The organism is Butyrivibrio sp., assembly GCF_015056685.1.
Classification (GTDB): Bacteria; Bacillota; Clostridia; order Lachnospirales; family Lachnospiraceae; genus Butyrivibrio.
In genome coordinates this window covers 1-57,671 of sequence record NZ_SVFW01000004.1, presented here as the reverse complement: position 1 = coordinate 57,671, position 57,671 = coordinate 1, and the positions used below count along the sequence as shown (strand labels likewise).

Here is a 57,671-nt window from a genome sequence, read left to right as displayed (position 1 = left end):
AAACCCTGAATACACGAGCAACGATCAAGTCAAAGCTCAGTTCTCTTAACACCATGAAAGAGCAGGTCAACATCAGAAAGGCAGAGCTTACAGGAAAACTTGTAAGAGCCAGATCTGATGAGTCCAAGCAGGAAGAGACTATTAAGAAACTTAGAGATGAGTTCGACCGCATAACTTCAGAGATTTCTGAAATGAACAAAAAGCAGAAACAGGCTGAAGAAGACGTAAAAGAGATGCGTGAGACCATGTCTTTGAAAGATACTGAGCTTAGAAAAGTTCAGGAGCTATATCAGCAGGAAAAATCAAGACTTGAAGCTTTGGCCAACATTACAGAGAGATATGAGGGATACGGCGGAAGCGTTAAAAAGGTAATGGAGAAGAAGGATACAACGCCAGGAATCATAGGTGTTGTAGCCGATATTATCAAAACACAGCCAAAGTATGAGACGGCTATCGAAGTTGCTCTTGGTGGTAACATTCAGAATATTGTTACTGACGATGAAGAAACAGCCAAGAAAATGATTGCCTACCTGAAAGAGACAAGAGCAGGAAGAGCAACATTTTTACCACTTACAGCACTTGATAATCCGCCTGAACTCAAAGCTAAAGAGGCACTGAATGAAAAGGGTGTTCTTGGTATGGCTGATGAACTTGTTGATACAGATCCTAAGTACAGACAGGTTGCAAAGGCAATGCTTGGAAGAATTGTTGCCGTAGACAACATTGACAACGCTGTTAAGATTGCCAGAAAGTATAATTATACAGTACGTATGGTAACTCTTGAGGGTGAACTTCTTGTTCCCGGCGGTGCTATCAGTGGTGGTGCTTTCAAAAACAACTCAAATCTCCTTGGTAGGAGACGTGAGATGGATGAAATGGAAGCCAACGTCAAAAAGTACAAGCAAAATATTGATGATCTTAAGAGTGAGATTGAGGAGTGCAGAACAAAGAGAAATGAACTTAGAACTCTTGCTGAAGAACTTAGAACAGAGCTACAGGGCAAGTTCATCGCTCAGAATACTGCAAGACTTAATGTTGAGAATGAAGAGGCAAGACAGGCTGAACAGAAGGCCGGCTACAGCGACCTTAAGGCTGAAAGTGACGAGATAGAGAGTAAGCTTTTGGAAATCGCCGATGAAAAAGCTAAGGCAGAAGCACTTCTTGAGTCTTCAGAGAATACAGAAAAAGAGTCTACAGAAAAAGTAGAGAAATATCAGAAGGAACTGGAAGGACTTCATGAGATCGAGGAAACTGAAAATGAAAAGGTTTCAAAGCTCGATATTGAATATGAGAAGATTGCTCAAAAGCATGAATTCCAGCAGCAGAATTTAAATCGTGTAGAAGCGGATATAACAGCTCTTGAAAAAGGACTTCAGGAAATTATAGATTCCATGGAGGAAAATGTTAGAAATCTTGAGCAGAACAAAAAAGACATCGAAGAGATTAGACTTACTATCGAGGCTTCTGTTGATGTTCAGTCTGATGCTAATAAAGAACTTGAACAAAAGAAAGAAGAAAAGAACGAGCTTTCTGTTTCACAGAAAGAATTCTTTGGAAAGACTGAAGAACTCAACAAACAGATATCAGATCTTGATAAGGAAGTTATCAGATTGGGCTCAAAGAAGGAGAAATGCCAGGAGGCTATCGAGTCACATATTAACTACATGTGGAATGAGTACGAGATAACCTTATCTGATGCGGCCCAGCTTCGTGATGAGAATATGACGGATGTTCCTGCTATGAGAAAAGAGACCAATTCTCTTAAGGATTCCATCAGAAAACTTGGTGATGTAAACGTCAATGCCATCGAGGATTATAAAAACCTCATGGAGAGATATACGTTCATGAAGACTCAGCATGATGACCTTATAGAAGCAGAGAGGCAACTCAAAGAGATCATCAAAGACCTTGATGAATCTATGAGAAAGCAGTTTATCGAACAGTTCCACAAGATCAATACAGAGTTTGATCAGGTATTTAAGGAAATGTTCGGAGGTGGAAAAGGATCTCTTGAACTTGCTGAGGATGAGGATGTTTTGGAGGCAGGAATCAGGATCAATGCACAGCCACCGGGAAAGAAACTGGTAAACATGATGCAGATGTCCGGTGGAGAGAAGGCTCTTACAGCTATAGCACTTCTTTTTGCCATTCAGAACCTAAAGCCTTCACCATTCTGTCTTTTGGATGAGATTGAAGCGGCCCTTGATGAGAATAACGTTGTTCGTTTTGCTAAATATCTCCACAAGCTTTCAAGTACACAGTTTATTGTAATTACTCATCGTCGTGGTACAATGGAAAGTGCTGATAGATTATACGGTATTACCATGCAGGAGAAGGGCGTATCTACTCTTGTAAGTGTAAACCTCATTGATAAGGAGCTTACGAATTAATGGCAAATAACTTTTTTGCAAAACTGCAACAGGGATTATCCAAGACCAGAGACAATATTGCTAAAGGTTTTGACAATGTTTTTTCCGGTTTTTCAAGCATTGACGAGGATTTCTATGAAGAGCTTGAAGAGACTCTGATAATGGCTGATATCGGTGTTAACGCCACCAGCAGAATCATGGATGAACTTCGTAATCAGGTAAAAGAAAAAAGAATTTCTGACCCCAATGCATGCAGGCAGCTTTTGAATCAGATATTAAGAGATCAGATGAGTACTGATGAGCATGCTTATGACTTTGAAGATAAAAAGACAATTATCTTTGTTATCGGTGTAAATGGAGTAGGAAAGACAACATCAGTTGGAAAACTTGCTTCTATTTTCAAAAATAAAGGTAAGAAAGTCTTGATAGCTGCAGCTGATACTTATAGAGCAGCGGCAACCGAACAGCTTCAGGAATGGGCAAAAAGGGCAGATACTCCTATTATTACAGGAAAAGAAGGAGCTGACCCTGCAAGCGTTATATATGATGCAGCATCTGCCTTTAAGGCAAGAGGCTGCGATATTCTGATAGTTGATACAGCCGGAAGACTTCATAATAAAAAGAACCTTATGGAAGAACTGGCCAAGATGAACAGGATCATTGATAAAGAACTGCCTGGAATCTGGCGCGAAAACTTTATCGTTTTGGATGGAACTACAGGGCAGAATGCGATCATGCAGGCAAGAGAGTTTGGAGAGGCTGCACAGCTTACGGGCATTGTGCTTACTAAACTTGATGGAACCGCTAAGGGAGGAATTGCTGTTGCCATTGTATCGGAACTTAACATTCCGGTTAAATATGTGGGAGTTGGAGAGGGTATTGACGATCTTGAGAGATTTAACTCAGATGAATTTGTTGATGCTCTAATGTAAGAGCTGGTAAGGAGACGACATGGAAAACGGGGAAAAGATGACACTCGCAAAATTTGAAGAAGCCTATGAAGATGTGAAAAAAGTTACTTTGGAGACAAAGCTTATTTACAGTGATTACTGGAGCAATGCAACAGGTAACAAGGTTTATTTAAAGCCTGAGAATCTTCAGAGAACAGGTGCCTACAAGGTAAGAGGCGCTTATTACAAGATAACAACTCTTTCTGATGAAGAGAGAAAGAAAGGCCTTATTACTGCATCTGCCGGTAACCACGCGCAGGGTGTCGCATATGCTGCAAAATGCTATGGAGTAAAGGCTACAATTGTAATGCCTACTTCCACACCTTTGATTAAAGTTAACAGAACAAAGGCTCTTGGTGCTGAAGTAGTGCTTCATGGAAATGTATATGATGAAGCTTATGAACATGCAAAAAAACTTGCCGAGGAAAATGGATATACTATGGTTCATCCATTTGATGACCTTGATGTTGCAACAGGACAGGGTACTATTGCAATGGAGATCATTAAAGAGCTTCCAACAGTAGATTATATTCTTGTTCCTATCGGTGGCGGCGGACTTGCTACAGGTGTATCAACACTTGCAAAGCTCCTCAATCCAAAGGTTAAGGTAATAGGTGTAGAGCCTGCCGGCGCAAACTGTATGCAGGAATCAATGAAGGAAGGTCATGTCGTTACACTTCCTACAGTAAATACCATTGCTGATGGTACAGCTGTTAAGACACCTGGTGAAAAGATATTCCCTTATCTTAGCAAAAATATTGATGAGATCATAACCGTTCCGGATGAAGATCTTGTAGTAGCATTCCTTGATATGGTTGAGAACCATAAGATGGTAGTAGAGAACTCAGGACTTTTATCTGTTGCAGCTCTTAAGCAGCTCGATGTAAAAGACAAAAAGATAGCATGCGTTTTATCTGGCGGTAACATGGATATTATTACAATGTCTTCTGTTGTACAGCAGGGACTTATTATGAGAGACAGAATCTTTACCGTTTCTGTACTTCTTCCTGATAAGCCAGGAGAACTCTCCAGAGTTTCAGGCGTAATTGCTGATGTAAAAGGAAATGTTATCAAACTGGAACACAATCAGTTTGTTTCTATTAACAGAAATGCAGCTGTTGAGCTCAGGATCACTCTTGAAGCTTTCGGAAGCGAGCACAAACAGCAGATCATTGATGCGCTCAATGATAACGGCTATAAACCAAGAATTGTAAGGACAAATATTTAAGTAATGAATAGAATCAAATCAAAAAGATTAAGAAGAATAGCAGAATATATACTGATAACAATAGGATCAATCATATATGGAGCAACAACGGCACTACTTATTGATCCTAACAATATAGCACCTGGAGGACTTACCGGTCTTGCTATTGTTCTTAACAGAGTTGTTCCTATGGGAACTGGTATGTGGTTTCTTATTATGAACATACCTATTTTGATTCTTTCCATATGGAAGTTTGGAATCAGATTTACGATTTCAACTATATATGCCACGGCTGTGATTTCCTGGGTTACGGATATCTGTACTAACTTCTTTTCGGGATACATAATTCATGATGTATTTCTTGGGGCATCCTTTGGTAGTGCGGCCCTTGGTATTGCAATCGGCCTGATTTTTAAATGTCATGCCACAACTGGCGGTACCGATGTTATAATTAAATTATTAAGGATCAAGTATCCGCATATCAAAACTGGAGTGCTATACCTTTTGACAGATATTGTAGTACTTCTTATAGCGGGTATAGTATTTGGTGACTTTGCTGCATCCTTGTATTCCTTCATGTCGGTTATGGTCACATCTTATGTTCTTGATCTTGTTTTGTATGGAAGAGACGAAGCTAAGCTTATTTATATTATTTCTGACAGGCCTGATGAGATAACCAAAAGACTTCTCGAAGAGCTGGATATTGGTGCCACTCATGTTTTTGCCAAGGGCGCATACAGCGGGGAAGACAAAAAAGTTATCATGTGTGCCATAAAGAAGAGACTCTCACCTCTTGCTGAAGATATAGTAAGAGACGAGGATCCGAATGCATTTATGATCATCTCAAGTGCAAGTGAGATTTATGGCGAAGGCTATAAAAGTTATTTTGACGAGAGAATTTGAGTATGAATAGTTCATCTGGGGAATTTCGTGAGAGAAGGGGTGTCAGGAACACTCATAATATTATTTCTATAATATTCTTAAGCCTTGTAGCGCTTTTGGCGCTGTCTTTTAGCATTGCGCTTCTGATAAAAAATGCCATGCTTAAAAGAGAGGAAGAGGCTGTAAGGAGCGAGCTTGAAGCCCTGAACAACGAGGGATATTACACAGAAGTTGAGACACAGATCCTTGTTGATGAGGCTAAAAAGGTTGCTGCTGATGAAACTGAGAAATCAATCAAAGGTATGATCCAGAGCAAACTTGAAGCAGGTGAAGGCGCCACCTCGACTATCAGGTCTCTTTTCCCTGAGCAGATAGTTGTTGCCAGTGATGGCAGATACTATTTCTTCCCTATTACGGATGAAATTGAACATCATCCTTTTGGTGAAGATGATTTCGAATTTGATGAAAAGGGCTACCTTCAGTACGTTGGTGATGATGAGAGTATTAAGACCAAAACAGGGATTGATGTATCAAGATTCCAGGGTGATATAGACTGGAAGAAGGTTGCCGGTGCAGGAATTGACTTTGCTATCATAAGGACAGGATTTAGAGGTACAACAGAAGGTAAGCTTCTTCAGGATGATTATTTTGAAGATAATATAAAGGGTGCCACAAAAAATGGCATTGATGTTGGTGTTTATTTTTATTCACAGGCACTGAATGAAACAGAAGCCCTTGAAGAAGTTCAGATGATGCTTGACATGATCGAACCGTACGAGATCAAGTATCCTGTTGTTATCGACATAGAATCTGCTGATTCTGATTCAGCAAGAACTGTAAACCTTTCCAGTGATTCATATGAAAAGGTTGCTAAAACTTTCTGCGAGGCTGTAAAAAAAGCAGGCTATAAGCCGATGATCTATGGCAATGTTAAGTCATTTACGCTTCTCATGGATGCTGCTGATGTAGATGACTACGATATTTGGATTGCTTACTACGGAACACCACTTTATTATCCATATCACTTTGATATGTGGCAGTATACATCCACTGGAAGTGTTGATGGAATAACAGGCAACGTTGACCTTAATATTTGTATAACAGATTATTGATCATATGGACACAAAAGATTACGAACAGAAGGGCTATCTAAACGAAGATTATAAATTCTTCCATATATGTGATAGTGAGAACATAGATATACCTTTTCATTACCACGATTTTGATAAGCTCATTCTGATACTGAATGGAAATGTGAAATATATTATCGAAGGGCGAGAGTATGAACTTTTGCCCTTCGATTTTGTGCTTGTAAACAGGTTTGATATACATAAGCCTGTTTGCGAGGAGGGCGATGGGAAGAAGAAATATGACAGGATAATTCTTTATCTCAACCATGATTTTCTTGTGAAATATGGGCTTTTAGACGCTTTTTGTAAGGCAAAAGAAATGGAGAGCTGCGTTGTCAGATTCCCAGCTGATATCAGCACTAAGATATATGATGCCTTTAAGAAAATAGAAGAAGACCTGAAAGTGGAAGACAAAGAATATGCAGGTAAGCTGTCTACAGGAATAGATGTGCTGCGAGCTTTGATTGAATTTAACAAAGCCTGTATATCAGAAGAACTTGGTTTTACTCAGGAAGCCAGGTACAACAGAAAAGTCATTGATATCATAGAGTATATCAATAAAAACCTTTCAAAGGATCTTACTATCGAGAGGCTTTCTGATCACTTCTATATGAGCAAATACCACATGATGAGAGTTTTTAAACAGGAGACAGGCTACTCAGTTCATCAGTATGTTTCTGAAAAGCGTATTCTCTTTGCCAGGACACTTATTATGTCAGGGATGCCTGCAACCAGCGCCTGCCTTGAAGCTGGCTTTAAAGACTATTCATCCTTTAGCAGAGCCTTTAAATTGCAGCTTGGAGTACTTCCTTCAGAACTAAAGATATAGTGAGATATAGGTGTCAAGAAAAAATACTTGACACCTCTTTTCTTTTTATATATTATAGACATTGTTGATTTTTAGGAAGAGGTATATCATGGAGAAAATCGTAGAACAGGGTCTTCTATATGATTTTTACGGCGAGCTTCTGACAGAGCATCAGAGACAGGTCTATGAAGCTGCTGTATATGATGATATGTCACTTACTGAAATAGCAGATGAGCACGGTATCAGCAAACAGGGAGTACATGATCTTATCAAGAGATGTACCAAGACTTTGCAGGGATACGAGGATAAGCTTCACATGATTCGAAGATTTGAAGCTATCAAGGAGAGTGCTAAAGAGCTAAAAAGCGTTTCTGATAGTAACAAAGATATGTCAGATGAAGAGCTTCGAAAGAGGCTGGGCAGCATTTCTGACAGAATTTTAGAGGAGCTTAATAACTAATGGCTTTTGAAAGTCTTACCGATAAATTGCAGGATGCCTTTAAGGGGCTCCGCAGCAAGGGTGCGTTAACTGAAGATGATGTAAAAGCTGCTTTAAAAGAAGTTAAAATGGCTCTTTTGGAAGCGGACGTTAACTTTAAGGTTGTTAAACAGTTTGTTTCTTCAGTTCAGGAGAGAGCAATCGGCGAGGAAGTTCTAAACGGACTCAACCCTGCTCAGATGGTCATCAAGATTGTCAATGAAGAGATGACCAAGCTCATGGGCTCTGAGACAACAGAGCTTATGCTTCAGGATAGCAAGTATATCACTGTTATCATGATGTGTGGTCTTCAGGGTGCCGGTAAAACAACCACCGCAGCTAAACTTGCAGGAAAACTTAAGGGCAAAAGGAAACCACTGCTTGTAGCTTGTGACGTATACAGGCCTGCAGCTATTGATCAGCTTGAGGTCAATGCTAAAAAGCAGGAAGTTGATTTCTTTTCAATGGGCACAGATGTTAGCCCAGTTAAAATTGCTAAATCCGCAATGGACTATGCAAAAGAGCATGGTCATAACGTTGTGATTTTAGATACAGCCGGTCGTCTTCAGATTGATGAAGCGATGATGAAAGAACTGCGTGATATTAAGGATGCTGTAACAGTGCATCATACGCTTCTTGTAGTAGATGCCATGACTGGTCAGGAAGCGGTTAACGTTGCTGAACAGTTCAATGAAAAGGTAGGCATTAATGGAATCATCCTTTCTAAGATGGATGGTGATTCACGAGGTGGTGCAGCTCTTTCAACCAAGGCAGTCACAGGAAAGCCTATTCTGTTCGTTGGTATGGGCGAGAAGTTATCTGACCTTGAACAGTTCTATCCGGATCGTATGGCAAGCCGTATCCTTGGAATGGGAGATGTGCTGAGCCTTATCGATAAAGCCGTTGAGGCAAACGCAGAGCGTGATGCTGAAAAAGACCGCGAGATGGTCTCCAAGATGAAGAAGGGTAAGATTGACTTCGAAATGTATCTTGAGAGCATGAAGCAGATGCGCAATATGGGAGGACTTGCTTCCATAATGGGAATGCTTCCGGGTATGGGCAAGATAAGCGATGATCAGCTCCCTGATGAGAAACAGCTTGCAAGGATTGAAGCTATTGTCCTTTCAATGACTCCTGAAGAGCGCAGGAATCCTAAGCTTATGACTCCACAGAGAAAGTTCAGGATTGCTAAGGGATCAGGTAACGATATTGCAGCTGTAAACCGCTTTATAAAGCAGTTTGAACAGATGCAGAAAATGATGAAGCAGATGCCCGGTCTTATGGGCGGCAAGAGAGGATTCGGAAAATTTGGCAATCCTTTCGGAGGCTTCGGTGGTAATAAGTTCTTTTGATATGTGATTCAGCAAATAGCTGGTTTATCCATATAAATACAATATTTTTTAATTTTTTATTCATTTTACGGAGGAAATTTAAAATGGCAGTAAAGATCAGATTAAAGAGAATTGGTAAGAAGAAGGTTCCTTTCTACAGAATCATCGTTTCTGATTCAAAGTTCCCTGTACAGGGTAAGTTCATCGAGGAGATCGGAACATACGATCCTAACACAGATCCTAGCACAGTAAAGTTCAACGAAGAACTTGCAAAGAAGTGGCTTTCAAACGGTGCACAGCCTACAGAGTCTGTTGCAAAGCTTCTTAAGCAGGCTGGTATCAAGTAATAAAACTTGAATTATAAATTTTAATTACTTGTGCCGGAGGTTAATCAATGAAAGAGTTAGTAGAAGTAATCGCAAAATCGCTCGTTGATAATCCTGAAGAAGTCGTTGTGACTGAGAAGGCAGAGGGGCGTAATATTATGATCGAGCTTCATGTTGCACCTTCAGACATGGGCAAGGTAATTGGCAAACAGGGAAGAATTGCTAAGGCAATCAGAGCTGTTGTAAAGGCTGCTTCTACCAGAGAAAACCTTAAGGTAGACGTGGAGATAGTTTAAGCCAAATAATATTGAGTCGAATTGGTAACATACCAATTCGGCTCAAATTTAAAATAAGCATTTATGCTTGTAATTTTTAGTAGGATATAAGATGAATTTTCACATCATGACATTGTTTCCCGAAATGATTCAGAGTTCTCTTTCAAGTAGCATTACAGGAAGAGCTGAGAATAAGGGATATATTTCTTTTAATGCTGTAAATATCAGAGATTATTCTAATGATTTCAAACATCACAAGGTTGACGATTATACATATGGTGGCGGTGCTGGTATGCTTATGCAGGCACAGCCTATTTATGATTGTTTTATAGATATCAAAAACAAGATCATCGAAAACGGTGGGAAGTCTCCAAGAGTCATTTACGTTACTCCTCAGGGAAGCGTATTTGATCAGAAAAAAGCTCAGGAGCTCTCAAAGGAGGATGATCTTGTTTTTTTATGCGGCCATTATGAAGGCGTAGATGAGAGAGTTTTAGAAGAGATTGTTACTGACTATATTTCAATCGGAGATTATGTCCTTACAGGTGGAGAGCTTCCTGCCATGGTCATGATAGATGCAATCTCAAGGCTTGTTCCCGGGGTTCTCAATAATGATGAGTCTGCTCTTACAGAGAGCTTTCACAATAATCTTCTTGAGTATCCTCAGTATTCTAGACCTGAGGAATGGATGGGCAAAAAGGTTCCACCGATCCTTTTGTCGGGAGACCACAAGAAGGTTGATGAGTGGAGACTTGAGCAGTCGATTATAAGGACAAAAGAAAGGCGTCCTGATCTTTATGAAAAGTGGCTACTAGAAAATCCCCCAAAGCCTGAGAAAAAGAAGAGAAGAAAAAGAAAGTCTACAGAAGAATCACCAGCAAGCGGTAGCGCTGTAGCTGATAGTAATGATGTTTTGAAAGATGGTGAATGATATGACAGAAACATTTCAGGTTGGCGTAATAGCATCAACGCATGGACTTGCAGGGGAAGTTAATGTTTTCCCTACTACAGAGGACCCAAATCGCTTTAAAAAACTTAAAAAGGTAACTCTTCATACAAGTAGAGGTGAAGAAATAGAACTCGATGTTCAGAGTGCAAGATTTTTCAAGAAATTTGTCATTGTTAAATTCAAACAGTTCAACAATATAAACGAAGTTGAAAAATTTAAAGGCTGCGAGCTTACAATCGAGAGAAAAGATGCTCTGAAACTTAATCCCGGCGAGTATTACTGCGCTGATCTTATTGGCCTTGATATAGTTGATGAGGATGGCAACGTTTTGGGGAGCGTGACGGATGTTATTCAGACAGGTGCAAATGATGTCTATGAGATGAAAAGGGCAGATGGCGGTGAGAACGTCTATATTCCTGCTATAAAAGACTGTATAAAAGAAATAGATATAACGAAAAAAAGAATTATTATACATGTTATGGATGGACTTATGTAAATCCTGATGACTTTTATTGCTAAATAAACTATAATTATAGGTGTTAGTTTTTAACTAGGATTGTGAGGAAAAGTAATGGTTGATTATACAGAAGGTGCGGGGTACCAATATCATACACACGTAGCTCCGGGAGATGTCGGGAGATATGTTATTCTTACAGGAGATCCGGGACGTTGCGAATCTATTTCCAAATTGTTGGATAATCCCAAGTTTGTTGCGTACAATAGAGAATATAACTGCTACACAGGATATCTGGACGGAGAAAAGGTAAGTGTTATCTCCCATGGTATCGGTGGAGCATCTACTGCAATATGTATTGAAGAGCTTGCAAAGTGCGGCGCAGATACATTTATCAGAATGGGTACATCCGGTGGAATGCAGGATGATGTGATCGGAGGAGATATAGTTATCGCGTCAGGAGCTATCAGAGCTGAAGGCACATCTAAGGAATATGCTCCTATCGAGTATCCGGCAGTTGCTTCTTTTGAAGTTGTAAATGCATTGGTTGAGGGAGCTAAAAAGGCAGGAGCCAATTACCACGTAGGTGTTGCACAGTGCAAGGATTCTTTCTTTGGACAGCATGAGCCTGAGACAAAACCTGTTGGTCCGGAGCTTTTATATAAGTGGGATGCATGGATCAAGTGCGGCGCCCTTTGCTCTGAAATGGAAAGCTCAACATTATTTATAGTTGGTAGTTATTTAAGACTTCGTACTGGTGCGGTTTTGCTTGTTGTCGCAAACCAGGAGCGAGCTAAAAAAGGTCTTTCTAATCCTCAGGTACACGAAATGGATAAAGTGTACAGTACAACAATAGAGGCCATTAGAAGACTCATTGCCTCGGATAAAACCTGAAAAGGGGTTTATCAATAAATGTTTTCATTAATCAAAAAATGGAGGACGATTATGAAAAAGAAATTTTTAGCAGTACTTATGGCTGCAACAATGGTTTCTTCACTTGTAGCTTGCGGACAGACAGCTGCAACAACAGAGACTACTGAGACAACTGAGGCTACTCAGGAAACACAGGCTACTGAGCCAGCAGCTGAAACAGCAGCTGAGACTACAGAAGCTGGTGACAAGATGATGATCGCTATGGTAACAGACTACGGCGATATCACAGACCAGTCTTTCAACCAGTCAACTTATGAGGCTTGTAAGGCATTTGCTGAGGCAAACAATGCTGAGTTCACTTACTACAAGCCAGAAGGCGACTCAACAGCAGAGAGAGTTGCTATGATCGATAAGGCTGTATCTGATGGTTACAACGTAATCGTAATGCCTGGTTATGCATTTGCAGAAGCTATCGTTGAGACAGCTGACATGTACCCAGACGTTAAGTTTGTTGCTCTTGATGTTTCTGAGTATGACCTTGAAGGTGATGGATCTGATTTCAATTCAGAGACATATCCTAACGTATTCTCAGCAGTATATCAGGAAGAGCTTCCTGGATACATGGCTGGTTATGCTGCAGTAAAGATGGGCTATACACAGCTTGGTTTCCTTGGTGGTATGGCTGTTCCTGCTGTTATCCGTTATGGTTATGGTTTCGTTCAGGGTGCTGACGCTGCTGCAAAGGAGCTTGGCGCTGATGTTTCTATCAACTATGCATATGGTAACCAGTTCTACGGTGATTCAGATATCACAGCTGCTATGGATACATGGTATCAGGGCGGCACACAGGTAGTATTTGCTTGTGGTGGCGGTATCTTCACATCAGCTGGTGAGGCTGCAGGCAAGGTTGGCGGAAAAGTTATCGGTGTTGACGTTGACCAGTCAAAGACTATCGATGGAATGTTTGAAGCAGGTATGACTGTTACTTCAGCTATGAAGGGCCTTCAGGCTACAGTTAACACACTTCTTGCTGCTATCAGAGATGGTCAGTGGGATTCTTATGCCGGCAAGATTCTTAACCTTGGTCTTGTTTCTGGCGATGACACATCACTTAACTATGTTGGTCTTCCAGAAGATACAACAATTTGGACAGAATCTTTCACAGTTGATGATTACAAGAAGCTCGTTGCTGATATGGTAAGCGGCGCTGTAACAGTATCTAACGATACAACAGCAGCTGAGCCTACAGCAGAGAATGTAAAGATCAACTTCCAGGGCAATATTAAGTAATAATTACTTCAGTATGAAGTTCAGGGACCGGAAGCCTCAAAACTTTCGGTCTCTTTTTACCAGTCAAATGGTGATAAATATTGGTAGGAGGAAAAAGAAGGTGGCTTTAGAAAGCGCGTATGCTATTGAAATGCTAAATATAACAAAGCGTTTCCCTGGAATAATTGCGAACGACAATGTTACTATTCAGCTCAAAAAAGGTGAAATACACGCTCTTTTAGGGGAAAATGGTGCTGGTAAGTCAACACTCATGAGCGTTTTGTTCGGCCTTTATCAGGCAGAAGAGGGGACAATTAAAAAGGATGGTAAGGTTGTTACTATCAACAATCCTAATGATGCCAATGACCTTGGAATAGGAATGGTTCATCAGCACTTCAAACTTGTTCAGTGCTTTACTGTTCTTGATAACATCATCCTTGGGGTGGAGACAACAAAACATGGATTCTTACAGAAAGATGTAGCAAGAAAGAGAATCTTGGAGCTTTCTGACAAATATGGTCTTAAGGTAGATCCTGATGCAAAGATTGAGGATATTACCGTAGGAATGCAGCAGAGAACTGAAATTCTTAAGATGCTCTACAGAGATAATGAGATTCTTATTTTTGATGAGCCTACAGCTGTTTTAACTCCTGCAGAAATTGATGAACTTATGCAGATCATGAGAAATCTTGCAAAAGAGGGTAAGTCAATTCTCTTTATTTCTCACAAGCTTGCTGAGATCATGTCTGTTGCAGACAGATGCACTGTACTTAGACGTGGTAAGTACATTGGAACTGTTAATATTGCTGACACTAATCAGGAAGAGCTCAGCCGTATGATGATCGGTAGAGATGTACAGCTTGTCGCAACAAAGGAAGATAAGACACCTGGTGATGTTATTCTTCATGTTGAGAATATGACTGTCCCTTCCAAGCTTCATCATAACAATGCAGTAAAAAATGTTTCTTTTGATGTAAGGTCAGGAGAAATCGTATGTATAGCCGGTATCGATGGCAACGGTCAGACAGAACTTGTTTATGGTTTATCAGGTCTTGAAAATATTACTTCCGGTAAGATCACGCTTTCAGGAAAAGACATTTCTCATGCATCTATCAGAGAGAGATCTATTAGCGGAATGAGCCATATTCCGGAAGACAGACACAAACATGGCCTTGTTATGGACTATTCACTTGCCTATAATCTTGTGCTTCAGAGGTACTTTGAGCCACAATTTAGCACAAAGTATGGGTTCCTAAAAAAGAAGGAAATCAATAAGTATGCTGAAAAGCTTATTGACCAATATGATATCAGATCAAGTCAGGGAGCACCTACAATAGCCAGAAGTATGTCAGGTGGTAACCAGCAGAAAGCAATCATTGCCAGAGAAATTGATAAGGATCCGGATCTTCTGATCGCGGTTCAGCCTACCAGAGGTCTTGATGTAGGTGCTATCGAATATATTCACAAGCAGCTTATTGCCAGAAGAGATGAGGGACACGCAGTTCTTTTGGTTTCTCTTGAACTGGAAGAAGTTATGAGTATATCAGACAGAATACTTGTTATGTACGAAGGCGAGATAGTAGGAGAGTTTGATCCAAAGAAGACAACTCCTGAGGAACTCGGACTTTACATGGCAGGAGCAAAGAGAAAGGAGGCTGGAGCTTAAAATGGCTGGAAATAACAGAAAAATTGAAAAAGAAAGCTTTTTCTCAAAGCCGGCAGTCCAGTCTATAACTGCGTCATTACTTTGTATAGTTATAGGACTATTGATAGGATACATTGCCCTTCTTATCATTAACCCTGTTGGTGCTACGGAAGCTATTATCACAATTATAAAGAACTATTTCACATATCCATCAAAGGCGGCAGCGCTCAAATACCTTGGTAACACACTTGTAAAGGCAGCACCACTTCTTATGTGCGCTTTATCTATTCAGTTCTGTTATCAGGCCGGATTATTCAACATTGGAGCTGCAGGCCAGTACGTTGCCGGAGCTGGAGCTTCACTTTATTTTGCACTTGGTTTTGGACTTCCATGGTATATATGTATTCTTGCAGCACTTGTTGCTGGTGGAATCTTCGGAATCATCGTTGGAATTTTAAAGGCATATCTCAATGTTAATGAGGTTATTTCAGGAATCATGCTTAACTGGATCGGACTTTATACAGTTAATATGCTCCTTGGAGGCGTAAAAGAGGTTTCAAGCCCTTATACACTTTCACTTGCAAGTACTAATCCTTCGGCTATCATTCCTTCACTTGGACTTGAGAAGCTCTTTTCAAACAATAAGTATGTTACAATTGCGATTCCTTTAGCTGTGATTATTGCGATTATTTTAAAGGTTATCTTGAGCATGACTGTATTTGGATATGAGATCAAGGCAACAGGTATTGCAAAGGATGCTGCAAAATACAGCGGAATGAAAGAGAAGAAAAATGTTATTCTTACTCTTTTCATCGGCGGTGGTCTTGCAGGTCTTGGAGCTGCATTCCTTTTCCTTACAGGATATGAGCAGTGGTCTGTAACACAGTCATCTGTTCCTGGAATGGGCTTTAATGGTATTGCTGCAACATTCCTTGGCGGACTTGATCCTATAGGAACAATTTTTGCATCATACTTTATTCAGCACATTACAAGTGGTGGTTCATACCTTGATAAGAACGTTTATCCATCACAGATTTCAGATTTTATATCTTCAATAATCATCTACCTCTGCGGATTTGTTCTCTTCTTTAAGTTCTTCTTAAACAGCAGAATAAGAGCCGGCAAGGAAAAGAAAGAAGGAGGTAATAAATAATGGTATTACTTCTTCAATACACATTACTTTTTTCATCAGTACTTATCCTGGTTGCTCTTGGTGGATGTTTTTCAGAGCATTCAGGTGTTATAAACCTGGGACTTGAAGGAATAATGGTTATGGGCGCTTTAGGCGGAGCCCTTACATTAAAGGTTATTTCACCCACGCTTCCTGCAATTGTTATTGTTCTTACTGTACTTTTGACATCGACTTTGTGCGGAGTGCTTTATTCAGTTCTTTTGGCTTTTGCCTGCATCAATTTCAAGGCAGACCAGACATTGGTAGGAACTGCTCTTAACATGCTTGCGGCAGCTGCTGCAACAGTTATTGTTAAAACTATCAACATTGCTGAGAACCCAGACAATGTATCCTCAACTGTTCAGTATGTAGCTTCTAAAAAAGCTCTTGTTGTTAACATTGGAAGCTTCCAGTTTAACTGGTTCATGCTTGTGGCACTTATAGCTTTGATAGCAGCGTATGTTATTCTCTATAAGACAAGATTTGGCTTAAGACTTATGGCCTGCGGTGAGCATCCTCAGGCTGCTGACAGCGTAGGTATCAATGTTTATACTATGCGCTGGGCTGGCGTTCTTATTTCCGGAGTTCTTGCCGGAATCGGCGGTATTGTCTACATCACAGCCGGAGTCAGTGAGTGGAAGTTTGAAAACGGTGTTGCCGGTTTCGGATTCCTTGCCCTTGCGGTTATGATCTTTGGACAGTGGAAGCCTCTTAACATTGGACTTGCAGCTTTGTTGTTCGGGTTCTTTAGAGCTCTTTCCAACGTTTATTCAGGATTTGATTTTTTGGCAGCACTCAATATTCCGAGTTCTGTATATAATATGATGCCTTATATCATTTCTCTTGCAGTACTTGCATTTACGTCTGCGAACTCAAGAGCACCTAAGGCAGAAGGAATTCCTTACGATAAAGGATCAAGGTGATTTTTTGTATGAATGAAACACAAATTAAAGAATTAATTAAAAAAGCTTTGGATATGAGAAATTTTTCTTATACTCCATATTCTCACTTCAATGTTGGTGCAGCGCTTCTTAGTGCTGATGACAGGATATTTACAGGATGCAATATAGAAAATGCTTCTTATACACCTACCAACTGCGCAGAGAGAACAGCTTTTTTCAAAGCAGTAAGTGAGGGAGTGCTCACTTTTAAAGCAATAGCAATAGTGGGCGGCCCTGCAGATGCAACAGAGCTTGAGTATTGTCCTCCCTGTGGAGTTTGCAGACAGGTTATGAGCGAGTTCTGCGATGATGAGTTTATAGTTATTGTTGCAAAATCAACTGAGGAATACATGGTATATACATTACCTGAAATCCTTCCAGACAGATTTGGACCTACAAATCTCATTAAAAGATAAGAATCATTTGTTGACGGATTAACATATTTTGTGTTATATTATAGTACGTTGTGAAAATCAGACGGTCCTCTGTTATGATTTAGAGTCGGAAATTCATCTGATTCTGTAATATTACATATTAAGAACGTCCATAGAATAGGAGAAAAGATATGAGTACAATTATCGAAGAGCTCGAGAAGGAGCAGCTGAATGCTAACGCACCTCAGTTCAACACTGGTGATACTGTAAGAGTACACGCTAAGATCAAAGAAGGAAACCGTGAAAGAGTACAGGTTTTCGAAGGAACTGTTAAGAAGATCCAGGGCGGCAGCAACCGTACAACATTCACAGTAAGAAAAGAGTCTTACGGTGTTGGCGTTGAGAAGACTTGGCCACTTCACTCACCTATCGTTGAGAAGGTTGAGGTTATCAGAAGAGGTAAGGTTAGAAGAGCTAAGCTTAACTACCTTAAGGGTCTCACAGGTAAGAAGGCAAAAGTTAAGGAACTTGTTACCAGATAAGTTGTTAGTTAAAAGGCAGTTACTTTTTAGTAATTGCCTTTTTCTTTACTTACATTCTATGCCAGACAGAGGATGACTATGTTCAGGAAGAAAAAAAGAAATCTCTACCTAAATCCCAAAAAAAAGATAATTACACCCAAAATGCTTCATGAAATCTTTTCATGGCTTTTTGTTACAGTAATAGCGATCTTTTTTGCCTTTGTATTTGTGATAGCATTTGGAATGCAGGTCACTAATATTGGAGATTCTATGACCCCAACTCTTGCAAACGGACAGGTGGTTTTGGTGAACAGACTTGAGTTTAAGATATTGCGTCCTTCTACAGGAGATATTATAGCTTTTTTACCAAATGGCAATGCAAACTCACATTATTATGTTAAAAGAGTTGTAGCTTCTTCCGGCGACAAAGTTCAGATTATTGATGGTTATTTATATGTAAACGGTGAAAAAACTGAAGATACCGACGAAATATATGATAAAATGGAAGATGCAGGGATAGCTGCTAATGAGATAAAGCTTGGAAGCGGCGAATATTTTGTCCTTGGAGACAACAGAAATAGTAGTGAAGACTCGAGAAGTGCCAATATTGGTATTGTTAAGACTAATATGATAATTGGTAAAGTGTGGTTTAAACTTGCTGGTAATGATAACAGCGGAGGTTTTATTTTAGAATGAATTTGCAATGGTATCCTGGTCATATGACGAAAGCGATCAGAATGATGCAGGAAAACATTAAACTGATCGATATTATAATTGAAGTAGTAGACGCCAGGATTCCGGCAGCTTCCAGAAATCCTGATATTGATGAGCTTGGTAAAAACAAGTTCAGACTTATAGTTTTAAATAAGTCTGATCTGGCCGATAATCAGGTGACTAAAAAATGGAAAGAGTACTATGAAAAACAGGGCCTGTTTGTAATGGAGATGAATTCCAAAACAGGTAATGAGGCCGTTAAAGTTAAGGACCTTGTTCAGAAAGCCTGTGCTGAAAAGATAGAAAGAGATAAGAAAAGAGGAATTGTAGGCAGACCTATAAGAGCGATGGTTGCCGGTATTCCAAATGTTGGCAAGTCAACATTCATAAATAAGCTTGCCGGAAAGGCTTCTGCAAAAACAGGCAATAAGCCCGGAGTCACAAAGGGTAAACAGTGGATCACCCTTAGTAAGAGTATGCAGCTTCTAGATACTCCTGGTATCCTGTGGCCCAAGTTTGAGGATGAGCAGGTGGGGCTTAGACTTGCACTTATTGGTTCAATGAATGATGAGAATCTCGACATTGCTGAGCTTGCCTGTGAACTGATAAAGAAGCTTGAAAAGTTCTATCCGGAAGCTATTTTTGAAAAATACGGTATTACCAAAGAGCAGCTATCTGAACTTGAAGAGGATCAATATTCTACTCCTGCAAGCAGAGTTTTATCAGCAATTGCCATAAACAGAAAGTGCCTTCTTGCAGGTGGTAACCCGGATATCTCAAGAGCGGCAGCGCTTCTTCTGGATGATTTTAGAAACGGAAGACTTGGCAAAATATCTCTTGAAAGACCAGATGAACAATAAACTATAATACGATGGGCGAATGTTATGAAGAAGTTTCTTAAAGAATTATTTAGCACAATAATCTATTTAGCAGTCATTTTTCTTTTGACATTTCTATTTATTACCTTTGTTATGCAAAGGACTGAGGTAAGTGGCCAGTCTATGGAGCCAACGCTTCAGGACGGAGATTCGCTTCTTATTGAGAAGGTATCTTACAGATTCAGTTCACCAAAGAGGTTTGATATCATAGTATTTCCGTATCAGTACGGCGACAATCAGTTCTTTATCAAAAGAATTATTGGTCTTCCGGGCGAGAGTATCAGGATTGACTATGATGGAAACATATATGTGGATGGTGAGATCTTAAAGGAAGGCTACGGCGCGGAAGTTATACTTGATCCGGGCAGGGCTGAGACGGAAGTTGTCCTTGGCGAAGACGAGTATTTCGTCATGGGTGATAACAGAAATCACAGCATGGATAGCAGGGATATTTCTGTTGGTAGTATCAATAAAGCTGATATTACAGGCAGAGCCTTCATTCGTATTTTTCCATTTTCTAAATTCGGGAGCATAAACTAATGGGTTCAATGACAGATATTAAGGCAGCGCTTCAGCTTGCAGCAACAAGGGAAGAGTATGTTTCTTTTATCGAGGAATATTCATCTGATGAGAGGGCAGGCGTAAAAAAGCTTGTAGAATCAGCAGAAAAGAAATTAAAAGCCCTCGAAAAAGAAATGGCCCGTATAGAAGAAATGAAAAAATATGAGAAAGAATATGCTCATTTGGGGCCTATTTGCGGAATTGACGAAGTGGGCAGGGGCCCTCTTGCGGGACCCGTCTATACAGCAGCTGTTGTGCTTCCGCCCGATTGCGATATTTTGTATGTTAATGATTCAAAGAAATTATCCGAAAAAAAGAGAGAAGAGCTTTACGATGTGATCATGGAAAAGGCTCTTGCTGTTAGCATTGGATGCAATTCTCCGGAGAGAATTGATGAAATTAATATCCTTAATGCTACAAAAGAAGCTATGGTCATGGCTGTAAAGAACCTAAAAGTAAAACCGGCAACTCTTTTGATCGATGCAGTGCATCTTGACGGACTTGATGAATACAATCAGGTATCAATAATTAAGGGCGATGCAAAGAGTATCTCTATAGCTGCAGCCAGTATAGTGGCAAAGGTTACAAGGGACAGAATAATGAAAGAGGAAGCCAAGAAGTATCCTGAGTATTTCTTTGATTCAAATAAAGGCTATGGAAGTCAGGACCACATTGAAGCCCTTAAAAAATATGGTCCTTGTCCAATACACAGAAGGTCGTTTATAGGTAATTTCGTATGAGTGGTATTTCCAGCGTATCACAATCAAATCAGCCTATAGTTCTGAATGGTAGCAGCCTCCAGGTCCCACAGGGGCAGGGTGAGGCTTTAAACCTGAAAAATGGTGCTGTCATTCAGGGGACTGTTGTGTCTGTAAATGATACCCCTGATGGAAAGCTCGTAAATATAAATGTATCCGGCAATGAAATATCTGCCAGGCTGCAGGAAGGAATGGATCTTAAGGAAGGCCAGTCACTGCAGTTTGCAGTAAAAGGTTTAAGTTCAAGGGCAGTTACCATTATGCCCCTATTTGAGAACACTGCGGCTATGCAGAGCACTATTAAGGCTTTGACTGCTGCCGGACTTGAGACTACCCCTGAAAATGTTCAGATGGTAAAAGACATGATGGAAGCAGGACTTCCAATCGATAAAGCATCTTTGCAGGAAATGAGCAAGAATCTAAACTTGTTCTCTAATTCATCTGTTTCAACTTTGGTTGAGATGAAGAGCCTGAATATCCCAATAAATGAAAACAACATAAATGGCTTTGAAAGCTACAAGAACTATGAGCATCAGGTAGTAAATGAGATGGAAGATATAATTGAATCTCTTCCTGAAACATATAATGCTCTTATATCAGGGGGCGAAGAGGCTAAAGCCATGAATTTGTATGGCTCTGTACTAAAGCTTTTTGGGCAGGAAAATGCAGAAAGTAATTTGGAACAGGGGATAGGTGGAGCTTTTCAAGTAGCGGGTGACGCTGCGGGTGAGGCTGAAGCAGAAAGTGGATCTATACAGGGGGCTCTGGATGCAGGAAAAGAAATTCTTGATAAAAGCGGAAATGCTAACAAGGATCTTACTCTTACCTTAGATATGGAGCCTGGTGCTTTAAAAGAAGAGACAGCAATAAATAGTAAAACTGTTTCAAATGAGTTTATTGATACATTAAAAAATCTCGGTGTTTCCGATAAGAATATTGAGAAACTGATAACATCATCTGATTCAAAGGCTCTTTTAAATGAACTGGCAAAGAATTATGAAGGGGCTGACCTTACCAATGTTGTTGAAAATGCAGCATGGAAAAAGCTCTTTTCAAGCGATGAATATAACAAGATCATCAAAGATAATATTTCAGAGCAATGGCTCTTGAAGCCATCAGAGGTTGAGGATAAGGAAAACATCCAAAATCTGTACCAGAGGCTAAATAATCAGGTAAAACACCTGGCTGAAACAGTGAATAATACAGGACTTGCTGAATCAAAACTTGGTCAGTCTCTTAATAATCTCTCTAATAATCTTGATTTTATGAATCAGCTTAATCAGATGTTTCAATATGTTCAGCTTCCGCTTCAGATGGCGGGACAGAACGTGCACGGAGACTTATATGTCTATAGGAACAAGAACAGGAAAATGAGCGAAGACGGATCTGTCAGTGCGGTGCTTCATCTTGATATGGACAATCTGGGTCCTATTGATGTCTATGTTAAAATGCTTGAAAAAAAGGTTACCACAAACTTTTATGTGGCAGATGATTCAATATTGGATCTTATCAATGATAATATACATATTTTGAATGAGAGACTTGAAAAACGTGGCTATTCCATGAATGTAACTCTTAAACTTCAGGATGACATGGATGGAGAGGATGCAGCTGTTGATGAGATGTTTGATGTAACAAGGACTCCTGTATTATCCACTACATCTTTTGATGCGAGGGCTTGATCATGGCTGATGAGAAAAAAGAAAAACAAAAAACTGCCGTAGCTCTTGCCTACGATCCTAATGAAGATGGAGCGCCAAAAGTCATCGCTTCAGGAAAGGGAGCTCTTGCCGAAAAGATCATAGAGCAGGCAAAAGAAAACAAGATACCTGTTCATGAAGATGACAAGCTTGCTGAAACCTTGTCAAAACTGGAAATAGGAGAGATGATACCGCCTGAGCTTTACGAAGTAGTTGCTGAGATTCTGGTCTTTGTTGATGCCATGGACAAGATAAAGGCAAAAGACCGCTCAAGAAAATAATGCATTAAAAAGGAACGTAAAGATAAGTGAATAAAAGAACAACAGGCTCTTGGTATGAAGATATGGCTTGCGACTACCTTAAGAGCCAAAGAGTTAAGATCTTAAAAAGAAACTTCAGAGTTAGAAGTGGTGAAATAGATATTGTTGCATTTGATGAAGGATATTATAGTTTTATCGAAGTAAAATACAGAAAAGACAATAAATATGGCGGCCCGGAGGCCGCCGTTGGTTTTGCAAAACAAAAACAGATATGTAACGTATCAAGGTTTTATATTTCTTTTAACCACATTCCTGAAGATGCGCCTGTAAGATATGATGTGATAGCTATAAGCGGAGAAGAAGGTGCAAGTAAAATTAAGTGGTATAAAGATGCCTTTGAGTACATTTAAAACCTTAAATACTGTATAGCCATATTGTATATGGCGAAGTCTTGCTTTCATACTGACCTACAAGCTTTATGCCAAGGTCATCTGCGTTACTTATTTCTATTCTTGAGAAAATATACTTCCCGTTTAACTTTTTGAAGGAGTCCACATCAATTAAAAGTCTTTTGTCTGTGACATCCTTTGTTCTTACAGGAGACCAGATGGAATCTACAGTCCCTGAAAAAATATATGCTCTTGCTCCCCATTCATCGTAATATTCCCTGGCTGAGTCTGACTCCTCAAGGGCCGGAGCAATAATGTTTCTAAAAGAATCCTTATAGGACTGATAATAGTAACTAAGGCATCCATCAAGAGTAGATATTCCGTTATATGACAATACTGCCGGGTGGAAACCATAGGCAACAGCGTACTCGCCATCATAATCAATATCTTCTTTGATGCTCTTAAATAAGTCAGATGAATAGAACTCACCGTATGAAAGGGTTTCTGACTTGTCGTTTTTTATGAGCTGCCAGACGTTGACATATACAGTGTTAAAAAAGTCATTGTATAAAGACTGAGTGCCAAGAACGGATAATAAGGTAAGGATCATAATGATCACAGGAAGCTTTTTGTAATGCTTTGCAAGTTTTAAAGAAATTATAACAATCTCCAGGTACCATAAAAATGGATTAAAGAAGAGAGTCCTGTTAAACTGCCAACCCTTTAAAGGAGAGAAAATATGCTCAAAAAGAGTTCTTACAGGGCCGCAATAATACAGACCATAAATGATGCAGTTAAAAATAATAAAATAGAGAACAAGATTAAATGGATCTGTAATCAGTTTTTTGTAAGATTTATTTTTTATGTATATTCCATTTATGATAAAGAATGAAATAATTACAATTGGCATTGCCATGAACCTGTGAAGGTCTTCGCAGTGGAACATGTTATTTATGAATACATCCTTTATGGTTGAAAGAATCTGTGTAAAACTATAATTTTCAATGACCATTTCATCCCTTATTGTCTGTTCGCTACCGGCAAAGATAAGGAGAAAGAGCCTGTATTCGATAAGTATGAAAGAAATCGAAATAAGAACCATGCTAATGATAAGCTGAACATTTATCTTTTTATCCTTTATCAGTCTGTAAAGGAAATAGATAAAAATATATCCGATTATGAATGGACCAAAGAATGTGAAATAGGACAAAACAGGGTATAGAAAAAGAAGTATATAATACCTGGCCTTTTTTTCTGTCATAACCTTTCTTATAAGATAGATGAGCAGAGGGATAGAAGCAAAGGCAAAAGAAAAAGCGGGATAAAGCGGAAGTAGTCCATATATAAAGCTTCCAAGAACTATAATCCATTCATATTTCTTATAATTGTTCTTTAAAATATCTTTTCCAAGAAGAATTCCGGAGAAAGTTGCTATGAAGATCTTTAAAAAGTAACCGATAATATACGCTGTGAAATTAGGAAAAAGCATATATAAAACAGCATATAAATAAAACTCTGAAAGGAGAAAGTTTCTATCAATTCCTCCAAGCAAAGGTACGGTAACATTATGCGAAAAGAAAGCATTATTTAGTTTTAAGATCTGGTAATCTGCGATGTGAATATCAAGATTATCGTGAACACCAATATATGTGTGATTTTTTCCTGCAATAACGAATGTTATAAGTTCGATAGCAGTAATAAGGATGACAATTCCCCAATACCAGTTTGATTTAATTTTTTTCATATTTTCCTCAATAAAAAAACAGAATACAAAAATTAAGCATATTAAATATGCTAATTAAAGTATTCTGCTGTTTTTCACATTTCTTTTCACGATGAACATTCTCTGGTGTATCATCCAGACATAATGAAACATCATAAAAGCTTTAACCACTTTGGCTGTGTAAATACTGCAAATTCAATTCTAAAAAATTATACCACAGCTTCAGTTATATTTACAATTATAAGAGGCTTACGCATTGTCTTTTTCCAAATAGATTCCTGAAGTATGCGCTTAATATTTGCTTCGAATCTTGAACTGTCGATGCCCTGAGCTATCATTCTGGAAACTTCAGAGGAAACATCACTTGTTAGAGATTCAATGAGCGAAGCAGATTTTTGGCGGTTTACAAAACCTTGTGTTACTATGGATGGAGGGGCAATAAGCCTTTTTGATCCATGAGAAAAGCAGAGAGTGACAATAACTACTCCCGCTTGTGACATGATTTTTCTTTCGGAGAGAATATGACCGCTGATATCTCCGATTCCCAAACCATCAACTAAGATTTCTTTTAGCTCAACAGAACCTGAAACCTTAGAAAAAGAGTCAGAAACTTCCAGGATATCCCCGTTTTTGATCATCAGAACGTTTTCTTCCGGGATTCCACAGGCAATGGCAACTTCCTTATTGGCATTCCTTATTCTGAACTGCCCGTGGGCGGGGATTATGTACTTGGGACTTAACAGGTTATAGATGAGCTTTAACTCTTCTATACAAGCGTGCCCGGTTACATGGAGATCTCTGAAAAGTATTTTTGCTCCCTGTTCCTCAAGACTATTGATGGTCTCTGAGAATATACTCTCGTAGCCCTGTACAGGAATGGAACTAAAAAGTATGACGTCGGATTCTTTTATCTTGATATTTTCATTGAGACCATTTGCGATGTCTGACAGGCAGCTGATAGGTTCACCGTGATTTCCTGTTGTGAGGAAGACAAGTTCACTGTCTTTAAAATGGGATGCTTCATCAGCGCCTATCAAAACATCCTTTTGGAGTGTGATATATCCTAGTGCTTCGGCTGATTTAAAGATTTCAAGCATCACATCGCCCTGAAGGATGACTTTTCTGCCGTACTTTTTTGAAATATCTATTATTTGGCTGACTCTTTCCATGTTTGAAGCAAAAGTAGCAATGATCAGACGCTCATTTTTGAAATTATTAAATAATCTGTCCATTGAGATGCTGACTTCATTCTCTGATGGGGAGGAACCTTTTATAAGAGCGTTAGTGCTATCGCTTAGAACTGCAAGGACACCTTTTGATCCAATGGCAGCAAGCCTCCTTAGATCAGTAGTATCGCCAATAGTAGGAGTCAGATCTATTTTGAAATCACCGGTACAGACTATAGTTCCGGCGCCGGTATAGATTGCAAGCATTACAGCATCAGGTATACTGTGATTTGTTTTAATGAATTCAATTTTGAAATCTCCAAGGATAAAGGTATTACCCTGGCGGATAACTTTGGTCCTGGCCTTTTTGATGTTGTGCTGTTTTAGTTTATCTTCAATCAAAAGAATAGTTAGTGGAGTTCCATAGATTGGAACATTAAGCTCAGGCAGAATATAAGGGATTGCACCTATGTGGTCTTCGTGGCCGTGAGTTACAACAATTCCTTTTACTTTATCAATATGTTCCTTAAGATATGAAATATCAGGAATGGAAGTGTCAATACCGGGCATATTATTTGGGGGAAAAGAGGTACCACAATCTATGATGATGATAGAATCATCACTTTCGATAATAGTCATGTTCATGCCGATTTTATCAAAACCACCAAGTGGAATTATTTTTATAGTATTTTTCATTATGCTAAGCTCCCAATTTGTCTATATGGTAGAGTTTATCAAATTATGATAAAGTGTGTAAATACGATAGATACTAAATGAGGAAGAAAAATGACAGATAAGACATTGATCAGATATGGAAAAAAAGTAACTACTCAGATAAGAGAAAAAAACGGTGTGAAATATATTGTTTTTCCTGATATTGAAAAATTGGGTGTTGTGGACCATCTTTTTTCTACCAGGATAGGCGGAGTCTCAAAAGGCGACTACGCTACCATGAACTTGAGCTATACACGTGGTGATGACAAGGAATGCGTGGATGAGAATTATAGAAGGATAGCGGAAGTTTTAGGACACGGCAAAACCTTAGATGACTTCGTGTGTACTTTCCAGACACACACTACCAATATAAGAGTTGTCACAGAAGGCGACAGGGGAAAAGGGCCTGCAAGAGTCAGAGACTACACTGATATAGACGGACTGATCACAAATGTCCCGGGTATAATTCTTGGTACGTTTCATGCGGACTGTCCGCCAATTTATATTGTTGACCCTGTAAAAAGAGCTATCGGTCTTGTTCATTCAGGCTGGAAGGGGACACGGGGAGAAATTGGCAAAAAAGCAATTGAGAAAATGAGTGCTACGTATGGAAGTAGGCCTGAGGACTGTGTATGTGCAATAGGGCCGTCGATATGCGGTGAATGTTATGAGATAGGCGAAGATGTAGCTTTGGAATTTGCCAAGGCTTATACTGAAAAAGAACTGGAGGATAATAAGATATTAGTGCCTTATCCCAATAACAAATACAGATTATATCTATGGAATGCAATAAAGCTGTCGCTTCAAAGGGCAGGGGTGCCGGACCAAAACATAATTGTCACAGATATATGTACAAAGTGTAATCCTGACCTTTTATTTTCACATAGGGTACATGGCGAAAAGCGCGGAAATCTCATGGCTTTTTTAACAATTAACGAATAAACGTTAAATTCTTAAGAAATCTTAAGAATTTTCGTAGGTAAATCTTAAGAATTTTCTGATTTAATAGAATTAGAAGATATGGAGCAGAGCATGGAAAACATTTTAGTTTGCGATGATGACAAAGAAATAGTTGATGCGATCGAGATCTATCTTTCACAGGAGGACTTCAGAATATATAAGGCCTACGATGGGATAGAAGCCCTTGATATCATTAGGAAAACAAAGATATCACTGGCAATTGTAGACATAATGATGCCCAAAATGGATGGGATGAGAATGGTGATGGAGCTTAGAAAATTCAGCTCTATTCCTGTAATATTCCTGTCTGCTAAGTCAGAGGATTCTGATAAGATATTGGGACTTAACATCGGCGCCGATGATTATGTCACAAAGCCCTTTAATCCCCTGGAGCTGGTTGCAAGAGTAAAGTCCAACCTAAGACGATACACAACTCTTGGAAGCATGGAAGATAAAGAGAACATCTATAAGACCGGTGGTCTTGTCATTGACGACAACTCCAAGGAATGTTTTGTTGATGGTGAAAGGATAAGACTTACGCCTATCGAATATAACATTTTAGAGTTCCTTGTGAAAAATAAGGGCAAAGTTTATTCCATCAATCAGATATATCAGAGCATCTGGCAGGATACCGGCTCTTTTGCCGCAGACAATACAATAGCTGTCCATATCAGACATATCAGAGAAAAAATAGAGATCAATCCAAGGGATCCAAGGTACCTCAAAGTTGTGTGGGGTGTGGGATACAAGATTGAAGATGAGGAACCATGTTAAAAAAGCCAATTAATTTTAAAATTCTTACATTGATCCAGCATGTTCTTGCGGCATTTATAGCCTTTTCGCTTGTTTTTATATTTGCAGGAACCAGCATAATCATTACAGGTGCCAGGGGAGATTATTCCTATACCTTGTATGAATCAGACAGAAACAGAGCTTATGAGGATTCATACCTTTTTAACAACATCCTTGGCAATAACCTCGCTGATGTTATTAGGCTCATAGCTATCAGAAGCCAGTTAGAAACAGCAGGTGAGTATGACAGTGAAAAGACAATTGATGTAACTGCCTATGTGAACAGAGGAACAACGCTTACGGGAGACTACGTCACTGCTGTTTATACAGTATCAGATCTTTTAAAGTGGGCCCAGAGCGGCTTCACTTATGAAAAAAGGAATTTCACAGAAGAAGAGAGCAGCTCATTTTTAAGCGCCACAACTACATACACGCACCTCAAGAACAACCTTATGTCAGGTGGTATGAATTCCTACCTTAGTTCGGGGCTTTCTGATAACAGTGTTGAATTTACAGTTTCAGGCAATTCTGTTCCTTCTGGAGGAACTCACAATATCCTCGTTTCAAGATATCAGACTGTTGATGGGAAAAATATCGAGGACCTTGTATCAAACTGGGAAGAGTACAGCCTTTTGTGCAGTAATGTCGAGGAGGCTGCGGGAACGCTTTTATCCAACTTCGAGGAATATGGAAAGCTCCTTTCATATTATGGATATCAGTCAAGTAACTTAAGGTACTATATTTCCAGAACAGTAAGTGGCAGTACATCTGTGTTTACAAATATTTCCGAGCTTTCTGGAGAAACAACCGGAATAGATATAAAGAGTGTATTTGAAGGCTACGGCAGATACATATATTACTGCCCATATGAGCTTAAGTACGAGACCAACACTCTTATAAAAGAAAACGTGGTAAGAAGCCTTCTTAAAACATATAGCTATGCGTATCCTGATCAGATAAAGGTTTACGTGGCTGTAGATACTTTAGGCTACCCATGCAGCGATGATTTTTATCAGGGAAAGAGCAGCTTTGCCAAATATATGCCTTATAGGACACAAATTCTGATACTGTGCTTTGTTGCGGCATTCATGTATATACTTCTGTTTATAATAACTCTTAAGACACCTGTAGTTGTAAATGGAAGGACAATAAAGACAGAGATAGCCTGTCTTAAGAATATTATAATAATGGCGGCTCCTTTTGGTGCTTTTGTACTGGTGTCTGTCATAACACAGATGAGTTACATGAAGATGGTTCGGCTCGAGAACTTCCCAGTATATGCGGCCCTTGGTGCATTTGTATTTAATGTGGGTTTTTTGGGACTTATTTATGGTATTGCAGATAAGGTAAAAGAGAAGTCTCTTTGGAAAGATTCTATCCTAAGAATGATCATTATAGGAGCAAAGAATCTGATCCTCACAACTACTGACAATGGTAATGTGATCATAAGGACCTGGATTCCATATATCTTCTTTGTGGTTATTAATCTGTGTCTGTTTAAGATAGGCCTTGCAGGAATAGTTATTGCAGCATTTTTAGACATACTTATTGGTATTTATCTGTACAGACAGAACCTTGACAGAGATCGTATCATCAAGGTTATAGAGAAGATTAAAAATGGCGACGTTAAGTCAAAGGTCGACGTTTCAGCACTTCATTCAGACAACATAGCCTTAGCAGATGCAGTTAATTCCATCGGTGAAGGAATTGAAAAAGCAGTAGATACCAGTATGAAGGATGAAAAGCTAAAAGCAGATCTTATAACAAACGTATCACACGATATCAAGACTCCGCTGACTTCCATAATCAACTATGTGGATCTTATAAAGAGGGAAGATATAGGCAATGAGAGAGTGATCGAGTACGTAAATATACTGGATCAGAAATCTCAAAAGCTTAAAAAACTTACAGAAGATCTGGTTGAGGCTTCAAAGATCAGCTCAGGAAATATAAGCATTGAGCTCTCAAAGATAGATTTTGTTGAACTGATAAATCAGACGATAGGCGAATTCTTCGAGAAGTTTGAAAAGAGTGGCCTTACTCCTATTTTTAAGCCACAGGAACAGAACATATCCATAGTTGCAGATGCAAGGCACCTTTGGAGAGTTTTGGAGAATCTCTTTAATAATACCTGTAAGTATGCCCTTTCAGGAACGAGAGTATATCTTGAGATGTACACCATAGAGGATGCAGAAGGCAAAAAGAAAGCCTTCTTCTCAATTAAGAACATCTCTGCAAAAGAGCTTAATGTCAGTGCCGATGAACTTACCAAAAAGTTTATCAGAGGGGATGAGTCAAGAACAACTGAAGGAAGCGGACTTGGACTATCTATTGCCAAGAACCTCACAATTGCTCAGGGAGGAACCTTTGATATAAGGCTTGACGGAGACCTTTTTAAAGTAATAATTGGATTTGATATAGCAGAATAAAAAATAAGTGCCCATAACATAGAGTTATGGGCACAATTCTTATATATTTAGTCGAAAAGCTCAGTTGGAGTCTTACATCCTGAGTTGTATCTGCCGACAATCTCATGAATCTTGTCTGTTGGCATATTTACTGTAGCCATAGAAGCATCGTGATTAAGGAAGTCAATGATAGTAGCAAGGAATTTACCCATATCTGCGATGAATATGTATTCTTTTGATGTAACTTCCTCATTCATGTAAGTGAGGTTAGTAGTAATAACTGCGTCAAAGTAACCTTTTTCGTAGCCGTCATCAAACTTGCTCATTCCGTCTGTGAAAAGACCGAATGTAGTGCAGATGAATACCCTTTTAGCTCCCATGTTCTTAAGCTGTTTGGCAGTATCTATCATACTTGATCCTGAAGATATCATGTCATCGATGATGATAACATCGCGGCCTGAAATATCAGAACCAAGGAATTCGTGAGCAACAATTGGGTTAGTTCCGTTAACAACGTGAGCATAATCACGTCTCTTATAGAACATACCTGTATCAGCGCCGATTACGTTTGCAAAATAAACGGCTCTGTCAAGAGCTCCCTCATCAGGGCTTATGACAGTGAGGTGATCCTTATCAACAACAAGGTCATCGATGTGAGATAAAAGAGCCTTCATAAACTGATATGAAGCAAGGAAGTTATCAAATCCACCAAGAGGCTTGGCATTTGATATTCTTGGGTCATGAGCATCAAAAGTAATAAAGTTTGAGATACCCATATCATGAAGCTCAGCAAACATCTGAGCAGCATCTAATGATTCCATACCGTTTCTTTTGTGCTGACGTCCTTCATAAAGGAATGGCATGATAACATTTATTCTTTTTGCTTTGCCAGTAATTGCACCTATAACACGTTTAAGATCCTGATAATGATCATCAGGAGATTTATGGTTGACGTAATTGTACATTTTATAAGTTATGCTGTAATTGCATACATCAGTAAGAATGTAAACGTCATTTCCTCGAACACTTTCCTTGATAGTAGCCTTAGCTTCACCACTGTTGAATCTGTCAAGGTTGATATCGATTTTGTAATTGTCTTTTACATAACCGTGAAAAGCGGGATCGTTTTCAGGCATTTTGTAAAGCTCATGTCTGAATTCTGAGATATAACGATTGACGCTGTCACCAAGTTCTTTGGCTGAATCCATTACAATTAGATTAAGAGGTGCAACCGGAATAGTACCTTCCAGTTTTCTAAAATCTGGCATATTTTTCGCTTCCTTCTTTGAAATATTTATATTAGAACATAGTTCTACATTTACTGTTTTAACATCGATGGTGCTGACACGTCAAGGACAAGATGGTATAATACAGGGCATGAAGAAGAATATAGGACACCTTATCGGCAGTGTCGATGAGGGAAGCATAGCACAAGAATTAAATATTGAACCGGGCGATAAGCTCTTAAAAATTAATGATCAGGTCATAGAGGATATTTTTGATTTTCAGTACCTTGTTCAGGATGAACATCTGGATGTACTTATTGAGAAAGCAAATGGCGAGCAGTGGCTTTTAGATATTGATAAGGATTTTGATGAGGACCTTGGAATTGAGTTTGAGAACGGGCTCATGGATGATTACAGGTCCTGTAGTAATAAGTGTATTTTTTGCTTTATTGATCAGATGCCAAAGGGCATGAGAAAAACACTATATTTTAAGGATGATGACTCAAGACTGTCTTTCCTTCAGGGCAATTATGTAACACTTACCAACATGTCTGATGCGGATATCGACAGAATATTAAAATATCATCTTTCTCCTATCAATATTTCTTTTCAGACTACTAACCCTGAACTTAGATGTAAGATGCTCGGCAACAGATTCGCCGGTGAAGCACTTAAGAAAGTAGACAGATTATGCGCTCCGGGTACAGGAATAGAGATAAATGGTCAGATAGTTCTTTGTAAGGGTGTCAATGATGGAAAAGAACTTGAGAGATCCATTTCTGACATGTCCAAATATATACCGAACCTTCAAAGTGTATCAGTAGTTCCGGTTGGACTTTCCAAATACAGAGACGGGCTTTATCCGCTTGAACCCTTTAACAGTCAGGATGCCGGAGAGGTCATTGATCTTATAGAAAGCTGGCAAAAGAAGATTTATAATGAATATGGGATGCATTTCGTTCATGCAAGCGATGAGTGGTACTTCCTTGCAGGAAGAGATTTCCCTGAAGCAGAGAGATATGACGGCTATATACAGCTTGAAAACGGCGTTGGAATGATGAGACTTCTTATAGATGAATATGAAGAAGCGCTTAAAAAGGCTGTTTCAGAACACAAGACGCACCTTAACAGCCTAAACAGAGAGATATCAATTGCCACAGGAAGACTGGTATATCCTTGCATCAGGGATATGGCAGAAAAGGCAATGAGTATTTGTACTGGACTAAAAGTGCATGTTTATGAGATAATTAACGAGTTTTTTGGCGAGAGGATTACCGTTTCAGGTCTTCTTACCGGAACAGATATCATAAATCAGCTTAAGGGAAAAGAGCTTGGAAGCGAGCTTTTTCTTCCTGAAAACCTTCTTCGAAGCGGAGAGGACTATCTTCTTGATGACGTGAGAATTTGCGACATCGAGGAAAAACTAAACACTAAAGTTGGAATATCAAAGTGCGATGGTCACGACCTTGTTTCAGTACTATTTGATATTCCGGAAGATGAACTTTTATAAAGGATAATTATGAGTAAGAAAAATATTGTTGCGGTAGTTGGCCGCCCAAACGTTGGAAAATCAACACTTTTTAACGCTCTGGCAGGTAGTAGGATTGCTATTGTTCAGGATACACCGGGCGTTACCAGAGACAGAATCTATCAGGATGTTGAATGGCTTAATCACAGCTTCACACTTATTGATACAGGTGGTATTGAACCTGATTCCAAGGACATCATTCTCTCACAGATGAGAGATCAGGCCCAGATAGCCATTGATACAGCAGATGTTATCATTTTTATGGTAGATGTTAAGCAGGGACTTACTGATTCTGATTCAAAAGTAGCAGATATGCTCAGAAGATCAGCAAAGCCTGTAGTTTTGTGTGTAAATAAGGTAGATAACTTCAACAGGGATTCACTGGATGTATATGAGTTCTATAATCTTGGAATTGGAGAGCCATTCCCTATTTCAGCTGTTAATAAGCAGGGAATAGGTGATCTTCTTGAAGAAGTTGTAAGTCATTTCAGCAAGGACTCAACTAATGACGAGGATGATGATACAACCAAGATCGCTATCATTGGTAAGCCTAATGTTGGTAAGTCATCTATCATCAACAAGCTAATAGGCGAGAACAGACTTATTGTATCTGATATTGCAGGAACAACACGTGATGCCATCGATACAGAAGTTAAATATAACGGTAAAAAATATACATTCATCGATACAGCAGGACTGCGCAGGAAGAATAAAGTAAAGGACGAGCTTGAGCACTACATGATCGTCAGAACTGTTGGCGCTGTTGAGAGAGCAGATATCGCAATCCTTGTAATAAATGCTGAGGAAGGCGTAACAGAGCAGGATGCCAAGATAGCCGGAATAGCTCACGAGAGCGGTAAGGCTGTGATCATCGCAGTTAATAAGTGGGATCTTATTGAAAAGGATAACCACTCTGTAAAAGAGTTTACAAAGGATATCAGAAATACCCTTTCGTTTATGAACTATGCAGAGATCATCTTTATTTCTGCCGAGACAGGGCAGCGCCTTGTAAAGCTCTATGATCTTATTGATATCGTTAGTGAGAACCATTCACTCAGAGTTGCTACAGGTGTTCTCAATGAGATCATGACACAGGCAGTTGTAATGCAGCAGCCACCGAGTGATAAGGGTAAGATATTAAAGCTTTACTACATCACACAGGCTTCAGTAAAGCCACCAACATTCGTTATATTTGTAAATGACAAAAAGCTTATGCATTTTAGTTACACCAGATATATTGAGAACCAGATCAGAGAAGCCTTCGGATTCAAGGGGACTCCTTTGAGATTTATTATCAGGGAGAGAAAAGAGGATAAATAAATGACCACATCAGGTTTAGTTGGGGCGAGAATTGTCTGCATTATCATTGGTTATATTTTTGGAATGATTCAGACAGCCGTTTTCTATGGAAGGCTTAAAGGGGTAGATATAAGAAAAGTGGGTTCTGGTAATGCCGGAACAACCAATACATTACGAGTACTTGGACCAAAGGCAGGTGCTGTAGTTCTTTTAGGTGACATGCTCAAATGTATGGTAGCCATATTCATAACATATCTATTGTTTGGAAGATCCAATCCGGAATACATAATACTGTTTATGGCTTATACTACTGCAGGAACTGTACTTGGGCATGACTTTCCTTTCTTCCTTAAGTTCAAGGGTGGCAAGGGAATCGCATGTACTGCAGGATTTACTGTTTATCTCAGTATACAGTTCAATATTCTGTTTCTTATTATGGGAATTATTTCATTCTTCCTGCCATTTAATCTGTTCCATATCGTTTCAATCTGCAGTTTGTTCTATTATTCTGCACTTCTTGTTACCACGATCATCTATGGACAGATGGGACTGTTTTATGCACCTCAGGGAGCTCTTATTGAAGTTTATATAATAGTTGCACTTTTGACTTTACTTGCTTTTTATCAGCACAGAGGAAATATTAAAAAGCTCATAAATGGTCAGGAGCGCAAGACTTATATATTTAAAAAGAATAAAGTGGACTAATTTAAGACTTATGGGAGATTAGACTTGGACAATCAACAAATTGGGGTCATAGGAGCAGGTAGCTGGGGAATAGCACTTGCGTATCTTTTAGCAAATAATGGACATGATGTTACTGTATGGTCACGGAGTGAATCTACAGTAGAAAAACTTAAGAATTATCATGGTAATGAAGACAAGCTTCCGGGAGTTAAGCTTCCTGAGAGCGTTGAATATACTTCAGACATGAAGGCGGCAGTTGAGAATAAGGATATTTTGGTTTTAGTTGTTCCATCTGCACATCTTCGCGAGACTGTAAAGCTTATGAAGCCTTTTATAACAGGTGATGATGAGCATAAGAAGATAATAGTCAACTGTACAAAGGGAATTGAGGATGACACACTTATGGTCATGTCAGATGTTATCCTTGATGAAATTCCGGGATGTGATGTATGTGTTTTATCAGGTCCTTCTCATGCAGAAGAAGTTGGAAAGGGACTTCCAACATCAATTGTTGTTGGAGCTTTTGAGAAAGATATCGCAAGATATGTACAGAACGTATTTATGAATAATGTTTTCAGGGTATATATTAGCCCTGATATGCTTGGAATAGAAATTGGTGCAGCTCTCAAAAATGTTATTGCCCTTGCTGCAGGAATGGCTGATGGATATGGACTTGGAGACAATGCCAAGGCGGCCCTTATCACAAGAGGAATTGCTGAGATTGGGCGTCTTGGAATGGCAATGGGCGGAAAGTTTGAGACCTTTAGCGGACTTTCAGGAATTGGTGACCTTGTAGTTACCTGCGCTTCAATGCATTCAAGAAACAGGAGAGCAGGTATTCTCATAGGACAAGGGAAAACCTATCAGGAAGCCATGGATGAAGTTCATATGGTTGTAGAAGGTGTATATAGCGCCAAAGCTGCTCTTAAGCTTGCTCAGAAGTATGAAGTGGAGATGCCTATCGTACAGGCAGTAAATGACATATTGTTTAACAATAAAGCACCGGGGGATGCACTAAATGACCTGATGCTTAGAGATAAGAAGATAGAGAACAATTCACTGGATTGGTAGCATTTAAGTAACCGGGGGCTTTTATGGCATATATAAATGCTTATCTTCAGTTTTATACAGCGATCATCATGTCATTGATCTTGATTGGTAATCTTATGCATGGTTTTCGTAATGTTGAAAAGAGCGTGAAGGTTTTTTACCTTATGCTTTCTTTTGATGTGTTAATGCTAGTGGCAGGTAGTTTGGATAACTACCTGCTTTTGTCATATTCAGAAGATAAATTTATTCTTGAAGCTTTAGCTTCAGGTATTAGTGATTTTGCATATTTTATGGTAATAGGTCACTTTACTTTGTACCTTGATCTTTATGACAGACCGGCCAGTTATAAGGCAAGTATATGGGCCAAAGCATCTGTCATGATAGGCGTTGTGATGGGAGAATTTTGGTTCATTACAGGCTTTACGGGCGGTATATATACACAAAGTGCTGATTCTCTTACTCCGGGACCTTTGTACTATATAGGTCAGTTTGGAGGATATCTCATTACGGCTATTATGATTGGAATATTTATAAGCAGGCTAAAGACTTTTAAGAAAAGTGAGTCCTTTGCCTTCGTTATTTTTATTGCTGGGCCTCTTTTTGGGTCACTCCTTAGAGGTTTTTTTAAAGACATAATCCTTATGCCTCTAATGGTAACTCTTACTTTAGTCGTAATTCAGATATTTGTTCAGGCGGAAAAAGAACTGCTTATTAAGCAGCAGGAAATTGAGCTGTCTGAGATAAGGACAGATCTTCTTATGAGCAGGATGAAGCCTCACTTCATTTATAACGTATTAAATACCATTTATGTTCTTTGTGACAGTTCTGTGGAAGATGCGCAGCAGGCCATAGCTATGTTTGCAAAGTATCTTAGAACAAGTATGGTCGATCTGGAAAGCCACAGACTCATACCTTTTGAAGATGAGCTGGAGCATGTAAAAAATTACCTTGCAATAGAAAAAATCCGTTTTGGAGATAAGCTTGAAACAATATTTGAGGTAGAGACAAAAGATTTTATGCTTCCTCCACTTGCACTTCAGGCGCTTGTTGAAAATGCGGTTAGACATGGCATTGAAAAGAATCCTTACGGTGGGACAATCAGTATATTTGTAAAAAAGGATTTGAAAAACATAAACGTAATAGTTGTTGACAATGGTGTAGGTTTTGATTCGTCAATAGAACTAAAGACTGAGAAAAAGAGCGGTACCAGAAAGCATGTAGGAGTATACAGTGCTTCATACAGATTAAAGAGTCTTTGCAATGGAAAACTTTTGATAGATAGTAAAATAGGTGAAGGAACAACTGCTACCATTATTATTCCAATTGAGGGAAAAGAAAAATGAAAATTCTGGCAGTAGACAATGAGGAAATCGCCCTTAGAGGGCTATGTAAAGCAATAAAGCAGGCACTTCCTGACGCGGAGATATTCTCTACTCAAAATAGCAGCGAGGCTTTAAGCATGGCACTTCACTGCGATCCTGCAGTTGCATTTTTGGATATTGAGATGCCCAAGGTAAATGGACTTGAGCTGGCAAAACAGCTAAAGAAGGAAGTAAATCCCAAGATCAATATCATTTTTACAACCGGATATAATGAGTACATCGAGGAAGCATTTACTAAATTAAGAGTAAGTGGCTACCTGATGAAGCCGATTACCAAAGACATGATCATTGATGAAATTGATAATCTGCGTTATCCTCAGGAACTAAAGTGGGAAGGCAGAATAAAAGCACGGTGCTTTGGATCCTTTGAACTCTATGTGGACGAGCTTCCTGTGATGTTTCATTACAACAAGACAAAAGAGTTGTGCGCTTATCTAATAGACCATAGAGGAATGTGTTCTATAGGAGAATTACAGGATAAGTTATGGGAAGATGACCATAAGGCATCAGAACACAAATCCTATCTCCAAAACATGATAAGTGATCTTAACAAAACTCTCACAGATCTTGGTTGTAACGACATTGTACTACGAAAATATGGCTCAATTGGCATCGACTCCAACAAGATTGATTGTGACTATTACGCTTACATCCAGGGAAACCCTGCAGCAATCAATGCCTTTCGTGGCGAATATATGTCCCAATACTCCTGGGCCGAAAAGACTTTGGCAACCCTTGTCTTTACAGAGTAGAACAAACCTCCCTATATGGGAGGTCTTTTTATGCTGTAAAGGAGGAAATGAATTTTTCAGTTTTTTTTACGGTTTTTTTAGAGATTCGTGATATTTTGTTTCTGCTTTGTGACATTTGAGTGACAGTTTAGTTGCTAATATGTTGGTGAGGGGAAAACTATATATGGCGCAGTAGCGCTTATTTTACAAGATTTTTATTGCTCATAGAAAGCATACGGGAGTAGGTGTGTTTTCTATGTTTTTTTATATCATAGGAAATTGCTTCCTATGATTTATGAGGAAGTGTTTATGAGAAGAAATCTATTATCCAGAGGAATTGCTATTACGCTTAGTGCGGTGCTTTTTCTTAGCAGCGTGGACTTCAGGGTTTTTGCTGAAGGTGAGCTGGAGTCCAAAGAAGAAAAAAAGAAGATCATAAAGATTGAAGAGCTTGATGAAGATATACTTAATCAGACTCTTGATTTTGGTGCAGAAGAAAATGAAATATCTTTCCCGGATGCACTAAATGTCACTGTGTCTTATGAAGAAGAACAGGAAATAAAGGTAAGAGTCGAAAAGACGGAAAAGTCAGCAAATGAGGCATCTTCAGCTGCAAGCAGCGGCATGTCTATAGATGAGAGTGCATCGGCTTCATCTTCAGGAATCGAGGATGAAGAATCAGCAAACAGTGCAAGTACTGAAGCCAGCACAGACAGTGCATCTGAAGGAAGCGTTGCAGAAGATGACGGAAATAGTGAAGAAAAGAGTCAGCAGACTGGAGATGTAAATACAGACAGCGTTCCTGAAATAGATCCAGAAACTGAGAATACATCTGAGAATCCAAATGATGATACTGAAGGTAAGAAGGATGAGGAAATTGAACCTGAACAGACAGATGATGAAGAAGCAAGTGATTCGAACAATGAGGATATAGATGAGTCTCAGAATGATGAGAACGAAGAAAGTAATGAAGATGGAAATAATGAAGGCGATGAATCAAGTGGCATAGATGAAGGACAGGATTCTGCCATGCTTAACAGGCTTTTCCCTGTTCTAAAAGTCTATGCAGCTTCTGATATTTCAGATTTAGAAAAATCTGATGAGAGCTCAGTAGATAATAGCCTAGTTGAAACGGTTGATACTGAAGAAGCTGAAGAAATATTTGAAGACGAGGAAGGCTTTTATAAACTTGTAAAACAAACACTTACTGTAGAGGAAGAAGTAACTATAGAAGGCATTATATGGGAACTGGATAAAGAAAACAGTTCTTTTGACAGGTTCGATTCTGATAAAGCAGGTGCAGAGTATAAATATGTACCTGTATTTCCTGATGAGTACATCCTTGAGACTGAAGCTCCTGTTATCTCAGTTATTATAAATGAGAAAGAAATAATCTATGAGTACATGGTTCTGGAAAATGGCGGAGTTAAGGTTGAAGGAACCCTTCCTGAAGGAGCAGAGCTTATAGTAACTGAAATATCAATGGATGAAGCAAAAGATCTTTTTGCAGAAAATGAGAGAGAAGTTGTTTATGCGGTTGATATTTCTGTAGTTTTGGACGGAGAAGAGATTGAACTTGATGATACTGTAAAGGTTACTATTACGCCTCCTGGCAGTATTGATACAGATAGCCTTAAAGCAGATGATTTCCAACTTATACATGTAAAAGAAGAAAACGAAAAAGAAATAGTTGATACGGAAGTGGATACTGAGGGAAATGTCAAATTTGAAACTGACAGCTTTTCTCCATATGGATTTACTGTTTTAAAAGCAGCTCCGACCACCTATGATGTTGAATTTGCACCGGGAAAGACTTTTTCTCAGAATGTTCACGTAGTCTTTTCTGATGCTTCGCTCATAGTTGGAAATGAGTCAAAGGTCACATTAAAGCTCTACGGAAATATTGAAGGGAAAGATATAAAAAAGGAAGATTCTGAACTGTCTTCTGAAGTTATTTTGATATCCTCCAAGGAGCAGACTGTAAATGGAATCATTGATGATGGAAGCGGTAATACAACAGCTTCTGTTGATTTTTCTTTTACCGATATACCTGTTTATGTAGATAAAGGAAGCGGTGCAGCACCTGAAGGAAATGGACAGTATTCCATACCTTCGGGCTTTTATGGTATTCAGATTGAAACAGCTGATGGCTACTCTGTTTCTAAAGGCCTTATAGGAAGTGACACATATTTTGTGCTTTCTCCTGAAAGGGATATAAATGACGCAACATGGTCAACGTCGACCATAAGTATTGAAAATAAGATTTTGGCCCTTGTAAATCCGTTATTTACCGTGGACTGGCAGGATAACAGAAACTATGCGGATCTAAGACCTTTTACAACGAGTACATCAATTGATGGAAATGAGGCTGCAATAGCTGCTGCCGTGGAGCTGTATTACAAAAATGGAGATACATATGAAAAAGTAACAGCCTCTTCACCTATTTTAGTATCACCGGGATCAAATGTTCCAACGGTAGTAGGAGGCCCATTTAGCTGGAGCATATCTTATTCCAAGCTTCCAATGTATATGTCAGATGGAACGACCAAATATGACTGGTACATCAAGCTTTCAGATGCATTTTATGATGGAAAAAAAGCTTACTATCAGATAAGCGGTTTAAATTCTGACGGATATCTAAACATATCTGAAAGTGGCGAAGATAAAGTAAGTCTTGTATTTACTAACAGCATAACAGGAACAATAACCTGGCGTGTTGGAGAAGCAGGAGAGGCCGCTGTTCCAACACTTCCTCAAAATTCGCTTTTTAGTGACGCTACTACAACTATGCATCTATATAGAGTAGTGGGAAGCAATGCTGTAGAAGAAGTTACATCAGGTTTTTCAATTGAATGGACAAAGACTACTGATTCAGAAGGAAAGACAGTGTGGTCTTACAGTATTACAGGGCTTCCGCTTTATAGCAGCGGTGATGCGATCCTTTACTATACTGTTATGACGACAACTTCAGATGCTGCCTTTAAATATACTTATGACAATGGCGTTGACAGTACTGAAACTGACAAGTGCCTCCCAGGGCAAAAGATATATGCTACAGCCATAGGCGATGCCACATTCACCTTTAAGAAGGTATGGTGCGACGATGGCGACAGCGATCAGGACAGCATAGATAGAAGAGCACTTGCAATTTCAAAAGGCATAACATTCTATTTGTGGAGATATCCAAGTAACGGAAGCCTTTCAGATGGAGCTCCTGTTACTTACAATGCAAAACAGTATTCATTTTCATTAGGTCAGGAACATGCAAATTCAAGTGAGATAACGTTTTCATTTGAAGACTTTGCAGGCAGTGCCATAAAGTTCCCCAAATTTGATGAAATGGGTTACACCTATAATTATTATGTGACAGAAGTTTCAAAGTCGGAGCTTTATAAAACAGTTTATTACAATGGACAAGGCTCTTTTGCGGGAGAGTCTTCTGATACTGTTGCCTTAAATAACGGAAGTGTATGTAATGTCAGAAATGCCAAGATTTCTCCTGCTGTCACCAAGCATTGGAATGTATCAGCAATAAGTGACTATGTGGGCTCTGACTGTACATTTACTCTTCAGAGGAAAGAAAGCACAGGATGGGTAGATGTTGATACCAAAACTCTTTCGGGATTTTCTTCAAGCAAGAAGAAAGTGTCGGGATCTTTTGCTGCCCAGGAATTATATGACAAGCTAGGTAAAAAATATGAATACAGAGTTGTTGAGTCCTCAGTTACTTCCGGAAGCAGAGTGGACGCGCAGTTTACTTCAGAATGGGAAGAGGATAGCTCTACGCCTGGAAAATACAGTGCTATTTATACACTTGGAGATTATACCTATAAAGCGGTCTCAACCTATGAAGCAACTGTAGAAGATGGAGTCGAGTCGGCCCAGGCAACAATTGTAAATAAGCTTTATGGAACAAAAAAGCTTTCCATGACTAAAACCTGGAGCGGAAGTTGGGGCATCGAAACAGAAAATGATAAGACAGGGGATGTGCCTTTAACACTTTACAGAGCAGTAGATGGTGGCAGTGCCTCAGTTTATGCCACAGTCATATTAAAAAAGCCTGACTCAACCAGTGCAACTTCTGGAACATTCACAATTCATTATAACGAAACTGATACTGATGAAAACAAAAGCTTTACTATAAATAAAATCACACCAACAAGTGGAAGTGCATACTGGACCTGGAAGACAGAGGATCTGACAGTTCCTGCCTACACAGAAGACGGACAGCAGTATGTATATACAATGACTGAAGGGAATATAGCGACAGAAGAAGGCTTCCATTACGGAAAAGAATATGACAAGACTGTTACCGGTAAGAGAATAGATCTGTCAGTTAGAAACTATACCGGTTCCCAGACGTCCAAAACAAGAATAGACGTGAGCAAGATCTGGAAGGATGATTCAGATACATCACAGAGATCAAATATCACAGTTTATTTTGGTACTTATGATGATGCCGGAGAATTTACACAGGTTTATGAAGGTGGAGATACTACAAAGCCTTATAAACTGACTTTGTCAGCTGCCAGGGACTATGAAAATTACATCTGGGTTGATGGCAATGATTTCAAGGCTGAAGGGTCAGATGAAAATGCAGCTCAGGCTATTAAAAATCACCTTAGTATAAGTCTTATTGACGGTTATGGCAGAACTATAGTAGAGCCTACATATTCAAATAATTCCATAACAGGCGGAGTCATAACTGCTATTGAAGATGCCGGTAATACAGTAAAACCGGGTTATAAAGTCGGTATTGTCAGAAATGATACAGGTACAAACTTTACGATCACCAATACAAGAGTAGGAAGCAGAACTTTTACATTTAAGAAGATATGGGAAGATTCTGCAAATGTTCTTGGAAAAAGAGGTGATTTCCTTAGAGTTGCTCTTTTCAGAGAAGTTAATGATACCGAAAAGGAAGTCGCATTTAAAGATATCCCTACATATTCAGATGATGGAAAGACAACTCTTACAAGCGGTGATGCACTTACTGTTTCATTTACTAACAGTGGTAAGTATTATCCTGCATATGATGAGAATGGAAATAACTATATATACAGCGTAAAAGAGTTCATATGCACGGGAAATCCGCAGGCAGACGAAACTTTATGTGATGAAGACGGGAATGAGCCTGATTCAGCAAGCGTTGTAAAGACAGAGCTAAATATAAATGCCACAAAAGATACTACAACTACGGGATATGTTGTAGAAAAAGACAGCTCATCTCCAACCTATGAGCTTATTGATGGCGCAAATGATCTTGGATCCAGTGATGTGAAAACCATGCTCATGTCTGAGAGCTATGAATATAAAAATAAAGCTGCAGGTGAAAGAGGCGATGTTTCTTTCTATGTTATCTGGCATGATCATGCAAAGAGCAATGAAAGACCTGATATTTATTATACGCTGTATTATGACGGCGGTGAAAATGGTGCACTTATTCCATACACAGGTTCTTATACAGAGAGATGGGAAGATGTTGAAGCTGGAAATAAGTTTATCCAGAAAGCTATATTTAGCGGTCTTCCTGCTGCCGATGACAATGGTAATGTATACACTTACTATGTAACAGAAACCTTTAACAATGCCACATCCAAATATACAACAGAACATTATGAGGTACCATTAAGAAATGATGCTAATAACGACTATAATGACGCGGCTATAGAAATCGCTACAGTTGGAAGTGAAAAACAGCTCCTTGTTAAAGACGGCATTGCAAAGGATGAAAAAGTAGTTGATGGTAAATACTTTACAAAGGAGGATAGTTTTACCCTTACAAGTATTTCAGATACCGTAAGGGTCGAAGGAAAAAAGCTTTGGGTAGGTGTTCCTGACGGGATTCTGGTAGATAATCTTCCTCTGGCTTATATTTATCTATTCAGAGTAAGTGACTATGATACTTCCAAAAATGTTCCTGATGTTACGGGAATGGACCAGGAAGCAAAGATGGAAACATATAGGAATGGTGCAGTCGCTGAGATCAGTAGTGGTGATGGATCTAAGTCTCCACAGAATTTGAATAAGCTTAAGTCCATGTATGTATTTGGTACTTATAAGACTGATGATACTGTAGATACTTATGCAGAGTTCCCTAAGTATGACAAATTGGGGTATCTGTATACCTACAAGGTAAGGGAAGTTATTTACAACACCTTGGGAGAACATAATGAACTTCCGGCTGAAATCATGATTCCGCATTATTCCGATAATACGACGGATCTGACCAATCAGTATAAGCTTAATGAAGCTACAAATAAGCGTACATTTAAGATCATAAAAAACTGGGATATACAAAAGCAGACTTACCAGAAAGTTGTGGCAAAGGCAACCTTCAGGCTCTATAGAAAAGAGCTGGAATCCGATGGCCATGGATATGGACATACAGATGCAAGCGGAAGCTATGCAGATGATGCTAATGAGGCAGATAAAGGATCTTCAAAAGCAGCAGCTGCTGGCTTTGCAGGTCTTGATAGCGACGCACTTGAACTTCTTGATACCAAGCAGATTGCATATAATGCAGATGCATCGGAACAGGAAACTATCACCTGGGAGAACTATCCTATATTTGCTCCAAGCGGAAAGCTCTATGCATATTATGCAGTGGAGCTTACTGATGATATGCCCGGTTACGATGTAAAGTTGATCGGAGGCGGAGATGGAATAGCCACCACTGGAAATACTGCCATAAGCGGAAATGGATACGTGGGAGTTGCATTTGCTAATTCCGGAGTCAGCCTTGCAAGTACATCTGAAGCTAATTTAAAGACAGAGACATTTAAGAATACCTATAATCCAACAGGCTTTGATAAGATACAGTTTACAAAAGTATGGGAAGCTAAAAACTTTGATGGAACAACATGGAAAGAAATGCTTCCTAATGTATCAGATACTCAGGATGCACTTTCTTTTGAAGTATATGCCATTGCAAATACACAGTCAGGAAAGGGAAATCCGGATACAATTAATTTTACAGCTTCTGATTACAATATAGGAAAGACTGCCTCAGTGGATGGAACAACCTGGACTTATACTATTAGCTTTAAGGATAAATATGGTAACCCTATCGTTGCTCCGATTTACTCTGTCAATGGTAATCTTTATACATATTACGTAAAAGAGACACTTAATTCAGATTTTGTTAAGGCAAATTATAAAACGGTCAAGGATTTAGTTTATTCAAAGGCTAACAATGCCTCGGATAGTAACAATGCCTCGGATAGTATTCTTACACTTGGTAGTCTAAAGAACTCTTTAAAGGGCTCCTTTAGCATTCAAAAGATGTGGGATGATTACAGCAATGATTATGGAATGAGAGAAGGTTCCATTACTTTTGATGTATATTATCGCCTTGCTGGTAGTTCAAACTGGACTAAGTACAATAATAATAATAATAGTCCATATTCACTTAGCTCATCTTCAAAGTGGGCCAAAACATTAACCGGCCTGCCTGTTACTGCCAATAGCAATGGATCGTGTGGGGCAAACTATGAGTACAGGATCCGCGAAACAGGCATAGTAGACAAAAATGGGACTACTATTGAAGTTACAGAACCTGCAGATAATGCTCAAACTACCACATGGACTAAAAACGGCACAACAGAAACAGATACTGATACATATTGTACAACTGTAACAGCAGGTAACTATCAGGTATACAACCCATCAGATATAACAAGCATCAAGGGAACATCCCCAACTAAGAAGCTTGTTAATCAGCTTGATACATCAAGAGCTGTTGTAAGTCTTACTGTTACAAAAAACTGGAATGATGACAGTGATAAATATGGTCTTAGACCAACACGTATTTATGTGAAAATCCAGAATTCAAAGGATAATGGAACGACTTGGGAAGATGTAACAACAAAGGAAATAACAAATTCAGAGCTTGTTGCAGGTACCGATACCTGGAGTAAGACATTTGAGAATCTCCCTAAGTTCCATGGAACTGGAGATAATGATACTTATCTCTACCGTGTTGTAGAAACAAAAATAGGTAGTACCGATACTGCCGGCACATTTCCGGAATCAAGTGGCGGGTCATATTCTATAGTTCATTCTATAAGTAGTGATACAAATGGAAACTTTACTACTACAGTGACCAATACACTTGTACCTATGGATAAGTCGATCAGGGTATTGAAGCGTTGGAATGCAGACTCTTCTGATGCAACAATAAAGGTAGCTCTTTTTAGTAATAACTATACGGGAGGTGCCCCGTCCTCAGCTGCACCTACGCAGATATCAAATATCGCAGAGATAACATTAAGTAACGGCGCAGAGTACGAGTATGCTGGTCTTCCTAAGTTTAATAAAGACGGTCAGCTTATAACATACTATGTAAAAGAGACAACAACAGGCAATTTCAAAACTCAATACCTGTCAGGCTCCGGAGATACCTGGCCTACAGGAACAGCGACAGATGCGCTTCAATTTACATCAAGCGATATCACAAATGATTTCAGAGTTGTTGCAGTTAATACTCCTCTTACTAAGGTTACAGGAAGCAAAGTTTGGGATGATGAAAATAATAAATATGGAATAAGGCCTGCCAGTCTTGTTCTGACTCTTCAGAGTAAAACAGAGAGCGGTGACTGGACTACTGTTACCGGGAAAACTGTAACATTAAATACTGCAAATAACTGGACAGGAAGTATAAGTAGTCTTCCTTTATATGTACTATCAGATGGTACAAGTCCAGTTAAGTATCAGTATAGACTTGCTGAGCTATCTACTCCAAATGCATATACCAGAGATACATCGGTTTCAGCATTTTCTGATACAGATGACTACGGATATAGCTATGATGGAAGTTCTGATTCACAGCAAAAGAGCTCTGTAACAAACCATCTTATAAAAAGAACTGATGCAGAGGCATTAACAGTTCAGAAGGTCTGGAATACAAACAGCACTTCTGACATAAAAGAGGTAACAATAAGGCTTTTATCAAAGAATTTAAGTACAGGTGCGGATTCGACAACAGGCACACTTTCTGTGGTTCCGGGATGTGAAGTTACAATTTCCGGTAATGACACACATGTATTTAATGGGCTTCCTAAATACAATAAGACCGGAAATGAGATTATTTACTATGTAGAGGAAACAGCAAATTCTGCATTTGATACTGCCTATTATATAGAGTCTCAGGAAGGCTTTACAAAGGTTTCAAAGGCAGCAGCAAAGAGCAGTGGAACAGGCTCTTTTGCCTATAAGATTGTTAATACTCCTCTTACAAGTATCACAGGAACAAAGATATGGTCTGATGATAGTAATGCCTATGGCCTTCGCCCTAATAGCGTAAGCCTGACACTTCAAAGAAGAGCAGGAAATGACACTTGGGAAAATGTAGAGGGCCAGAGCGCGAAAGAGGTTAATCAGGCTGGAAACTGGAAGGCAACTGTAAGTAATCTTCCTCTGTATGAACTTTCAGATGGCAGCAGTCCTGTTAAATACCAGTACAGACTGGCTGAGCTTACAACACCAAGCGCATATACAAGGGATAAGAGTAAGGATGCATCTGAATTTACTGGTACTGATAACATCAGCTATGTATATGGTGGAAGTGACACAGCGCAGACAAGTAGTGTAACAAACTTCCTTATTACAAGAACTAATCCGCTTACTGTTGAGAAAATTTGGAACACGAATAATACAGCTGATAAAAATAATGTGACTGTAAATCTGTATTCCGGTAATTTTACAAGTGGTGATGATAATCCGGATGCGCTTTTACCTGTTAAGCATGGAACAGTCGCTATGCAGAGGGTTCTTACAGGTACTCCTGACTGGAAGAGCACATTTGAAGATCTTCCACTTGTCAATAAAGATGGAAAGACAATTGTTTACTATATTTCTGAGACAGAAGGAAGTTCGTTTACAACAGAATACTATGTTTATAATGGCAGCTCTTTTGACAAGGTAGATAAGATAAATGTTAAGAGCAGCGGCGCAGATGAACTTAAGACTCAGATTGTCAACACTCCTCATGGAAGTGCATCTGTTGAAAAGAAATGGAGTGATGGCAACAACAAGTATAAGACAAGGCCTGATAGTATATTTGCAAAACTTCAGAGGAAAGCTGCTGATGAAACTATATGGGCAGATGTAACTACTGCGCCTTTAATTGAATTAAATGAAGGTAATAGCTGGAAGGGCTCTGTAGATGATCTTGTTCTCTACAAAGATTATAATGGCACTTCACCTGTTAAATATGAATACAGGTTTATAGAGACTGATTCCACAGGAGCGCCGTATGTTCCGCTTGGTTACAGCCTTGTATCTGCAGCATCTGATTATATTCAAGAAACAACAGGAGATGAGAGCGGATATATAACTTCTTTTGATGAGACTACAGATACCTATAAAACTGTAATAACAAATACTCTTATTACAAAAGATGTTACTGCAATAAAGCACTGGGAAGACGAGTCTGATTCTCACGGCATAAGACCATCCATGATAAGGCTCTTTGTAACTGAAGATACGGAAGTAGCTACTAACTCTGGTGCTTTTAACAGCGAAGTTTTAGGCGGTGTTTCAGTCGTTAATCCATATGGCGAAAATCCTATCATGCTTGATACCCCAAAGCAAAGGGATGATGACAATACCTGGGTCTATGTATTTGAGGGACTTCCAAGATATGTTTATGGAAACGGAGCGCCGCAAAGTGTTACGGAAATTGTCTATAAAGTCTCTGAAGATACAGAATATGACTATGGAGATGGCTTCATACTTAAAAACTACTATGAGACAACAGCCGTAAGAACAGGTGATACAACAGATATTACCAATACTGCTATGGAAAATGACGGAAGTCTCATTATTGAGAAGGTCATTGAACAGGATCCTACAACATATGGATTTAAGTTTGAAGTGTCACTGGTAAGGCCGGATGGAAATAAGGTGCCGTTTAATGGTAAATACTATCTGTATAGTGCATCTGATGTGACCGGAATTACAGACTTAGAGCTTAGGAATGATGCTTTTGCAGATACGAGTGCCTATACACGAAGCTCAGCCCTTGAATCTACAGATGGAATTGTGAGAGTGGCAGCAGGACAGGTAGCAGTTTTGGTTGGAATCAATTCCAGATACACCTTTGAAGTTACTGAAAATCCATCATATGTAGGATATGAAGTAACTAAGGTTAATAATGGAAGTGATGAAGTAATATATTCTGTTTCTGATAGTCCTACAGGAAGAAGTATTACTATCACAGGTTCAACCGGAGCTACATATATTGAAGAAGATACAGGTAAGGGCGGATATTATGGATTTGCATCCGGAGCTATAGCGGATAAAGATAGTGATCCTTGCCATGTGATATTTACAAATTCTATTTTTGATCCGGGATCACACTATCTTAAAGTTGAAAACACAACTGAAGCTATTACTGATGATGATGGCAATGTTGAAACAGGCGGTGAAGTAAAGACATATAAAAAACTCGTTGCTGTAGACAGAGAAAATGAAGGCTTCATAAATGATGATGATAAGTCCTATACTTACGTCAATGATGCGACGCCATTTATTGAAGAGGCTATGTCTGTTGAGTTTAAGCCTGATGAAGCTAATGGATATAAATATTCAGATACTCTCACAGTTGGATGGTGGGATCAGGCAGGTGACTATTACAGCGTAGATATTTCAGGTTATGTTTATACAAATGAAGAAGGTAAGCAGGAGCCATATACAGGTACTTTGGTTAAAGATGATGAAGGAAATATCACAGCTTCATCAGAAGATATCTTAAGTGTATGGGGAAGCCTTCTTGAGAATGAGAACAGTCCTTTTAAGAATGTGACTATTCTTAGTGGTTCAGTTGTTGTTACACTTGCAAGTGACATTAATGATATGCCTGCTAAGACCCTTGTACAGGTTTCATTCGTGGCACCAGAGCCTGAACCGGATCCAGAGCCTGAAACGGATCCTGAATCAGATCCTGAACCAACGCCAACTCCTTTACCGACACCTACACCGACTCCGGAGCCAACTCCTGGACCAATGCCAACACCGACGCCTGTGCCGGAACCTACACCATCACCACTGCCTGTGCCAACTCCGCCAACTCCTACACCTGCGCCTTCTTCCAATTCGTCTGAAGATAGAAACAAGGATGAGGACAATAGTTCCGATAGCAGGAAGGAAGAATCATCGGATAATAAGAGCACGCCTGTATCTACTACAAAGAAACCAACTACAGATGCTCAGATAGTTGATGATGACCAAAACAACCATATAGATGGAAGTCAAAAGGCAGGTGTAAGAACTTCTGATGATACTCCTGTTGGAACCTTATCAGCCCTGTTCCTTTTGTTTATGCTGGCATTTGCAGCTGTGCTTGCAACATACTTAAGAATCCGAAAGAAGAAATATTAAATGGATAACCCTATGAAAAGTAACAATCTGGAAAAGATTCTGAAAGTAGTATTGTTTTTGCTGCTTGCAGGAATGCTTGTAACCGGTAGTATGCTTATCAGATATGCTATCGGTTATAAGAATGACAGAACACAAAATGAAGCCATAAAGACAATAGCTTATAAGGCAGCATCATCAGGTGCTGCCTCAATAAGCACAGTTGAAATATCGGGTGATGAAAAAGCTTTTAACCCGATTGATTTTGCTGCCCTAAAGGAAATTAATCCCGATATTGTAGGATGGATAAGTGCCTGCGATGGTGAGATTGATGGTCCCATTGTGCAGGGGACAGATAACAGTTTTTATCTGAATCATAGATTTGATAAATCTGAGGGAAATGTTGGTGCTTTTTTTGCTGATAGTTCTTTTACTCCAGCGTTTGATAGTCTGCTCACAGTAGTATATGGGCACAACAGAAAAGATGGTAGTATGTTCCATCCCCTTCTTCAGTATAAGAGCGAAGACTACTACAAAGAACATCAGGATTTTGTTGTATATACAGAAAAAGAAGTTATTACCTATCATGTCTTTTCTGCTTATTTTGCCGATAATGATGAGGCTTTCGGAGGAGATTATGAAGAGGCAGCACTAAACGGCATTACCATGGAAAAAATAAAAGAAATGTACACAAAAGCAATGGAGAAATCTCTGTATTACATCATGTATATTCCTGATACAAGCGATATTATTATACTGAGTACCTGTGAGTATTCAGGCAGTAATAACAGAATGGTTGTATATGGGGTAAGAGAAAGATAACATATACTAAATCAATAAAAAAGAACGTGATAACGATATTATATAATCGCCACGAACGTTATAATGTGATAAAATAAATATGTCGCATGTAATGGAATGTATTTTAGGGGGTTGCACCAGATGATGCAAAGAAATACAATCGTTGACAGCACAGCACAGCACAGCACAGCACAGCACAGCACTAGCTGATACACTAAACTCATGCTGCGCTATACGCTTGCATTCATTAAGTGTACAGCTATGGCTCGCACTAAATTCGGACTGCGTCACAGACTTGTCCTCATTAAGTGCTCTGCTCAAGCACAGCACACTTTATGATTTAATTAAAAAGATAAGAGATGGATAACCGTCAAAATAGACAGGTGTAATAGCCTGTCTGTTTTGGCGGTTTTTTATTATAAAAAATGAAAGGGGTATTTTATGAATCTAAAAAGCTCAAATCTATTCAGAAAAGTACTGGGCATCTTTCTTTCCGTGATACTTGTGGCAACACTGATGCCGGGGACTAAAATAGAAGTAAAGGCGGCAATTGGAACAGGTACGCTATTTGTTGCGGGGGTAGATATTAAGGCTCAACCAGATCAGACTGTTAAAGTTGGCACGCCTGGAGTAATTAGCGGCACGGCTGTTCTTGATGATTCTGGGAATGTACCAGTTTTAACACTTACTGATTTTCAATATAAGGGAGCTGGGCATGTTTGTAACGAGATATACGAACAATACGCGCACAGCGCATTATGTGGTAATCTAAATATAGAGATAGAATTAGTTGGAGAAAATAAATTAGAATTAAATGATTACACTGGCACAAATGCTGAAAATGTGTGCATCTTTTTAAAATCTCCAGCAACAATTTATGGATCTGGTAGTTTGGAAATCAAAAGTGGGAATGCGACATCTTCGAGTCGTGGATTGGATTTGAATGGCGCTACAACAATCAGTAATGTTACTATAACTAGTAACGCAGGAACTGGTTCTATTTCGAGTATTGGGATAAATGTGGGGAATCCACTAACAATACAAAATAGTACCATCAAGGGCATTGCAGGTGTAGCAACAAGTTATAATAGTATTGGAATTCATTGTACTACTTTAACGGTTGAGAATTCTATAATAGAAGGATACGGGAATACAGCTGGCTTTAATAGTTATGGTATTCAACCGAATGGTAGCATTAGTATCACAGATTCATCAACGATTATAGCTGTGGCTGGTTCAGGGGGAAGTGGTAGCTATGGTATATCAGGTAGTATAGAGATAAGCGGGGGTAAATTTATTGCATCAGGCTATATGAAACCAATCGGTGGAACAGTTAAGAACACAATGAAAGGCGTCGGCTGGACTGACACTGAAGGAACAACAGGTAAAACACCTATTGATGCGTCTGAAACTGCAAGGAATTTGGATTCAAGTTTAAAAAAGGTAAAATTCCCTGGGCATGAGCATAGTTTGACTTATTCAGCAAGCAGCGCAGTCATTACAGCAACTTGTGCTAATACTGATGGAGAATGCGATCTTACAGATAATAAGGTTGATCTGACCATTGTTAAACCTGCAAGGACAACCTATGGTGGAACTGAGAGTGCAGCAGCTACTTTAACCGGGCTTAGCAATTTCAATTCTGCGACAGGAAAGTCCATTAGTGAAAATGATATTAAGTACTACAAAGCGACAAAGAGTGGAACAACTTATACTAAAACTGGAGATGCCCTTGCAGCAGCTCCTACAAAAGCAGGTGATTATGTTGCTGAGCTTGAACTTACAGGTGTAAAGACATCTGCGAGCGAAAGTGGAACAGTGACTGCATCTGTGGGATATACAATAGCTAAAAAAGCAGCAGATTCTTTATCAGAAGATGATGCAAAGGCAGGGATAACTATTGACTATACTGCTGAAACGGTAACCCCAGGTAACGGGTTTGATATTTCATTAAATGGTACAGATAAAGAGACTACTCTTCCAGCAAGCATTACTGAGCAGTTAAATGGTGATGCACCAAAGATCTATGTAAGAAGGGCAGAGACAGATGATGTTGCAGCCGGTGACTGGGTCGCTGTTTCGCTTGTAGCCAGACCCGATGCCCCTACAGGTCTTTCAGCAGATGGTGCAAGTACAGCAACTGCAACCGATGGTAAGATAAATGGAACAACTTCTGCAATGGAATACTCAGAAGATAATGGCACTACATGGAAAACTGCTTCGGATACGGCTACTACTGTGAAAGCCGGAACATATCTTGTAAGAATTAAGGCAACAACTGATGCTCCTGCAGGAAAAACAGTTGAAATAACAGTTGATAGTAAGCAGATAATTTTAGCAGATGATCAGAAGCCAACAGCTATAACAGGGCTTGTTGCTACCGGTAGTGAGCAGACTCTTTTAAATGAACCTGAAAGAGCAGTAACCGGAGGAACGATGAAATATGCGATTAGTGACAGTGCAACTACAGCACCTACCTCTGGCTGGAGTACATCAATTCCTAAGAAGGCTGATGCAGGAACATATCACGTATGGTATAAGGCAGTAGCTGATGATGATCATTTGGATTCAGAACCCGGAGTCATTGATGTTACTATATCGGATAAGCCTGAAGTTAAGTTTGACGTAACAACAATGGAACTTTCCGAGGGCGGAACAGGAACAATTACAGCAACTGTAGTACCATCTGATGCAACAATTACCTGGAAATCAGATAGTGAATCTGTTGCAAAAGTTGATAGTAACGGTAAGGTAACTGCAGTTGGAACCGGAACTGCCAAGATCACAGCAACTATTACCGTAGGAACAACTGAGTATAAGGCAGAGTGCACGGTAACAGTTACGGGCTCAGCTCCAAGTGAAACTGTTCCGGAGATATCTATTTCAGATCTTTCAGAAGCAACAGAAGGAGAGGCCTATAACCAGACACTTACTGCAAATGGAGCGCAGCCTATTACCTGGGCAATCACAGCTGGATCACTTCCTGATGGTCTGGCACTTGAATCAGATACGGGTGTCATAAGTGGAACTCCGACAAGCACAGGAACAAGCGTATTTACTGTAACAGCAAGTAATTCATATGGCAGTGTGTCAAAAGAATTATCAATTACAGTTCAGGCAGGAAACACATATGTTGATCAAGATGGAAGCGCTCCTGATAATGAAAAGACTTCTGTAGAGAATGACCCTGCTGAGGTGCGTGCATTAGTATCAGGGGTTACTCCTGTTGATGAAAGTGATACGGTAAGACTTATCCTTAATACTGACAGTAAGGACGAGGGAAACTTATCAGACGATGAAAAAGAGGCTGTTGATACCATTAAAGGAATGGCTGAAGCAAATGGTCTTACAATCGGAAGCTTTGTAGACCTTACTCTTATATATGAAGTTACAGATGCAAACGGTGCCACGAAGGCAAGAGATACGATAAAAGAGACATCAACGCCAATAAAAGTTAAGTTCCCGATACCATCTGGACTTCAAAAATCCGGAAGACTGTTTTCTATTTTCAGATTTCATGACTCAGGAGCAGAAATAATAGGAACAGGCTCAGGGGATGCTGTAGACGTAGATACAGATAAGTTTTCTATGTATGCAATTGCTTATGAAGACGGTGCAGCACCAGCAGAAGATAGTGAAAAGAAGGTAGTAAGACCTCATACCCATACATATGCGTGGGACAAAGTTGAGGCTACAGAAGACAGAGATGGTGAACTTAGATATCAATGCACAGAGTGCTACGATATTCTTGTGAGAGTTCCACTATCTGCATATTACGTTTTTAATGCCAATACAGTAGACAAGATTGCAAAAGCAAAACAAGGCGAGACAGTTAAGATAACCACCGACAGATGGATCTCTTTCCACAAGATGGTATTTGATGCACTTGCTGCAAGACCAGACGTAAGCCTTGAAGTAAGCTTCCTCGACGGAGAATACAAAGGAAACCGCATATCCTTTACCATCCCGGCAGGAGCAGATTCAAGTGATCTCTTTACCGAGAACAATTTTGCAGGGTTTATGTATCTTGGCAACAAGTATGGATTAAAGGCTGAAGAAGAATAATTATTTTTTACATTAGTAGATAATAAATGAGAAGCCTGATATATAAGGCAGAAATATAATCGCTTAAGAAAGGGCGTTGTTTGGCAGTAATAATTCTGTTAAACAGCGCTTCTTTTTGATATAGTTGAAATATGTTTGTTGGAGGGAGTGTTTGGATATGAGTATGGACATGACAGTGCCATGTGACAATGGACTTATAAACATCAGAGTAGGAGCAATCATTCTTAAGGATGGAAAATTCCTAATGGTCGGGAATAATATCAGACCGGAGTATTTGTATTCTGTAGGCGGCAGAATTAAGTTCGGAGAAACTGCTGAGGAAGCGGTAATCCGAGAAGTATATGAAGAGACCGGTGTCCGCATGGAAGTGGACAGGCTTGGATTCATAAATGAAAACTATTTTTATGGGGACGCAGAGTCTAATCTCGGAAAGCTGATATATGAGATATCTTTCTTCTTTTACATGAAAGTACCTGAGGACTTTGAGCCGGAGTGTAACAGTTTTACCGAGGATGATCATGAAGAGTTTCTTAAGTGGATTGCACCTGATGATCAGGTTAAGTTTTATCCGGAGTTTTTCAGAACAGAATTGCTGCATCCTGTAAATGTGGTTAAGCATTTTTTGACGGATGAGCGTTGAAATCAGAGAAAACAGTTTTTTTGACGAGTTTAATTCAAATGAAGCTGGCGCAGAATATAAGTATGTAAGAGAGATACAATAAAAAACAATTATAATAAGAGATGGATAACCGTCAAAATAGACAGGTGTATTTGCCTGTCTATCTTGGCGGTTTTTATATGTAAAAGTAATTTATTGGCTGGGTACGCCACCATTGACTGAACCTGAGGAAAACGCCCTACCAGCCCTGCCGACGGTGAGGATGATGGGAACAGTAGATATCTCGCACCGTCGATTTCAGCATTGTAGCGTTTTTCTCAGAACCCGTCAACGGCAAGCACCTTCGGTGTGGCTGATTTTAATTGCCTCAGGCTCTGAATCCGAGAACAGTAGGGGACTAATTTTAAGGTAACATGGGCGGGCAGCTTTTTCATGCTACATGCTGAAAGTGGGGCTAAAGGTAGTTTGTATTTGTCCACTCTATAAGTAATAGTTTAAAGAGCGCTACTGTATTACTTTGGGCATATAGCTAGTTTTCACTAGATCGGCCACCCGTAATAAAACCTTTTTTGGGCTCATAGCCTGATTCCAGGCTTGCAGCCACCCCTCACCATGACTTTTATCACAGGCGATTGGGTATATACGGTAATTATCCGTCCACAGCCACCTTTTTAACGGGTGGCCCGAGTCTTGAAATCGGCCTATATGCCCATTTGAACTTCATGAGGGGGGCTGTCCTCGCAAAAAGCTGCTATATGCCCAAAATAGTAAAAATCAGAGGTGGCTGGAAGCTTTCAAAAGCGCTATATGCCCAAAAGATTTATTTCTATTATGGATTGTTATACGGACGGAATGACCTTGTCACAGTGAAATGGGCATTATGTCCATATAATGGTGTAAATTGAAAAATTAATATAAAAGAGCCATGAATGCTCTATCCTGATTTAAAATGT

Annotated in this window: 42 protein-coding genes (1 of these 42 running past the window's edge); 39 read left to right on the top strand and 3 right to left on the bottom strand. The window is 39.3% G+C overall.

Features of this window, described 5'->3' with window-relative positions; translation table 11 throughout:
- The 26 genes from smc to E7303_RS02150 all read left to right on the top strand — a co-directional run.
- Positions 1 to 2,390, top strand: partial view of a chromosome segregation protein SMC gene (gene smc, locus E7303_RS02275; protein WP_292143647.1) — the 3' portion only. Its footprint begins 1,168 nt before the window's first position; the window shows 2,390 of its 3,558 coding nt (coding positions 1,169-3,558); the start codon falls outside the window, past its left edge; the stop codon is at positions 2,388 to 2,390.
- Positions 2,390 to 3,301, top strand: coding sequence for a signal recognition particle-docking protein FtsY (ftsY, locus tag E7303_RS02270; RefSeq protein ID WP_022773556.1), 912 nt, complete (start codon positions 2,390 to 2,392; stop codon positions 3,299 to 3,301). Before smc ends, ftsY begins: the two co-directional genes overlap by 1 nt.
- 19 nt (positions 3,302 to 3,320) lie before the next feature.
- Positions 3,321 to 4,547, top strand: a complete 1,227-nt coding sequence (gene ilvA / locus E7303_RS02265; RefSeq protein WP_022773557.1) for a threonine ammonia-lyase — start codon at positions 3,321 to 3,323, stop codon at positions 4,545 to 4,547.
- 3 nt (positions 4,548 to 4,550) lie between these two features.
- Complete coding sequence (locus tag E7303_RS02260) at positions 4,551 to 5,429, top strand: YitT family protein (RefSeq protein ID WP_292143646.1); 879 nt, start codon at positions 4,551 to 4,553, stop codon at positions 5,427 to 5,429.
- 2 nt (positions 5,430 to 5,431) lie between these two features.
- Positions 5,432 to 6,520, top strand: a complete 1,089-nt coding sequence (locus tag E7303_RS02255) for a glycoside hydrolase family 25 protein (protein ID WP_292143645.1) — start codon at positions 5,432 to 5,434, stop codon at positions 6,518 to 6,520.
- Between the two features lie 4 nt (positions 6,521 to 6,524).
- Positions 6,525 to 7,367, top strand: coding sequence for an AraC family transcriptional regulator (locus tag E7303_RS02250; RefSeq protein WP_292143644.1), 843 nt, complete (start codon positions 6,525 to 6,527; stop codon positions 7,365 to 7,367).
- Between the two features lie 88 nt (positions 7,368 to 7,455).
- A complete protein-coding gene (gene ylxM / locus E7303_RS02245) occupies positions 7,456 to 7,806 on the top strand; it encodes a YlxM family DNA-binding protein (RefSeq protein WP_292143643.1) in 351 nt (116 codons plus the stop codon).
- A complete protein-coding gene (ffh, locus tag E7303_RS02240) occupies positions 7,806 to 9,176 on the top strand; it encodes a signal recognition particle protein (protein WP_292143642.1) in 1,371 nt (456 codons plus the stop codon). The genes ylxM and ffh overlap by 1 nt, the downstream gene beginning before the upstream one ends.
- Before the next feature lie 83 nt (positions 9,177 to 9,259).
- Entirely contained in the window at positions 9,260 to 9,502 is a 243-nt protein-coding gene (gene rpsP / locus E7303_RS02235; protein WP_022773565.1) for a 30S ribosomal protein S16, read from the top strand.
- Between the two features lie 47 nt (positions 9,503 to 9,549).
- On the top strand, positions 9,550 to 9,777 hold the full coding sequence (locus E7303_RS02230; RefSeq protein ID WP_022773567.1) for a KH domain-containing protein: 228 nt from the start codon (positions 9,550 to 9,552) through the stop codon (positions 9,775 to 9,777).
- Positions 9,778 to 9,868: 91 nt separating this feature from the next.
- On the top strand, positions 9,869 to 10,687 hold the full coding sequence (gene trmD, locus E7303_RS02225) for a tRNA (guanosine(37)-N1)-methyltransferase TrmD (protein WP_292143641.1): 819 nt from the start codon (positions 9,869 to 9,871) through the stop codon (positions 10,685 to 10,687).
- A 1-nt stretch (position 10,688) separates the two neighbouring features.
- Positions 10,689 to 11,201 carry a ribosome maturation factor RimM gene (rimM, locus tag E7303_RS02220; RefSeq protein WP_292143640.1) on the top strand — a complete coding sequence of 171 codons (513 nt, stop codon included), beginning with the start codon at positions 10,689 to 10,691 and terminating at the stop codon, positions 11,199 to 11,201.
- 75 nt (positions 11,202 to 11,276) lie between these two features.
- A complete protein-coding gene (gene udp / locus E7303_RS02215; protein ID WP_022773570.1) occupies positions 11,277 to 12,053 on the top strand; it encodes a uridine phosphorylase in 777 nt (258 codons plus the stop codon).
- Positions 12,054 to 12,104: 51 nt separating this feature from the next.
- Positions 12,105 to 13,322 (top strand): BMP family lipoprotein, encoded by a 1,218-nt coding sequence (locus E7303_RS02210; protein ID WP_103868028.1) that lies wholly within the window; start codon positions 12,105 to 12,107, stop codon positions 13,320 to 13,322.
- Between the two features lie 67 nt (positions 13,323 to 13,389).
- Positions 13,390 to 14,967: an ABC transporter ATP-binding protein gene (locus tag E7303_RS02205; protein WP_334298566.1), complete on the top strand. Its 1,578-nt coding sequence runs from the start codon at positions 13,390 to 13,392 to the stop codon at positions 14,965 to 14,967.
- Between the two features lies 1 nt (position 14,968).
- The gene (locus E7303_RS02200) at positions 14,969 to 16,099 is read left to right on the top strand and encodes an ABC transporter permease (RefSeq protein ID WP_292143639.1); all 1,131 of its coding nucleotides are present in this window, start codon (positions 14,969 to 14,971) and stop codon (positions 16,097 to 16,099) included.
- The gene (locus E7303_RS02195; RefSeq protein WP_292143638.1) at positions 16,099 to 17,040 is read left to right on the top strand and encodes an ABC transporter permease; all 942 of its coding nucleotides are present in this window, start codon (positions 16,099 to 16,101) and stop codon (positions 17,038 to 17,040) included. Before E7303_RS02200 ends, E7303_RS02195 begins: the two co-directional genes overlap by 1 nt.
- Positions 17,041 to 17,048: 8 nt before the next feature.
- Entirely contained in the window at positions 17,049 to 17,474 is a 426-nt protein-coding gene (locus E7303_RS02190) for a cytidine deaminase (protein WP_292143637.1), read from the top strand.
- A gap of 149 nt (positions 17,475 to 17,623) precedes the next feature.
- Positions 17,624 to 17,974 carry a 50S ribosomal protein L19 gene (rplS, locus tag E7303_RS02185; RefSeq protein ID WP_022773578.1) on the top strand — a complete coding sequence of 117 codons (351 nt, stop codon included), beginning with the start codon at positions 17,624 to 17,626 and terminating at the stop codon, positions 17,972 to 17,974.
- A 78-nt stretch (positions 17,975 to 18,052) separates the two neighbouring features.
- Positions 18,053 to 18,649, top strand: coding sequence for a signal peptidase I (lepB, locus tag E7303_RS02180; RefSeq protein ID WP_292143636.1), 597 nt, complete (start codon positions 18,053 to 18,055; stop codon positions 18,647 to 18,649).
- Positions 18,646 to 19,527: a ribosome biogenesis GTPase YlqF gene (gene ylqF / locus E7303_RS02175; RefSeq protein WP_292143635.1), complete on the top strand. Its 882-nt coding sequence runs from the start codon at positions 18,646 to 18,648 to the stop codon at positions 19,525 to 19,527. Before lepB (E7303_RS02180) ends, ylqF begins: the two co-directional genes overlap by 4 nt.
- Before the next feature lie 24 nt (positions 19,528 to 19,551).
- Positions 19,552 to 20,085 carry a signal peptidase I gene (gene lepB / locus E7303_RS02170; protein ID WP_292143634.1) on the top strand — a complete coding sequence of 178 codons (534 nt, stop codon included), beginning with the start codon at positions 19,552 to 19,554 and terminating at the stop codon, positions 20,083 to 20,085.
- Complete coding sequence (locus E7303_RS02165) at positions 20,085 to 20,846, top strand: ribonuclease HII (protein WP_292143633.1); 762 nt, start codon at positions 20,085 to 20,087, stop codon at positions 20,844 to 20,846. The genes lepB (E7303_RS02170) and E7303_RS02165 overlap by 1 nt, the downstream gene beginning before the upstream one ends.
- A complete protein-coding gene (fliK, locus tag E7303_RS02160) occupies positions 20,843 to 22,546 on the top strand; it encodes a flagellar hook-length control protein FliK (protein WP_292143632.1) in 1,704 nt (567 codons plus the stop codon). The genes E7303_RS02165 and fliK overlap by 4 nt, the downstream gene beginning before the upstream one ends.
- Positions 22,547 to 22,548: 2 nt before the next feature.
- A complete protein-coding gene (locus E7303_RS02155) occupies positions 22,549 to 22,845 on the top strand; it encodes an EscU/YscU/HrcU family type III secretion system export apparatus switch protein (protein WP_292143631.1) in 297 nt (98 codons plus the stop codon).
- 26 nt (positions 22,846 to 22,871) lie between these two features.
- Complete coding sequence (locus tag E7303_RS02150; RefSeq protein WP_292143630.1) at positions 22,872 to 23,234, top strand: YraN family protein; 363 nt, start codon at positions 22,872 to 22,874, stop codon at positions 23,232 to 23,234.
- A gap of 4 nt (positions 23,235 to 23,238) precedes the next feature.
- On the opposite strand, the gene E7303_RS02145 is transcribed toward E7303_RS02150, so the two are convergent.
- The gene (locus E7303_RS02145) at positions 23,239 to 24,957 is read right to left on the bottom strand and encodes a DUF6044 family protein (RefSeq protein ID WP_292143629.1); all 1,719 of its coding nucleotides are present in this window, start codon (positions 24,955 to 24,957) and stop codon (positions 23,239 to 23,241) included.
- A 188-nt stretch (positions 24,958 to 25,145) separates the two neighbouring features.
- Positions 25,146 to 26,798: a ribonuclease J gene (locus E7303_RS02140; RefSeq protein WP_292143628.1), complete on the bottom strand. Its 1,653-nt coding sequence runs from the start codon at positions 26,796 to 26,798 to the stop codon at positions 25,146 to 25,148.
- Positions 26,799 to 26,888: 90 nt separating this feature from the next.
- Between E7303_RS02140 and pgeF the strand changes: the two genes are divergently transcribed.
- The 3 genes from pgeF (at position 26,889) to E7303_RS02125 (ending at position 30,997) form a co-directional block, all read left to right on the top strand.
- Positions 26,889 to 27,758 (top strand): peptidoglycan editing factor PgeF, encoded by an 870-nt coding sequence (gene pgeF, locus E7303_RS02135; RefSeq protein WP_292143627.1) that lies wholly within the window; start codon positions 26,889 to 26,891, stop codon positions 27,756 to 27,758.
- Positions 27,759 to 27,848: 90 nt separating this feature from the next.
- Entirely contained in the window at positions 27,849 to 28,550 is a 702-nt protein-coding gene (locus tag E7303_RS02130; RefSeq protein WP_292143626.1) for a response regulator transcription factor, read from the top strand.
- Complete coding sequence (locus E7303_RS02125) at positions 28,544 to 30,997, top strand: sensor histidine kinase (protein ID WP_292143625.1); 2,454 nt, start codon at positions 28,544 to 28,546, stop codon at positions 30,995 to 30,997. The genes E7303_RS02130 and E7303_RS02125 overlap by 7 nt, the downstream gene beginning before the upstream one ends.
- A 47-nt stretch (positions 30,998 to 31,044) precedes the next feature.
- Here E7303_RS02125 and E7303_RS02120 read toward each other — a convergent pair whose 3' ends face one another.
- Positions 31,045 to 32,244 carry a ribose-phosphate pyrophosphokinase gene (locus E7303_RS02120; protein WP_292143624.1) on the bottom strand — a complete coding sequence of 400 codons (1,200 nt, stop codon included), beginning with the start codon at positions 32,242 to 32,244 and terminating at the stop codon, positions 31,045 to 31,047.
- A gap of 109 nt (positions 32,245 to 32,353) precedes the next feature.
- Between E7303_RS02120 and E7303_RS02115 the strand changes: the two genes are divergently transcribed.
- From E7303_RS02115 to E7303_RS02070, 10 genes are all read left to right on the top strand, one after another.
- Complete coding sequence (locus E7303_RS02115; protein WP_292143623.1) at positions 32,354 to 33,712, top strand: DUF512 domain-containing protein; 1,359 nt, start codon at positions 32,354 to 32,356, stop codon at positions 33,710 to 33,712.
- 9 nt (positions 33,713 to 33,721) lie between these two features.
- Positions 33,722 to 35,050 carry a ribosome biogenesis GTPase Der gene (der, locus tag E7303_RS02110; RefSeq protein WP_103868013.1) on the top strand — a complete coding sequence of 443 codons (1,329 nt, stop codon included), beginning with the start codon at positions 33,722 to 33,724 and terminating at the stop codon, positions 35,048 to 35,050.
- Positions 35,051 to 35,734 carry a glycerol-3-phosphate 1-O-acyltransferase PlsY gene (gene plsY / locus E7303_RS02105; protein WP_292143622.1) on the top strand — a complete coding sequence of 228 codons (684 nt, stop codon included), beginning with the start codon at positions 35,051 to 35,053 and terminating at the stop codon, positions 35,732 to 35,734.
- 24 nt (positions 35,735 to 35,758) lie between these two features.
- Positions 35,759 to 36,784: an NAD(P)H-dependent glycerol-3-phosphate dehydrogenase gene (locus E7303_RS02100; RefSeq protein ID WP_292143621.1), complete on the top strand. Its 1,026-nt coding sequence runs from the start codon at positions 35,759 to 35,761 to the stop codon at positions 36,782 to 36,784.
- Between the two features lie 23 nt (positions 36,785 to 36,807).
- Entirely contained in the window at positions 36,808 to 38,106 is a 1,299-nt protein-coding gene (locus tag E7303_RS02095) for a sensor histidine kinase (RefSeq protein WP_292143620.1), read from the top strand.
- Complete coding sequence (locus E7303_RS02090) at positions 38,103 to 38,897, top strand: LytR/AlgR family response regulator transcription factor (RefSeq protein WP_292143619.1); 795 nt, start codon at positions 38,103 to 38,105, stop codon at positions 38,895 to 38,897. Before E7303_RS02095 ends, E7303_RS02090 begins: the two co-directional genes overlap by 4 nt.
- A gap of 288 nt (positions 38,898 to 39,185) precedes the next feature.
- Positions 39,186 to 51,257, top strand: coding sequence for a Cna B-type domain-containing protein (locus E7303_RS02085; RefSeq protein WP_292143618.1), 12,072 nt, complete (start codon positions 39,186 to 39,188; stop codon positions 51,255 to 51,257).
- A gap of 12 nt (positions 51,258 to 51,269) precedes the next feature.
- Entirely contained in the window at positions 51,270 to 52,055 is a 786-nt protein-coding gene (locus E7303_RS02080; RefSeq protein WP_292143617.1) for a class B sortase, read from the top strand.
- Between the two features lie 420 nt (positions 52,056 to 52,475).
- Positions 52,476 to 56,099: a putative Ig domain-containing protein gene (locus E7303_RS02075; protein WP_292143616.1), complete on the top strand. Its 3,624-nt coding sequence runs from the start codon at positions 52,476 to 52,478 to the stop codon at positions 56,097 to 56,099.
- A gap of 157 nt (positions 56,100 to 56,256) precedes the next feature.
- Positions 56,257 to 56,739 (top strand): NUDIX hydrolase, encoded by a 483-nt coding sequence (locus E7303_RS02070; RefSeq protein WP_292143615.1) that lies wholly within the window; start codon positions 56,257 to 56,259, stop codon positions 56,737 to 56,739.
- Positions 56,740 to 57,671 lie beyond the last annotated feature (932 nt).

What these genes read in the sequence shown, in the direction of transcription:
- rplS (WP_022773578.1), top strand. Translation starts at nt 17,624, where the DNA reads ATGAGTACAATTATCGAAGAGCTCGAGAAGGAGCAGCTGAATGCTAAC.
- E7303_RS02095 (WP_292143620.1), top strand. Translation starts at nt 36,808, where the DNA reads ATGGCATATATAAATGCTTATCTTCAGTTTTATACAGCGATCATCATG.
- E7303_RS02210 (WP_103868028.1), top strand. Translation starts at nt 12,105, where the DNA reads ATGAAAAAGAAATTTTTAGCAGTACTTATGGCTGCAACAATGGTTTCT.
- udp (WP_022773570.1), top strand. Translation starts at nt 11,277, where the DNA reads ATGGTTGATTATACAGAAGGTGCGGGGTACCAATATCATACACACGTA.
- pgeF (WP_292143627.1), top strand. Translation starts at nt 26,889, where the DNA reads ATGACAGATAAGACATTGATCAGATATGGAAAAAAAGTAACTACTCAG.
- E7303_RS02260 (WP_292143646.1), top strand. Translation starts at nt 4,551, where the DNA reads ATGAATAGAATCAAATCAAAAAGATTAAGAAGAATAGCAGAATATATA.
- lepB (WP_292143636.1), top strand. Translation starts at nt 18,053, where the DNA reads ATGTTCAGGAAGAAAAAAAGAAATCTCTACCTAAATCCCAAAAAAAAG.
- trmD (WP_292143641.1), top strand. Translation starts at nt 9,869, where the DNA reads ATGAATTTTCACATCATGACATTGTTTCCCGAAATGATTCAGAGTTCT.
- E7303_RS02130 (WP_292143626.1), top strand. Translation starts at nt 27,849, where the DNA reads ATGGAAAACATTTTAGTTTGCGATGATGACAAAGAAATAGTTGATGCG.
- E7303_RS02190 (WP_292143637.1), top strand. Translation starts at nt 17,049, where the DNA reads ATGAATGAAACACAAATTAAAGAATTAATTAAAAAAGCTTTGGATATG.
- fliK (WP_292143632.1), top strand. Translation starts at nt 20,843, where the DNA reads ATGAGTGGTATTTCCAGCGTATCACAATCAAATCAGCCTATAGTTCTG.
- rimM (WP_292143640.1), top strand. Translation starts at nt 10,689, where the DNA reads ATGACAGAAACATTTCAGGTTGGCGTAATAGCATCAACGCATGGACTT.
- lepB (WP_292143634.1), top strand. Translation starts at nt 19,552, where the DNA reads ATGAAGAAGTTTCTTAAAGAATTATTTAGCACAATAATCTATTTAGCA.
- E7303_RS02090 (WP_292143619.1), top strand. Translation starts at nt 38,103, where the DNA reads ATGAAAATTCTGGCAGTAGACAATGAGGAAATCGCCCTTAGAGGGCTA.
- ylqF (WP_292143635.1), top strand. Translation starts at nt 18,646, where the DNA reads ATGAATTTGCAATGGTATCCTGGTCATATGACGAAAGCGATCAGAATG.
- E7303_RS02080 (WP_292143617.1), top strand. Translation starts at nt 51,270, where the DNA reads ATGAAAAGTAACAATCTGGAAAAGATTCTGAAAGTAGTATTGTTTTTG.
- E7303_RS02200 (WP_292143639.1), top strand. Translation starts at nt 14,969, where the DNA reads ATGGCTGGAAATAACAGAAAAATTGAAAAAGAAAGCTTTTTCTCAAAG.
- ylxM (WP_292143643.1), top strand. Translation starts at nt 7,456, where the DNA reads ATGGAGAAAATCGTAGAACAGGGTCTTCTATATGATTTTTACGGCGAG.
- ffh (WP_292143642.1), top strand. Translation starts at nt 7,806, where the DNA reads ATGGCTTTTGAAAGTCTTACCGATAAATTGCAGGATGCCTTTAAGGGG.
- E7303_RS02205 (WP_334298566.1), top strand. Translation starts at nt 13,390, where the DNA reads ATGGTGATAAATATTGGTAGGAGGAAAAAGAAGGTGGCTTTAGAAAGC.
- E7303_RS02085 (WP_292143618.1), top strand. Translation starts at nt 39,186, where the DNA reads ATGAGAAGAAATCTATTATCCAGAGGAATTGCTATTACGCTTAGTGCG.
- E7303_RS02115 (WP_292143623.1), top strand. Translation starts at nt 32,354, where the DNA reads ATGAAGAAGAATATAGGACACCTTATCGGCAGTGTCGATGAGGGAAGC.
- ftsY (WP_022773556.1), top strand. Translation starts at nt 2,390, where the DNA reads ATGGCAAATAACTTTTTTGCAAAACTGCAACAGGGATTATCCAAGACC.
- E7303_RS02230 (WP_022773567.1), top strand. Translation starts at nt 9,550, where the DNA reads ATGAAAGAGTTAGTAGAAGTAATCGCAAAATCGCTCGTTGATAATCCT.
- E7303_RS02145 (WP_292143629.1), bottom strand. Translation starts at nt 24,957, where the DNA reads ATGAAAAAAATTAAATCAAACTGGTATTGGGGAATTGTCATCCTTATT.
- E7303_RS02165 (WP_292143633.1), top strand. Translation starts at nt 20,085, where the DNA reads ATGGGTTCAATGACAGATATTAAGGCAGCGCTTCAGCTTGCAGCAACA.
- E7303_RS02255 (WP_292143645.1), top strand. Translation starts at nt 5,432, where the DNA reads ATGAATAGTTCATCTGGGGAATTTCGTGAGAGAAGGGGTGTCAGGAAC.
- E7303_RS02140 (WP_292143628.1), bottom strand. Translation starts at nt 26,798, where the DNA reads ATGAAAAATACTATAAAAATAATTCCACTTGGTGGTTTTGATAAAATC.
- E7303_RS02070 (WP_292143615.1), top strand. Translation starts at nt 56,257, where the DNA reads ATGAGTATGGACATGACAGTGCCATGTGACAATGGACTTATAAACATC.
- E7303_RS02155 (WP_292143631.1), top strand. Translation starts at nt 22,549, where the DNA reads ATGGCTGATGAGAAAAAAGAAAAACAAAAAACTGCCGTAGCTCTTGCC.
- plsY (WP_292143622.1), top strand. Translation starts at nt 35,051, where the DNA reads ATGACCACATCAGGTTTAGTTGGGGCGAGAATTGTCTGCATTATCATT.
- E7303_RS02075 (WP_292143616.1), top strand. Translation starts at nt 52,476, where the DNA reads ATGAATCTAAAAAGCTCAAATCTATTCAGAAAAGTACTGGGCATCTTT.
- E7303_RS02125 (WP_292143625.1), top strand. Translation starts at nt 28,544, where the DNA reads ATGTTAAAAAAGCCAATTAATTTTAAAATTCTTACATTGATCCAGCAT.
- ilvA (WP_022773557.1), top strand. Translation starts at nt 3,321, where the DNA reads ATGGAAAACGGGGAAAAGATGACACTCGCAAAATTTGAAGAAGCCTAT.
- der (WP_103868013.1), top strand. Translation starts at nt 33,722, where the DNA reads ATGAGTAAGAAAAATATTGTTGCGGTAGTTGGCCGCCCAAACGTTGGA.
- E7303_RS02195 (WP_292143638.1), top strand. Translation starts at nt 16,099, where the DNA reads ATGGTATTACTTCTTCAATACACATTACTTTTTTCATCAGTACTTATC.
- rpsP (WP_022773565.1), top strand. Translation starts at nt 9,260, where the DNA reads ATGGCAGTAAAGATCAGATTAAAGAGAATTGGTAAGAAGAAGGTTCCT.
- E7303_RS02120 (WP_292143624.1), bottom strand. Translation starts at nt 32,244, where the DNA reads ATGCCAGATTTTAGAAAACTGGAAGGTACTATTCCGGTTGCACCTCTT.
- E7303_RS02250 (WP_292143644.1), top strand. Translation starts at nt 6,525, where the DNA reads ATGGACACAAAAGATTACGAACAGAAGGGCTATCTAAACGAAGATTAT.